Raw genomic sequence first — 54,307 nt, forward strand, 5'->3', positions numbered from 1 at the left:
TCCGGGATGCGGTCGTGCGGATAGATGTCGCGCGCCAGCTTCGCCAGCACCACCAGGGTGCGCGGCCTGAGGTTCCGGGCCTCCGCCGCCCAGCTCGCCTCCGCCGTGAAGAGCGTGGCGGCCACGGCGGCCGCGGGAACCGCCGTGGCCGCGCCGCGCAGGAAGATCCGGCGCGTCGAACGCAGCCGCTTGTCCACTTCCCTCATTCTCGTTCTCCTCCCATCATCGGGGCTGTTGCCGCCCCTGCTCCTCGAAACACTCACATCAGCGGAAGCGGCCTCCCCGCTGCAGCACCTCGATCCGGTAGCCGTCCGGGTCCTGCACGAAGAAGAACCGCGCCAGCGGCCTGCCCTCATGCTTCAGCTCCTTCAGCGGCAGGGGGGAAAGGCCCTCGCGCTCGAAGCGCGCATGCTCGGCCTCCAGGTCCTCCACCGAGACGGCGAGATGGCCGTAGCCGTCGCCGAGCTGATAGGGCTCGGCGCGGCCGTCGTTGACCGTCAGCTCCAGCTCGAACTCGCTTTCCGGGTTGCTCAGGTAGATCAGCGTGAAGCCGTCGAAGGCCAGCCGCTCCGCCACCTCCAGCCCGAAGGCGCGGCGATAGAAGTCGAGCGAGCGCGCCTCGTCGCGCACACGGATCATGCTGTGGATGGGCTTGGCCATCAGTTCCCCTCTTTCAGCCAGTCGATGATCGCCCCGCGGATGGCGGGGTTGGCCTGCCGGTACGGCATCACGGAGCCGGGCACGAGCCTGGCGCTGTCCACCAGCCAGGCATCCAACGTGGCGGCGTTCCATTGCAGGTCCGACGCCGCAAGGGCGGGGGAGTAGCGGAAGCCCTCCAGCTTGCCGGCCGTGCGGCCGACCACGCCATGCAGGTTCGGTCCCTGCCGGTTCGGCTCGCCAGCCCCGGCCGTGTGGCAGACGCCGCATTGCCGCTTGAACAGCGTCGCGCCGTCCGGCGGCGTCTGGGCCTGGACCTGGACCTGGGCCTGGGCCTGGGCCTGGGCCTGGGCCTGGGCCTGCCCCGGCACGGGCCCAGGGCCGATGGCCATGGCGGCGGCAATCGAAAGGGCGCCCAGCGCCCGGAGAACCTTGAATCCCATCTTGCCGGCGAGACTAGGCGCCGGCACCGGGGAACGGGTGGTATCAGGCTATAGCGTAGTCGCGCCGGGGATTTTCCCGCGCTCCGTCCCGCTCCAGCCGCCGCTGGCGCAGCCAGAGGGTGCAGGTCACGCGCAGCAGCGAGGCGAAGTTCCCGACCTCTCCGCGCCGTTCCATCACCTCGTCATGCAGGCTGGAAACGAAGCGGCCCACCGTGCTGCCCTCGGAAAGCGCGATCTCTTCCAGGATCTCCCAGAAGGCGGACTCCAGCCGGATGCTGGTGCAATGCCCGCTCAGCCGGACCGCACGCGTTTCGCAGGCATAGGTATCCGGCTCCTGGGATGCGTAGAGGTTGCACATGGACGCGGCTCTCCTGCTGGCCCGGGCCCGTTTCCGGCCCTTGGCCGCTCATCCTGCCGCGCCGCGCGGAGGATGCAACAAAGGACATGGTACGGCCGGGCGGGCGGGAGATGAGAAATTCGTCACTCTTCCCTTCGGACCGGCGCCGCGGGGGAAGCCTCAGCCCCGCCCGCGCAGCCAGGACGGCACGGAGAGGCCGGCGGAATCCGGCACGGGCCATTCCTCCCGCACCCGGCGCAACGGCACGAAGCCCGCCGCGATGTAGTTCGGCAGGGCGCGCGGATGGTCGGCGGTGCAGGTGTTCACGGTGAGCAGCTCGCAGCCCTCGCCCCAGGCCGTGTCCACCGCGTGGCGCAGGAAGGCGCGGCCGAGCCCCTGCCCCACCGCCTGCGGCATCAGCCCGAAATAGGCGAGGTTGATGCTGCGGTTCGCCCGCCGCTCCAGCTCGTAGAACCCGGCCGGCTCCCCGTCGCGGTAGAGCACGTGGATCGAGATGGCCGGGCTGGCCAGGATCTCCCGCAGGTGGTTGTCCGGCACGGTGCGCCGGAACCACCACAGGTACTCCCCGCCGACATTGTCGTAGAGGTAGCGATAGAAGGGCACCGTGCAGCGCTCCGCCACCTCCATCCGCACATCCCCGGGCAGGGAACGCGCGGGGGTGGCGGGGGGCCGGTCCATGCGCAGGAAGGTGACCTCCACCGTCACCGGCGTGATGCCATGCGGCCCCAGCGCGCGGACCGACATGATCAGCTGTCCAGGAAGGAGCGCAGCTTCCGGCTCCGGCTCGGGTGCTTGAGCTTGCGCAGCGCCTTCGCCTCGATCTGCCGGATGCGCTCGCGCGTCACGTTGAACTGCTGCCCGACCTCCTCCAGCGTGTGGTCCGTGTTCATGCCGATGCCGAAGCGCATGCGCAGCACGCGCTCCTCGCGCGGCGTCAGGCTGGACAGCACCCGCGTCGTGGCCTCGCGCAGGTTGGTCTGGATCGCGGCATCCAGCGGGATGATGGCTGCCTTGTCCTCGATGAAGTCGCCGAGGTGGCTGTCCTCCTCGTCGCCGATCGGCGTCTCCAGGGAGATCGGCTCCTTGGCGATCTTCAGGACCTTGCGGACCTTCTCCAGCGGCATGCCGAGCTTCTCGGCCAGCTCCTCCGGCTGCGGCTCCCGCCCGATCTCGTGCAGCATCTGGCGGCTGGTGCGGACCAGCTTGTTGATCGTCTCGATCATGTGCACGGGGATGCGGATGGTCCGCGCCTGGTCGGCGATGGAGCGCGTGATCGCCTGCCGTATCCACCAGGTGGCATAGGTGCTGAACTTGTAGCCGCGGCGGTACTCGAACTTGTCCACCGCCTTCATCAGCCCGATGTTGCCCTCCTGGATCAGGTCCAGGAACTGCAGGCCGCGGTTCGTGTACTTCTTGGCGATGGAGATCACGAGGCGCAGGTTGGCCTCGATCATCTCCTTCTTCGCCTGGGTCATGTCGCGCTCGCCGCGGCTCACCGTGGCATAGACGCGCCTGAACTCGGCGACCGGCAGGCCGGTCTGGTTGGCGGTCTTGGCGATCTCGGCGCGCACCGCCTCGACATCGTCGCGGCTCTTGGCGACGAAGGCCTTCCAGTACTTGCCCGGCAGGCTGTTCACCCGGTCCATCCAGCCCGGGTCCAGCTCGTTGCCGCTCCAGTGCTGCAGGAAGTCCTCGCGCTTGACCTTGGAGGCCAGCGCCATGCGCATCACCTGTCCCTCGAAGGTGGTCAGGCGCCGGTTCAGCCCCTTGAGCTGGTCCACCAGCTCCTCGATGCGGTTGTTGTGCAGCCGCACCTTCTCGATCAGCGCCACCAGCTCGACGCGCTGCTTCTCGTAGGTCTTCTCGGAACGGCCGTTCAGGTCGTCGCCGGCGGTATAGGCCTCCATGCGCTTGCTCGACAGCTTGTCGAGCTTGCCCAGGGTCTCCTCGATGGCCTCGAAATTGGCCAGGACCTCGGGGCGCAGCTTCTCCTCCAGCGCGGAAAGCGACAGGCCGATGCCCTCGCCCTCCTCGCCTTCCTCGACCTCCTCGACCTCGGCCGGCGGCGGGGCGTCGCTGTCGCCCGCCGCGGTCGCCTCCAGGTCGATCACATCGCGCAGCAGCATGCGCCCGGCCTTGATGTCCTCGTACCAGCCGAGGATGGCCTTGAAGGTCAGCGGGCTCTCGCAGAGGCCGCCGATCATCATGTCGCGCCCGGCCTCGATGCGCTTGGCGATGGCGATCTCGCCTTCGCGCGACAGCAGCTCGACGCTGCCCATCTCGCGCAGGTACATCCGCACCGGATCGTCGGTGCGGCCCATCGTCTCCTCGTTGACGTTGCCGCCGGCTTCCTCGTCCTCGGCCTCGGCGCCTTCCTCTTCCTCGGTGGCCTTCTTCTCGGCCACCTCCTCCTCGGCGCCGTCCTCGGCCTCGACGACGTTGATGCCCGCCTCGTTCAGCATGGCCATCGTGTCCTCGATCAGCTCGGAGGACACCTGCTCGGAGGGGAGCGCCTGGTTGAAGTCGTCGATGGTGATGTAGCCGCGCTCCTTGCCCCGGGCGATCAGCTTCTTCACCATCGAGGTCACGGCATCGAGGAGCACGCCCTCGACCTGCTCGTCGCGGTTCTCGGTCGTTTCCGTCCCGTTCGCGGTCTTCGTTGCCATTCCGAGCCTCCGAAAGGCGCGGGGCCCGACGCCTGACCGCCGGAACCCCACGCGAATTGCCTCTACCCTATATGGTCCGCCCGCTCCCCGGCCGCCGCAGGCGGCGCACAGGGGGGCAGGACCACTCAACTCTCACAGCCCGTCCAGGCCGGTCTCCCCGCGCTGGACGGCGTCCAACGCCTCCTTCAGACGGTAGGCCCGCCGCTCGGCGGCCGGATCGTTGGTCGCGATCCAGTCCTCCAGAGCCAGGCGCCGGTCCTCGATCAAGGCGTCCTTTCCCCGCAGCAGGGCATAGAAGTGCCACCACGCGGCCAAAACCTCCGCCGGCTGGGCCTCCGGCCGCGCTGCCGCCGGCAATCCGGTCGCACGCGCCGCCCAGGCATGGGCTTCCCCCAGCTCAGCCGCGTGCAGGTGGGCGAGCAGAGTCGCGCTGTCAAGCATTCGTGAGCTCCCCGGGGAGGAGCCATGCCAGCCGAGCAGCCCCTGTCGCAGCGACTGGCAGGGGCCGGGCGGCAGTTCCAGCAGGGCGCAGGCCTCCTCCACCTCGTCCAGCACCCAGGGATGGGCGAGGATGATCGCCAGCAGGCAGCGGGCCTGTTCCACCCGCGCGGCATCGGCATCCACCGGTCGCCGCTCGATCCGCACCGGGGGCGGGCGGCCGAAGCGGGCGCCGTTGCGTCCGCCGCGCCATTCCCCTTCCCCGCCGCGTGCCCTGGAAGCGCCGCCGCCAAGGGCCCCACCGGGGGCGAAGCCCGGCCGGTTCCGCGAGCGGGTGGCGAAGAAGCGGTCGAGCAGGGCCGAGCGGTACTCCGAGGCCAGGGCCTTGTCCGGGATCTTCGCCGCCGCGGCCGCGAGGTCGTTGCGCAGCGCCGCCCGCTGTTCCGGCGTGCCCGAGGAACGGCCGGCATCCAGGATGTCGTAGAGCGATTCATGCAGCGGCCGCGCCTTGTCCAGCACCGCCTGGAAGGCAGCCGGCCCCTGCTTCACCACCAGCGTGTCGGGGTCCTCCCCCGCCGGCAGGGTGGCGAAGCGCAGCGAGCGTTCGGGCGAGAGCAGCGGCAGCGCGATCTCGGCCGTGCGGGCCGCAGCGCGCGCCCCGGCCGCGTCGCCGTCGAAGCAGAGCACCGGTTCGGGGGACGCTCTCCACATTTCACCCAGTTGGTCTTCCGTCAGCGCGGTTCCCAGGGGGGCCACGGCGCCGTCGAAGCCCGCCTGGTGCAAGGCGATCACATCCATGTAACCCTCCACCGCCACGAGCACCCGGCCCCGGAATGCCGCCTCCCGCGCCAGATCGAAGCCATAGAGGTTGCGCCGCTTCGAGAAGAGCTCGGTCTCCGGCCCGTTCAGGTATTTCGGCTGCCCGTCGCCCAGGATGCGGCCGCCGAAGGAGACGATCCGCCCCCGCCGGTCGCGGATCGGGAACATGACGCGGTTGAAGAAGAAGCCGCTGTATCCGCCGTCACGTTCGTTGGCCCGCAGCAGCCCGGTCTCGGCCAGCCGTGCCGCCTCGACTCCCAGCTCCTTCATCGCCGCCGCCAGCGCCCCGCGCGAGGAGCCGGACCAGCCCAGCCCGAAGCGATCGATCGTGTCCTCGCCCAGCCCACGCCGCCGCAGGTAGTCCAGCGCCTCCCGCCCCTCGGCCTCGCGCAGCCAGCGGCGCATCACGCCACAGGCCGCCTCCATGACCTCGTGCAGGTCGCGTGCCCGGGCCTCGCGCTCCACCTGGCGGGGGCTCTCCTTCGGCACCTCCAGCCCGGCCTCGCCCGCCAGCCGCTCCACCGCGTCGCGGAAGCTCGCCCCCTCCGTGCCCATGAGGAAGGACAGGGCATCGCCATGCGCGCCGCAGCCGAAGCAGTGGTAGTGGTCGTCATAGACATAGAAGGACGGCGTCTTCTCGTTGTGGAAAGGGCAGCAGCCCTTCCACTGGCGGCCGTTGCGCGTGAGCTTGACCCGCCGCCCGACCAGCGAGGGCAGGGGCGTCCGGGCGCGGAGTTCTTCCAGGAAGGCGGGCGGGAGGGCTATCGCCTCCTCCTTTGCGGGTCGTCGTTGCGGGCCATCATCCGCCAGGGCGGCGTGCTGTCCCGTGTAGGTCGGATCTACCTCTATAGTAGGTTTATAGTAGGTTTTGACCTACGGGGTGCCGCAGGGTTCAGACCCACCGGGGCCGCAACGCCGCTCCGGAAAACCACCGGCCGGCCCCAGCTTTCGCCCCGCTGCCGCGTTGTCTGCGGACGACCGGGGCGCCCTGCCCCGTCGCGCGCGCCAAGACACGGAGAAGCCACATGGCCCTGGAAATCCCCCACAACGCCCTGATCCTGGTGGCCGATGGCAAAAAGGCCCTGCTGTTCCGCAACACCGGCCGGAACGGCGAGATCGCGCTGCGCGAGGAAAACCGCCTTTCCCCCGAATTCTCTGCGCAGGGCCCCTCCGGTTCCCGTCCCGAGGACCAGTCGCCCAAGGAGACCGGCGAGGCCACCTTCGTGAAGCAGATCGCCCAGACCCTCCAGGCCATGAAGCAGCAGAACGGCTTCGAGGCCCTGGTGGTGGTGGCCGACCCGCAGACCCTGGGCCAGCTCCGCGAGGCGATGCACAAGACGGTCGAGTCGAGCGTCGTGAAGTCGCTGGACAAGGACCTGACCAACCACACGCCGGAAGACATCGCCGCGGCGCTGCGCTGAACCCTCCGGGAAAAGGCGGCGCGTGCCGCCTTTTCCACAGGGGGCGCCGTCAGCCGCCCAGCTTCGCCTTCACGATCGGGCCGACCCTGGCCATGTCCAGCGTCGCCGCGTGCTTCGCCTTCAGCGCCGCCATGACCTTGCCCATCTCCTTGATCGAGCTGGCCCCGGTCTCGACGATCGCTGCCTCCACCGCCGCCGTGGTCGCGGCTTCGTCCATCTGCTGCGGCAGGAAGCCCTCGATCACCGCGATCTCGGCCTCCTCCTTCGCCGCCAGTTCGGGGCGGTTGCCCTGGCGGTACATCTCCACGCTCTCGCGCCGGCTTTTGGCCATGCCGCGCAACATGGCGACGACCTGCTCGTCCGGCACCTTGTCCACGCCCGAAGGACGGGCAGCGATGTCGGTATCCTTCAGCTTCGCCATGATCATGCGCAGCGTGGAGGTACGGGCGGCGTCGCCCGCACGCATGGAGGCCTTGAGTTCCTCGGTGAATCGGCTGCGAAGGTCCATCTGGCCCTCTCCTTACCTCGTTCTGACGTCGATGCCCGCCGGCCGGCTCCCGCGACAAGGAGCCGGTCCAGGCGGAAACTTCCCACCCACCCTGCCTGGAAGGAAATCTGGGAAGTTTTTTCCCAGGCTCGCGCGGGATTTCTTTGACTTGGGAAACCGCTTCCCAGATAACGCTGCCATGCGTTCCGTGGAAGAGATCATCCGCCTCGCCGGCGGGGCGGAGGCGGTGGCAAGCCGCTGCGGCGTGGGCAGCGAGGCCGTCCGCAAGTGGCGGCAGGCCCGCGCCATCCCGCCCAAGCACTGGCCCGCCCTGCTCGCCGCCACCGGCCTGTCCTTCGGGGACATGCCGGGTGCCTCCGTCACGGTCCCGGCCGATCCCGCCACGTCCTCCCCCTCCCCCACCGCCGCGGAGCCCTCCATGCCCGAAGCCGCCGACACCCCGCCCGCCGGCGCGACCGCCTGCATCGTCTTGATGGACGGCACGGTCTTCTGGGGCCGAGGCTTCGGCGCCGCCGCGACCAGGGTGGGCGAGATCTGCTTCAACACGGGGCTGACGGGCTATCAGGAAACCCTGACCGATCCCTCCTATGCCGGGCAGATCATCACCTTCACCTTCCCGCATATCGGCAATGTCGGCGCCAATGCCGAGGATGTGGAGACCGTCACCCCCGCCGCCCTCGGCCTGATCACCAAGGCCGATGTCAGCGAGCCCTCCAACTACCGTGCCCAGCGCCACCTGGACGACTGGCTGAAGAGCTTCGGCATCCCCGGCATCGCCGGGGTGGACACGCGGGCGCTCACCATCCGCATCCGCGACGGTGGCGCGCCCAACGGCGTGATCTGCCACGCCCCGGACGGGAATTTCGACCTTGCCTCGCTACGCGCCCAGGCCGCCGGCTGGCCGGGGCTGGAAGGCATGGACCTCGCGAAGGAGGTCTCCTGCCAGCAGTCCTACCGCTGGGAGGAAGGGCTTTGGCGCTGGAACCAGGGCTATGACGCCAACCCCGCCAAGCGCCACAAGGTCGTGGCCGTGGACTACGGCGCCAAGCGGAACATCCTGCGTTGCCTCGCCGATGCCGGCTGCGACGTCACCGTCGTCCCTGCCACCGCCACGGCGGAGGAGATCCTGCGCCACGGGCCGGACGGCGTCTTCCTGTCCAACGGCCCCGGCGACCCGGCGGCGACCGGCGAATACGCCGTGCCCGCCATCCGCGGCGTGCTGGAGAAGCAGGTCCCCGTCTTCGGCATCTGCCTCGGCCACCAGCTCCTGGCCCTGGCGCTGGGCGCCCGCACCTACAAGCTGGACCGCGGCCATCGCGGCGCCAACCAGCCGGTGAAGGACCTCGCCACCGGCAAGGTCGAGATCACCTCGCAGAACCACGGCTTCGCGGTGGACGACAAGAGCCTGCCCGAGGGGGTGAAGGTCACCCATGTCTCGCTCTTCGACGGCTCCAACGAGGGCATCGCCTGCGAGGACAAGCGTGCCTTCTCGGTGCAGTACCACCCCGAGGCCTCGCCCGGCCCCTCGGACAGCCACTACCTCTTCCACCGCTTCACCGCGCTGATCGAGAGCGTGAAGGAGAAGGCCGCATGAGCCAGTTCTTCGACCTCGCCGGCCGCACCGCCATCGTCACCGGCGGCAATGGCGGCATCGGCCTCGGCATGGCGCGCGGCCTGGCCGCCTGCGGCGCCCGCGTCGTCGTGGTGGGCCGCAACGCCGAAAAGAACGCCGCCGCCGTCGCCGCCCTGAACACGGATGGCGGCGAAGGGGCCTTCGCCCTCCAGGCCGACCTCGCCGAGCCCGGCAGCGCCGCCCGCGTGGTGGACGAGGTGGTGGCCCGCGCCGGCGGCCTCGCCATCCTGGTCAACAATGCCGGCACCAACATCCGCCGCCTGCCGCAGGATGTCTCGGACGAGGACTGGTACGCCGTCATGGACGCCAACCTCACCAGCGCCATGCGGATGAGCCGCGCCGCCTATCCGCATCTCAAGGCTTCCGGCCATGGCCGGGTGATCTCGATCGGCTCGATGATGTCGATCTTCGGCCTGCCCCTCTCCCCCGCCTATGGCGCCAGCAAGGGCGGTATCGTGCAGTACACCCGCTCCCTCGCCGTCGCCTGGGGGCCGGACGCGATCACCGCCAATGCCATCCTGCCCGGCTGGATCGAGACCGAGCTGACCGCCGGCGCCAAGCGCGACATGCCCGACCTGAACGACCGCGTCCTGGCCCGCACGCCGCAGAAGCGCTGGGGCCTGCCGGGCGACTTCGCCGGCATCGCCGTCTTCCTCGCCAGCGACGCCGCCGCCTTCGTCACCGGCACGGCCATCCCGGTGGATGGCGGGCTGTCGGTGCACGGCTGAGGCCAGGGGCAGGCCGGAACCGCCATGGTGCTGCTCGCCGTCATCCTGCTGGCCTGCCTCGGCTGCATGGGCCTCAGCTACGGCCTGTGGCGGGCCTTCCTGCGCGCCGGCAGGCCCGGCCATCCGATGGCCATGGCCCTGATCGCCTCGCTGCTCGTCTCCGGCCTGCTGCTCTGGCTGTTCCGCGACCGCGCGCCGCCGAACCTGCCGGTGAACGGGCTGACCGAGGCGCTCTATATCGCCTGCCTGCTCAACATCCCCGCCGCCATCCTGCTGACCTGGCGCCGCTGACCGCGCGCCCCGCCCCCTGAAACGCCAGACCTCCCGGACGAAGCCCCCCGACCATGCCGAAGCGCACAGACCTCCACTCCATCATGATCATCGGCGCCGGTCCCATCGTGATCGGACAGGCCTGCGAGTTCGACTATTCCGGCGCCCAGGCCTGCAAGGCGCTGCGCGCCGAGGGCTACCGGGTGATCCTGGTGAACTCCAACCCGGCCACGATCATGACCGATCCCGGGCTGGCGGACGCCACCTATATCGAGCCCATCACCACCGAGGTGGTGGAGAAGATCATCGCCAAGGAGCGGCCGGACGCGATCCTGCCCACCATGGGCGGGCAGACCGCGCTGAACACGGCGCTGAAGCTGGCCGAGGCCGGGGTGCTGGAGAAGTACGGCTGCGAGCTGATCGGTGCCAAGGCGGAGGTGATCGACAAGGCCGAGGACCGGCTGAAGTTCCGCGACGCCATGACCAGGATCGGCATCGAGAGCCCGCGCTCCCACATCGCGCACACGATGGAGGAGGCGCGCGCCGGGCTGGAGATGGTCAAGCTGCCCTGCGTCATCCGCCCCTCCTTCACGCTCGGCGGCACAGGCGGCGGCATCGCCTACAACAAGGAGGAGTTCGAGCAGATCGTTTCCGCCGGCCTCGCCGCCTCCATGACCACCGAGGTGCTGATCGAGGAAAGCGTGCTCGGCTGGAAGGAATACGAGATGGAGGTGGTCCGTGACTCCGCGGACAACTGCATCATCGTCTGCTCCATCGAGAACCTGGACCCGATGGGCGTCCATACGGGCGATTCCGTGACCGTTGCCCCGGCGCTGACGCTGACCGACAAGGAGTACCAGCGCATGCGCGATGCCAGCATCGCCTGCCTGCGCGAGATCGGCGTCGATACCGGCGGCTCCAACGTCCAGTTCGGCGTGAACCCCGCCGACGGGCGCATGGTCGTCATCGAGATGAACCCGCGCGTCTCGCGCTCCTCGGCGCTGGCGTCGAAGGCCACCGGCTTCCCGATCGCCAAGATCGCCGCCAAGCTCGCCGTGGGCTACACGCTGGACGAGCTCAAGAACGACATCACCATGGTGACGCCGGCCGCCTTCGAGCCGACCATCGACTACGTGGTGGTGAAGATCCCGCGCTTCACCTTCGAGAAGTTCCCCGGCACGCCGCCGACGCTCACCACCTCGATGAAGTCGGTGGGCGAGGCCATGGCCATCGGCCGTTCCTTCGGCGAGGCGTTGCAGAAGGGCCTGCGCTCGCTGGAGACCGGCCTGTCCGGCCTGGACGAGATCGCCGCCCCGGGCGACGGCTCGGTGGAGGCCTATATCGCCGCCCTCTCCACCCCGACGCCGGACCGCTCGCTGACCGTGGCCCAGGCCTTCCGCGCCGGCCTCTCGGTCGAGGAGATCCAGCGCGCCTGCCGCTTCGACCCCTGGTTCCTGCGCGAGATCGAGAAGATCGTCCGCGCCGAGGAGGATATCCGCGCCAAGGGCCTGCCGCGGGAGGCGGGCGCGCTGCGCCGGGTGAAGGCCATGGGCTTCTCCGACCGCCGCCTCGCCGCGCTCACCGGCTCGACCGAGGCCGCGGTGACGCAGCAGCGCCTGGCGCTGGGCGTCACCCCGGTCTTCAAGCGGATCGACACCTGCGCGGCGGAGTTCGCCTCCAACACCGCCTACATGTACTCGACCTACGAGGGCGGCTTCGGCATCCCCTCCTGCGAGGCGGCCCCCACGGGCCGGCAGAAGATCGTCATCCTCGGCGGCGGCCCCAACCGCATCGGCCAGGGCATCGAGTTCGACTACTGCTGCGTCCACGCCGCCTATGCGCTCAAGGAAGCCGGGTTCGAGACCATCATGGTCAACTGCAACCCGGAAACCGTCTCCACCGACTACGACACCTCCGACCGCCTCTATTTCGAGCCGCTGACCGCCGAGGACGTCGTTTCCCTGATCCGCAAGGAGCAGGAGAAGGGCGAGGTGCTGGGCTGCATCGTGCAGTATGGCGGCCAGACCCCGCTCAAGCTCTCCCAGGCGCTGAGCCGGGCCGGCATCCCCATCCTCGGCACCTCCGCCGAGGCCATCGACATCGCCGAGGACCGCGAGCGCTTCCAGCACCTGCTCCAGGGCCTGGGCCTCAAGCAGCCCTCCAACGGCACCGCCCGCACGCTGGAGGAAGCCGCCGCCGAGGCCGAGCGCATCGGCTACCCCGTCGTGGTCCGCCCCTCCTACGTGCTCGGCGGCCGCGCCATGGAGATCGCCCATGACCGCACCCAGCTGATGCGCTTCGGCGCGGAGGCGGTGAAGGTCTCGGGCGAGAACCCGATCCTGATCGACCAGTACCTTTCCGACGCGATCGAGGTCGATGTGGACTGCATCGCCGACGCCGAGGGCAACGTCTATGTCGCCGGCGTCATGGAGCATATCGAGGAGGCGGGCATCCATTCCGGCGACAGCGCCTGCTCGCTGCCGCCCTACTCCCTCTCCCCCGCCATCATCACCGAGCTCAAGGCCGAGACCGAGGCCATGGCCCGGGCCCTCAAGGTCTGCGGGCTGATGAACGTGCAGTACGCCGTGAAGGGCAACGAGATCTACGTGCTGGAGGTCAACCCGCGCGCCTCCCGCACCGTGCCCTTCGTCGCCAAGGCCACCGGCGTGCCGGTCGCCAAGATCGGCGCCCGCGTCATGGCCGGAGCCAGGCTGTCGGAGTTCCGCCTGGACGACGACGCCATCTCCCGCCATGTCGCGGTCAAGGAGGCCGTCTTCCCCTTCTCCCGCTTCCCGAACGTGGACGTGATCCTGGGCCCGGAGATGAAGTCCACCGGCGAGGTGATGGGCCTCGACCATTCCTTCGAGCGCGCCTTCCTCAAGTCCCAGATGGGCGCCGGGGTGAAGCTGCCGGAAAGCGGCACCGCCTTCCTCTCGGTCCGCGACGGCGACAAGGCCGCCATGGTCTCGCTGGGCCGCCGCCTGGTGGAGATGGGCTTCGGCCTCGCCGCCACCCGCGGCACCGCCAACCGGCTGCGCGAGGCGGGGCTGCCCGTCACCGAGGTCAAGAAGGTGCTGGAAGGCCGTCCGAATTGCGTGGACGCCATGAAGTCCGGCGAGATCCAGTTGGTGATCAACACCTCCGGCTCCGGCCAGGCGGTCGCGGACAGCTTCGACATCCGCCGCTCCGCCCTGACCAACGGCATCCCCCACTACACCACCGTGGCGGGCGCCCGGGCCGCCGTGCACGCCATCGCGGCACTGCGCGCGGGAGTGCTTGATGTGGCTCCGTTGCAGTCCTATTTTGCATCTTCGTTCTGAGACATCGGGGCGGGTCTGGCTTACCGGCCAGGACCCGCCCCGCCTGTTTCAGCCCGGCGCCGCTCCGGTTCCCCCCGACTTCCTGGCGGGGACTGGCGCGGCCGCGTCGCGTTCTAGGGAAGGCTAAACGCCGTGCAGAAGTTCCCCATCACGGCCGAGGGACTGTCTCGGCTTGAGGAAGAGTTGAAGGTCCTGAAGTCCGAGGAGCGCCCGGCTGTGATCCGTGCGATCGCGGAGGCGCGTGCCCATGGCGATCTCTCCGAGAATGCCGAATACCACGCCGCGCGCGAGAAGCAGTCCTTCATCGAGGGCCGTATCGCGGAGCTGGAATCCGTCGTCCCCTCCTCCGAGGTGATCGACGTCTCCAAGATGACCGGCGAGCAGGTGCGCTTCGGCGCCTATGTCACCATCGTCGACGAGGAATCCGAGGACGAGAAGACCTACCGCATCGTCGGCCAGTACGAGGCGGACATGAAGAAGGGCTCGATCTCCATCTCCTCCCCCCTTGCCCGGGCCCTGCTCGGCAAGAGCGTCGGCGACAGCGTCGAGGTGCCGGCCCCGGGCGGCGCCCGCTCCGTCGAGATCACCGCCGTCCGGTTCCGGTAGGGCGCCGCGCCATGCCGGAAGGGACCGCCCTGCCCACACGGCACGTGGCGCTGTCCGACGTGCGCGCGGCCGCCGCGCGCATCGCCGGCACGGTGCTGCGTACCCCCCTGGTCGAGCCGCATGCCGTTTCCCGCGCCGCCGGCGCCCGGGTGCTGCTGAAGCTTGACAACCTCCACCCCACCGGCGCCTTCAAGGAGCGCGGCGCGGCCAACCGCCTCGCCCAGCTCTCGGCGCGGGAAGGTGAGGCCGGGGTGATCGCGATGAGCGCCGGCAACCACGCCCAGGCCGTCGCGCGCCACGCCCATCTGCTGGGCATCCGCGCCACCATCGTGATGCCCCGCTTCACCCCCTCCACCAAGGTGGTGCGGACGGAAAGCTGGGGCGCCCGGGTGGTGCTGCACGGGGAAACCCTGGCCGAGGCCGCCTCCCACGCCCATGCCCTGGCGCTGAGCGAGGGGCTGGTCTTCGTCCACCCCTACGACGACCCCGAGATCGTCGCCGGCCAGGGCACCATGGCGCTGGAGATCCTGGAAGACGCCCCCTCCGGCCTGCAATCCATGGTGATCCCCGTGGGCGGCGGCGGCCTTGTCGCCGGCTCCGCCGCGGTGGTGAAGGAGCTGCGCCCCGACATCGCCCTCTACGGCGTCGAGGTCGAGGGCTACCCCGCCATGGCCCAGCGCCTGGCGGGCGAGCCGGTGAAGGTCGGCGGCCCCACCATCGCCGAGGGCATCGCCGTGCGCGACGTGGGCGAGCTGCCCGCCGCGATGCTGGCCCGGCTGGGCATCGAGGTCCTGGTCGTCCCCGAACGCGCGGTGGAGCGGGCCATCGCCCTGCTGGCCGAGGGCGCCAAGGTCGTGGCCGAAGGCGCCGGCGCCGCCGGCCTTGCCGCCATCCTGGCCTTTCCCGAGCGCTTCGCGGGCCATACCGTCGCCACCACCGTCTGCGGCGGCAATATCGACCCGCGCATCCTGGCCAATGTCCTGCTGCGGGAGATGCTGCGTGACGGCCGCATCCTGCGCCTGCACCTCGACATCCCCGACCGGCCGGGCGTCCTGGCCGATATCTCCACTCGCGTCGCGGCCGCCGGCGGCAATGTCATCGAAGTCAGCCACCAGCGCCTCTTCGCCGCCCCCTCGGTCCAGACCGCCGAGCTGGAGCTTATGATCGAGGTGCGCGACGCCAACCAGGGCGCGGCCATCGTCGCCGCCCTGGAAGCGGCGGACTATACCGTCCGGGTGGGCTGAGGGCGGCGTTCCCATGGCCCGGGCGGGAAGGCTCCGCCTTTCCCCCAATACCCCCTCCACAGGACCCGGTGGGCTGGCGCCTGCCGCCACCGGAGATCGGCGAGGTTTCGGGGAGGCCCACGCCTTCCTGAGCAGAGGGGACCAGGGGGGAAGCGACGCCTCCCACGGGACAGCGTCGCCGGAACAGCCTCAGCGCCGCTCCACCGGCACGCCCACCTCTTCCTTGGCGGTGCGGATCACCTGGAGGGTCTGCACCCGCATCACATGGTCGGCCCCGGTGAGGCGGGAGGTCAGGGCGTTCTCGTGCGCCGTGTCGCGCGCCACCAGCCGCAGCAGGAAGTCACCGCCCCCGCGGATCATGTGGCACTCCCTCACCTCCGGCCAGGCGGTGACCATCCGCTCGAAGGCCTCCAGCACCGAGAGCTTCTGCGTCTCCAGCCCGACCAGCGCGTAGAAGCCGACTTCCCAGCCAAGCGAGCCGGGCTCCAGATCGGCATGGTAGCCCCGGACCACGCCGAGTTCCTCCAGCCGGCGCACCCGGCGAAGGCAGGGAGGGGCCGAGAGGCCGACGCGGCGGGCGAGTTCCACATTCGTGATCCGCCCGTCCTGCTGGATCTCGTCGAGGATGGCCAAGTCGGTCGCGTCCAGCTCGGGCACGTCATTCGGCATACTGTTCATTGCCCGTCATGGCGATGCGGCGAAATATCCTTGCACGCTCCGCACGTCCAGACCATCCTTTCCGGAATGCCGGGTTGCGGTGGACGCAGGGCTGACCGATATGCTGCGCGTAACCCGCGACTCGCAGGAATCAGAAGTGCCCGAGACTCACCGAACCCGCCTCCTCGTTCTGGGTGCCGGACCGGCCGGATACACGGCGGCCATCTACGCGGCCCGCGCCGGATTGCAACCGATCGTCGTGGCGGGCCTGCAGCCGGGCGGACAGCTCACCATCACCACCGAGGTCGAGAACTATCCAGGCTTCGCCGAGGCCATCCAGGGTCCCTGGCTCATGGAGCAGATGGCGAAGCAGGCCGAACATGTCGGCGCCCGCCTGCAGATGGACACCATCACCGCCGTGGACCTGTCCCGCCGCCCCTTCCGCTGCGAGGGCGATTCCGGCGACGTCTACTTCGCCGACAGCCTGGTGATCGCCACCGGGGCCCAAGCCCGCTGGCTCGGCATCCCGGGGGAGAAGGAGCTCTCGGGCTTCGGCGTCTCCGCCTGCGCCACCTGCGACGGCTTCTTCTTCCGGGGGCGCGAGGTCGCGGTCATCGGCGGCGGCAACACGGCCATCGAGGAAGCCCTCTACCTTTCCGGCCTCGCCGCCCGCGTCACGTTGATCCACCGGCGCGACACCTTCCGAGCCGAGCGCATCCTGCTCGACCGCCTCTTCGCCCGCCCGAACATCGTGGTGGTGCGCGACACGGTGGCCGAGGCCATCCTGGCCGACGAGAGCGGCCGCACGCCGGTCGCCCGGGCACTCGCCCTTCGCAACCTGAAGACCGGCGAGGCCTCCGAGCTGCCGATCCATGGCGTCTTCGTCGCCATCGGCCACGCGCCCGCCACCGCCCTGTTCCGGGGCCAGCTCGACATGGACGAGGCGGGCTATATCCGCACCGAGCCGGGCCGCACCCAGACCTCGGCGGAAGGGGTCTTCGCGGCCGGGGACGTGCAGGACCACATCTACCGCCAGGCGATCACCGCGGCCGGCACCGGCTGCATGGCCGCGCTCGATGCCGAGAAGTGGCTCGCCGGTCTTCCCGAATCTGCCCCGGCCCCAGCGGCCTATCTCTGAGGCGAGGAAACACCGATCATGCCACTCGACTGGGACAAGCTGAGGGTTTTCCACGCGGTCGCCGAGGCGGGGTCCTTCACCCATGCCGGCGAGTCGCTGAACCTGAGCCAGTCCGCCGTCTCCCGCCAGATCCAGGCCCTGGAAGAGGCCCTGGCGGTGCCCCTGTTCCACCGCCACGCCCGCGGCCTGATCCTGACGGAGCAGGGCGAGACGCTGAACAAGACGGTGCGCGAGGTCTTCGCCAAGCTGGCGATGACCGAGGCCCTGCTCACCGAGAGCCGTGAGCGCGCCGCCGGACGCCTCAAGGTCACGACCACCACCGGCTTCGGCTCGCTCTGGCTCGCCCCGCGCCTGCAGCGCTTCATCGAGAAGCACCCCGACGTCACCGTCACCCTGCTGCTGGACGACACGGAGCTGGACCTGGCGATGCGCGAGGCGGATGTCGCCATCCGCATGCACGCCCCCCGGCAGCCGGACCTGATCCAGCGCCATGTCGCCACCTTCGGCTGGAAGATCGTGGCCTCGCCCGAATACGTGAAGCAGTACGGCGCCCCGCAGCGGCCGGAGGATCTCGATAACCACCGGCTGATCACCTATGGCGACCACCGCCAGCCGATCGAGGACATCAACTGGATCGCCGAGGCGGGACGCCGCGCCGGCAGCCCGCGCCGCGCCGTGATGGAGGTGAACAGCCTCCCCGCCATGCTGCGCGCCGTGCGCAGCGGCCTGGGCATCACCGCCCTGCCCGACTATCTCGGCGATGACATTGCGGATCTCACGCCGATCCTGAGCGAGATGAAGACCCCGCGCTTCGAGTCCTACTTCGTCTATCCGGAGGAGATGCGGCATTCCAAGCGCGTCGCCGTCTTCCGCGACTTCCTGGTGTCGGAGCTGGCCAAGAACCAGGGTTGACCGGCCCATCGGACCGGCCTGTCCCACCGGGCCATCCGGCCCGGTGGGACAGGCCGGGAGAGATGGCGGGGGAGGCAGAAAAGAGGAAAGACCCATGACCGGGAATGCCTTCGAGAGCCCCTTCGCCGGCCGCCTGCTGTCGGAGCAGGTGACCAACCCCAATATCCTGGTTGGCCGCTACAGCTACTATTCCGGCTACTATCACCGGCACGGTTTCGACGACTGTGCCCGCTACCTTCTTCCCGACCGCACGGATGTGGATCGCCTGATCATCGGGAGCTTCTGCTCGATCGGCAGCGGCGCCGCCATGCTATTGGAAATGGCCTGGTGAGACTGGCCGCTCGAGCGGATCAGCGCGGCCCTGCCCCTGCTCTGCAACAGGGACATCCCCGCCCTCCACGCCTTTTGGCGCCAGGAACCAGCGGGGGGCTGAACCCCCACGCCCTTTTCAGCCCCCGCGCGCCATCCGGGCCGCCAGTTCGGCGCTGACGCTGGCCACGCCCTTCACCAGCGGTGCGGGCCAGGGCGAGCCGCGGGGCGGCACCTGGCGGTCGAGCTCGCCATCCCGGATCAACAGCATCCAGAGCAGCCCGTTCTTCGGCTCATGCCCCAGGAACAGCCCGTTCCGCGCGCAGTCCCCGCCATGGCAGCCCCAGGCCCAGGCGAAGCCGTCCTCGGCATGGACGTGGCTCCCAGGGGCGCGCAAATGCTCGAAAATCACCTGCTGCCGGCCGCGCGCGACGTTGCGCAGCATCGGCGCCATGTCCTGCAAGGCGCCGAGCTGCTGGATGGTCTGTCCCTCCAGTTCCGAGGCGTCGTCCACCACGCCGTCATCGGCAAGCCCCGCGGCGGGCAGGCAGAGCAGGCCCAGCACGAACAGCAACGGGGCGAGTGGTTTCCCACCCGCCCCGTGCCGAAACGATCCGATCAGCCGCATCGGTCGATAAATCAGGCCTGGGGCTGCTCGCCCTCGGCCTCGACGATCTCCGGCTGCGGGCCGCTGTCCAGGCCCTTGGCCGAGACGTCGCGATCCACCAACTCGATCACCGCCATGTCGGCGGCATCGCCGTAGCGCACGCCGGCCTTCAGCACGCGGCAATAACCGCCCTGGCGGGTGGCGTAGCGCTCCGCGATGGTCGTGAACAGCTTGTCCACCACCTTCTCGTCGCGGATCTGGGCCAGCGCCTGCCGGCGGGCCGAGAGGTCGCCGCGCTTGCCGAGCGTGATGATCCGCTCGACATAGGGCCGCAGCTCCTTGGCCTTGGGCAGGGTGGTCGTGATCTGCTCGTGCTTGAGCAGCGAGGTCGCCATGTTCCGGAACATCGCGATCCGGTGAGAGGAAGTGACGTTCAGCTTCCGCCCGGACATCCCGTGACGCATTTCAGTCTCCTAGGCCCCGGGTTCAGAAGGGCTCTTCGACCCGGCGAGCCAGGTCCTCGATGTTCTCAGGCGGCCAGCCCGGCACGTTCATTCCGAGGCTGAGACCCATGGAGGCGAGAACCTCCTTGATCTCGTTCAGGGACTTGCGCCCGAAATTCGGGGTGCGCAGCATCTCCTGCTCGGACTTCTGCACGAGGTCGCCGATATAGACGATGTTGTCGTTCTTCAGGCAGTTCGCGCTGCGGACCGACAGCTCCAGCTCATCGACCTTGCGAAGCAGGTTGCGGTTGAAGGGCAGGTCGTCCTGCACCTCCTGCACCTTGGCCTCGCGCGGCTCGTCGAAGTTGATGAAGAGCTGCAGCTGGTCCTGCAGGATGCGGGCGGCGAGCGCCACCGCGTCATCCGGCGCGACCGTGCCGTCGGTCTCCACCGTGAGCACGAGCTTGTCGTAGTCGGTGCGCTGGCCGACGCGGGTCGGCTGCACCTGGAAGGCGACGCGGCGGACAGGCGAATAGATCGCGTCCACCGGGATCAGGCCGATCTCCTGGTCCTCGGTCCGGTTCTCGGAGGCGGGGACATAGCCCTTGCCCGTCGAGACGGTGAGTTCCATGGAGAAGCGCGCCCCATCGTCGAGCGTGCAGATCACCAGCTCCGGGTTGGCGACCTCGATGTCGCCGGTCACCTGGATCTGGCCCGCCGTCACCTCGCCGGGGCCGGTGGCCTCCAGCGTCAGGCGCTTCGTGCCCTCGGAGGGCATGCGGATGGCCAGCTGCTTGATGTTCAGGATGATGTCGGTGACATCCTCCTGCACACCCTGCAGGCTGCTGAACTCGTGCAGCGCGCCCTCGATCTTCACGGCCGTGACGGCCGCGCCCTGGAGCGAGGACAGCAGAACCCGCCGCAGCGCGTTGCCCAGAGTCTGACCGAAACCGCGCTCCAGCGGCTCGGCGACCACGGTGGCCACGCGCGCGGGGTCAGCGCCCGGATCGACGTCCAGGCGCTCGGGCTTGATCAGGGAACGCCAATTGCGATCCAGCACTTGGGTATCTCCTGCGACGTTTCCCCGATCAGACGCGACGACGCTTGCGCGGACGGCAACCGTTGTGCGGGATCGGGGTCACGTCCTTGATGGCGGTGACATAGAAGCCGACGGCCTGCAGAGCGCGCAGCGCGCTCTCGCGGCCCGAACCGGGACCGGAGACCATGATCTCCAGGGTCTCCATGCCGTGCTCGCGGGCCTTGCGGCCGGCATCCTCGGCCGCGACCTGCGCGGCGTACGGGGTGGACTTCCGGCTGCCCTTGAAGCCCTGCGACCCGGAGGACGACCAGGCAATGGCGTTGCCCTGGCTGTCGGTGATCGTCACGATGGTGTTGTTGAAGGTCGCGAGCACATGCGCCACGCCCGTGGCGATGTTCTTGCGCTCCTTCTTGCGGGGACGGGAGCCCGCCTGCGGCTGACGCGCCATCTTACTTCGTCACCTTCTTCTTGCCGGCGATCGCCACGGCCTTGCCCTTGCGGGTGCGGGCGTTGGTGTGGGTGCGCTGGCCGCGCACCGGCAGGCCACGGCGGTGACGCAGGCCACGGTAGCAGGCCATGTCCATCAGCCGCTTGATGTTCATCGCCACTTCGCGGCGGAGGTCACCCTCCACGCGGTAGTCGCGATCCAGCATCTCGCGGATCTTCAGGATCTCCTCGTCGGAGAGCTGGTTGACCCGCCGCTCCTCAGGGATGCCGAGCTTCTCGCAGATCTCGGCCGCGTTCTTCGGGCCGATGCCATAGATATAGCGCAGGGAAATCTGCACCCGCTTGTTGTCGGGGATGTTCACGCCGGCGATACGCGCCACGTTCGCTCTCCTGGAGCAACTGCTCCGATAGGGCCGGCAACGGCGGGCAGCCTGGGCCGGCGAGGTGATCATTGCCCGACTCCGGCGGCGAAACCGCCGAAGCACCGGCAAATGGCATGGGAAAACGCAGCGGGAGGGAGCCCGCCGCGAGGAAGGGGCGGGATAAACCTCTCCGCCCCTCAGGTCAAGCCCGACTCAACAGGGCTTCCAGTTCGCGGGTCACGTCGTCGATATCGGCCATGCCGTCCACCGACTTCAGCTTCCCCTGCGCCTGGTAGTAGGGCAGCAGCGGCTCCGTCTGCATCCGGTAGGCCTCCAGGCGCGCCGCCACGGTCTCCGCCTTGTCGTCGGCCCGGCGGACGAACTCCGTGCCGCCGCAGACGTCGCAGACCCCGGCCTGGATCGTCGGCTTGAAGGTGTCATGGTAGCCGGTGCCGCAGGCGGCGCAGGTGAAGCGGCCGGCGATGCGCTCGACCAGCGCCGTCGGGTCGACCTTCAACTCGATCACGTGATCGAGCGCCAAGCCCTTCTCCTTCAGCATCACGTCCAGCGCCTCCGCCTGGGGCACCGTGCGCGGGAAGCCGTCCAGGATGAAGCCCTTGTTGCAGTCCGGCCGGGCGACCCGCAGGGCAAGCATGGCGGTGATGATCGCGTCGGGCACCAGCCCGCCGCTCTCCATGATCGCCTTGGCCTCACGCCCGATCTGGGAGCCAGACTTGACCTCCGCCCGGAGCATGTCGCCCGTCGAGATCTGCGCGACCCCGAACTTCTCCTCCAGGCGCTTGGCCTGGGTTCCCTTTCCGGCCCCGGGAGGCCCCAGCAGGATCAGGTTCAACGACGTCTCCCAACACTCGGACGGTTACCGTTCGGCAGGGACCGGCTTCCCCCAGCCCCCGGCGCCCCCAGCCGGGCCTTGCGGATCAGGCCCTGGTACTGGTGCGCGAAGAGATGAGACTGCACCTGCGCCACCGTGTCCATCGTGACGGACACGATGATCAGCAGGGAGGTGCCGCCGAAGTAGAAAGGCACGCCGTACTGGCTGATCAGGAATTCCGGGATCAGGCAGACGATGCAGAGGTAGATCGCGCCCACCAGGGTCAGCCGCGTCAGCACCCGGTCGAAATAGTCCGCCGTCGCCTGCCCCGGCCGGATGCCGGGCACGAAGCCGCCGTTCTTCTTCAGGTTCTCTGCCGTCTCCTGCGGGTTGAAGACCACAGCGGTGTAGAAGAAGGCGAAGAAGATGATCAGCGCGACATACAGGCCCATGTAGAGCGGCTGGCCATGCGCCAGCCACTGCGCCGCCCGGCTCAGCCAGGTGTCCTCTCCCTGCCCGGCCCCCGCGAAGCCTGCGAAGGTCGCCGGCAGCAGCAGCAGGGAGGAGGCGAAGATCGGCGGGATCACGCCGGCCGTGTTCAGCTTCAGAGGCAGATGGGTCGAGTCGCCGCCGAACATCCGGTTGCCGACCTGGCGCTTGGGATACTGCACCGGGATGCGGCGCTGCGCCCGCTCCATGAACACCACGAAGGCGATCACGGCCAGGGCGACCAGCAGGAAGAAGATGATGAAGGGCGTCGAGAGCGCCCCTGTCCGGCCCAGCTCCAGGGTCGAGACGAAGGCATGCGGCAGGTTCGCCACGATGCCTGCGAAGATGATCAGGCTGATGCCGTTGCCGATGCCCCGGGCGGTGATCTGCTCACCCAGCCACATCAGGAACATCGTGCCGCCCACCAGGGTGATCACTGCGGAAAGCCGGAAGAAGGTGCCCCCGGCATAGACCGGCGAGGCTCCCATGGCGCCCTGCATCCCCTCCAGCCCGACGGCGATGCCATAGGCCTGGAAGATCGCGATCAGCACCGTCAGATAGCGCGTGTACTGGTTGAGCTTCTTCCGTCCGCTCTCGCCCTCCTTCTTGAGGGCCTCCCAGGACGGGATCGCCGCCGTCATCAGCTGCACGATGATGGAGGCGGAGATATAGGGCATGATGTTCAGCGCGAAGACCGTCATGCGCCCCAGCGCGCCGCCCGTGAACATGTCGAACATGCCCAGGACGCCGCCGCCATGCTGGCGCAGGATATCCGCCATCACCGAGGCATCCACGCCAGGGACGGGGATATAGGTGCCGAGGCGATAGACGATCAGTGCCCCTAGTGTGAACCAGAGCCGCTTCTTCAGCTCGGTGGCGCGCGACAGCACCCCGAGGTTGAGATTGGCCGCGAGCTGCTCGGCGGCGGACGCCATGCGTACCCTCCATACAACTGCGGCGCCCGGGGAGGTCCCCCGCGCGCCGCAGCGAAGACATCAGCTGTCAGGTAGCCCCCCAGGGAGGCGCAAATCAAGCGACCGGAGCTTCTTCCGAAGCCTTCGGCGCGGTGACCGTCACCTTGCCGCCCGCCGCCTCGACCGCCGCGATGGCGGCCTGCGAGGCACCGGTGACGGTGATGTTCACCGCACGCTTGATCTCACCCTTGGCGAGCAGGCGGACACCGGCACGCTTGCCGCTGACCCGCACCACGCCGGCCGCCTTCAGCATCGTCTCGTCCAGCGCCTGGTCGGCCGGCAGGCGGCCTTCCTCGATCGCCTTGTCGAGCAGGCCGATGTTCAGCGGCGCGTACTCGACGCGGAAGAGATTCACGAAGCCCCGCTTCGGCAGGCGCCGGTAGATCGGGAGCTGACCGCCCTCGAACCCGTTCAGCGACACGCCGGTGCGGGCCTTCTGGCCCTTCACGCCGCGGCCACCCGTCTTGCCCTTGCCGGAACCGATGCCGCGGCCGATGCGCTTGAACTTCGGGCGGGCGCCCTCGTTGTCGCGCAGCTCGTTGAGCTTCACCATGATCAGTCCTCCACCTTGATGAGGTGGGCGACCTTGCGGATCATCCCGCGCACGGCGGGGGTGTCCTCAAGCTCGCGGGTCCGGTGCATCTTGTTCAGCCCCAGCCCGATCAGCGTCTCGCGCTGCCCGGGCTTGCGGCCGATCGGCGACCCGGTCTGGGTCACCTTCACGGTCTTCTTGGCAGTCTCAGACACCGCCAGCCTCCTGAGCCGCCGGAGCGGCCTCGTCCTTGCGCGGGCCGATCAGGTCGGAGACCTTCTTGCCGCGCCGCGCCGCCACGGCACGCGGGGAGGTCACCTTCCCCAGCGCCGCGAAGGTCGCCTTGACCATGTTGTGCGGGTTCGTCGTGCCGGTGCACTTGGCGACCACGTCGCCCATGCCCAGCGTCTCGAACACGGCGCGCATCGGGCCGCCGGCAATGATGCCGGTGCCCGCCGGCGCCGCGCGCAGGATCACGCGGCCCGCGCCGAACTCGCCGATCATGTCGTGGTGCAGGGTGCGGCCCTCACGCATCGGCACGCGGATCATCGTCCGCTTGGCGCGCTCGGTCGCCTTGCGGATCGCCTCCGGAACCTCGCGCGCCTTGCCGGCGCCCCAGCCCACGCGCCCCTTCTGGTCGCCCACCACCACGAGCGCGGCGAAGGAGAAGCGACGGCCACCCTTCACCACCTTCGCGACGCGATTGATGGTCACCAGCTTGTCGCGGAGCTCATCACCCTCGCTGTGGGCCTGCTGCTGATTGCGGTCGTTGTCGCGACGGCGGCCGCGGCCACGGCGCTCGCCGTCACCACCCTCGCCACCGCCACCGGACCTCGGTGCATATGCCATGCGTCAGACGCTCCTCAGAACGACAGCCCGCCCTCGCGGGCGCCGTCCGCCAGGGCCTTGACCCTGCCATGGTAGAGATAGGGGCCGCGGTCGAAGACCACCGCCGAGACACCGGCCGCGATGGCACGCTCGGCCACCAGCTTGCCGATGGCGGTCGCCGCGTCGACATCCGCCCCCGTACGGGCACGCAGGTCCTTCTCGAGCGTCGAGGCAGCCGCCAGGGTGCGGCCCACCTTGTCGTCGATCACCTGCGCATAGATGTGCCGGCCGGAGCGGTAGATCGACAGGCGAGGACGCCCGCCGGCCTTCTGCCGCAGCTGGAAGCGGAGCCGCGAGCGGCGCCGCGTCTGGAGTGCGAGCTTGCGCATTACTTCTTCTTACCCTCCTTCCGGAGGATGACCTCGTTGTCGTAGCGGACGCCCTTGCCCTTGTAGGGCTCGGGACCACGATAGGCGCGGATCTCGGCGGCCACCTGGCCGACCCGCTGCTTGTCCGCACCCTCGACCTTGATCGCCGTGGGGCGCTCGGTCGTGATCTTGATCCCCTCGGGGATCGCGTAGCGGATCTCGTGGCTGTAGCCGAGGTTCAGCACCAGCTCCTTGCCCTGGACCGCCGCACGGTAACCCGTGCCGGTGATCTCCATGGACTTGGAGAAGCCGGTGGAAACGCCCGTCACCATCCCGTTGATCAGCGAACGCGTGGTGCCCCACAGCGTGCGCGACCGCCGGTCCTCGCCCTTCGGCGAGACGGTGACGGAGCCGTCCTCGATCTTCACATCCACCGCTTCCGTGACGACCGGCAGGCGCAGCTCGCCGAGCTTGCCCTTGGCCACCACGACGCCGTCCTGAAGGGCGACGGTGACGCCGCTCGGGACGGTGACGGGATACTTGCCGACGCGTGACATGGGGCCGGCCTCCTCAGAACACGCGGCAGAGGACTTCGCCGCCAACATTGGCAGCGCGGGCCTCATTGTCGCTCATCACGCCGCGAGGCGTGGAAAGGATGGAAACGCCGAAGCCGTTATAGACCTTCGGCAGCTCCTTGATCTTCGCGTAGACGCGGCGGCCCGGCTTGGACACCCGGTTGATCTCCTTGATCACCGGCTCGCCCTCCGAGTACTTCAGCTCGATGTTGAGGATCCTCACGCCAGGGCGCACGTCCTCGGAGCTGTAGCCACGGATATAGCCCTCGCGCTTCAGGACATCCAGCACGTCGGCACGCAGGCGCGACGCGGGAGACACGATGCGGCTCTGCCGCGCGCGCTGACCATTGCGGATACGGGTGAGCATATCACCCAGCGGATCGGACAGGGACATCGATCCTCCGCCTTACCAGGAGGCCTTCACGAGCCCGGGAATCTGGCCGAAGGAGGCCAGGTCACGGAGCGCGTTACGGCTCAGCTTGAACTTGCGGTAATTCCCGCGGGGACGGCCAGTCAGCTCGCAGCGCAGGCGGACGCGCACCTTGGCGCCATTCCGCGGCAGCTGCGCGAGCTTCAGGGTGGCCTCGAAACGCTCCTCGACGGGCGCCTCGCGGTCCATCACCAGAGCCTTCAGCGCCGCACGCTTCTCCGCGTGCAGCGCCGAGAGCTTGGCGCGCCGGTTGTTCTTCTCGACAGCCGAAGTCTTGGCCATGCGATCTTATCCTCCAGAACCTGGCCCCACCCGCCCCCTGCCAACTGGGAAGGGAACGGGCCGGGCCGGTTTTCCGAGATTAATTGGCGAAAGGCAGCTCGAAGGCCTTGAGAAGGGCCTTGGCCTCCTTGTCCGTCTTTGCCGTGGTCACGAACTGGATGTCCATGCCACGCACCGCCTCGACCTTGTCGTAGGCGATTTCCGGGAAGATGATCTGCTCCTTCAGGCCCATGGCGAAATTGCCACGGCCGTCGAAGCCACGGTTGCCGGGCAGGCCGCGGAAATCGCGGACGCGCGGCATCGCGATCGTCACCAGACGGTCCAGGAACTCGTACATCCGCGCGCGGCGCAGCGTGACCTTGCAGCCAATCGCCTGCCCCTCGCGGATCTTGAAGCCCGCGATCGCCTTCTTGGCCCGGGTCTTGACCGGCTTCTGGCCAGCGATGGCCATCAGGTCGGCCACGGCCGCGTCCAGCTTCTTGCTGTCGCCGGCCGCTTCGCCCACGCCCATGTTGATGACGATCTTGGAGAGCTTGGGCATCTCCATGACGTTCTGGTAGCCGAACTGCTCCTGCAGAGCCTTGCGCACCACTTCGTTGTAGTGCCGCTGCAGGCGCGGCAGCTCCTTCTGAGTGTCGCTCATGCGTCGAGCACCTCGCCGGAGGTCTTGGCCACCCGGACCTTCTTGCCGTCCACGTCCTTGAAGCCGACGCGGGTCGGCTTGTCGGACTTCGGATCGATCAGCGCCAGGTTGGAGAGGTGGATCGTCGCCTCCTTCTCCTGGATGCCACCCGGCTGGTTCATGCCCTGCGGCTTCAGGTGCCGCTTGACCATATTCACGCCCTGGACGATCGCCCGGTTATCCTCGGGGATCACGCGCAGCACCTCGCCACGCTTGCCCTTGTCGGAACCGGTGATCACCTGGACGCGGTCACCCTTGCGGATCTTCGCGGCCATTACAGCACCTCCGGAGCCAGGGAGATGATCTTCATGTAACGGCGGGCGCGCAGCTCGCGCACCACCGGACCGAAGATACGCGTGCCGATCGGCTCGCCCTGCTTGTTGATCAGGACGGCCGCGTTGTTGTCGAAGCGGATGGCCGAGCCATCGCCACGCCGCACGGGATAGGCCGTGCGGACGATGACGGCGCGATGCACCTCGCCCTTCTTCACCTTGGCACGGGGAATGGCGTCCTTCACGGACACCACGATGATATCACCGACAGAAGCCGTCTTGCGCTTGGAACCGCCCAGCACCTTGATGCACTGGACCTTCCGGGCGCCGGAGTTGTCGGCGACGTCGAGGTTGGATTCAACCTGGATCATGCCGCCGCATTCTCCGCGACAGGGGCGCTCTCGAAGCCGGCGGGACGGGCGACGTCCTCACCGTTGCGCGCGACCACCAGCCAGCTCTTGCGCTTGCTGATGGGGCGGCACTCCTCGATCCGCACGGTATCGCCTTCCTTGCACAGGTTGGCGTCGTCGTGCGCCGCATAGCGGCCCGAGCGCTTGATGAACTTCTTGTAGAGCGGATGCATGACACGACGTTCGACGAGGACGGTAACCGTCTTGTCGCCCTTGTCGCTCACGACCCGCCCGGTGAGGACTCGCTTCGGCATCGCCGGGGTCTCCTCGTCAGGCCTTCTTGTCCGCCTGGGCCGACTGGCCCAGCACGGTCTTCACGCGGGCGATGTCGCGCCGCACCGCGCGAATACGCGAAACCGCCTCCAGTTGTCCAGTGGCACGTTGGAAGCGGAGGTTAAACTGCTCCTTCCGGAGATCGAGCAGCATCGCCTTCAGCTCGTCCGGGCTCTTCGCCCGGACATCTGCGATCTTGGTCATGTCTTTACGCCTCGGCGCCCAGACGCGCCACGAACTTCGTCTTGATCGGCAGCTTCGCCGCGCCAAGGGTCAGCGCCTCGCGGGCCGTCTCCTGGCTGACGCCGTCGATCTCGAACATGATGCGGCCCGGCTTGATGCGGGCCACCCAATACTCGGGCGCGCCCTTGCCGGAGCCCATGCGGACCTCGGCAGGCTTGGTCGAGACCGGAACATCCGGGAAGATCCGGATCCAGACGCGACCCTGACGCTTCATGGCGCGGGTGATGGCGCGACGGGCCGCCTCGATCTGGCGGGCCGTCACTCGCTCCGGCTCCAGGGCCTTCAGGCCAAAGCCGCCGAAGGACAGGGTGAACCCGCCCTTCGCCAGGCCATGGATGCGGCCCTTATGGGCCTTCCGGAACTTCGTGCGCTTCGGTTGCAGCATGATTCATCCCGCCTCAGCGCTGAGGCGCCTGCTCCGCGGCGCGCTTGTCCTGCGCCATCGGATCATGAGCCAGAATTTCACCCTTGAAGATCCACACCTTGACACCGCAGGTGCCATAGTTGGTCTTCGCCGTCGCCGTGCCGAAGTCGATGTCGGCGCGGAGGGTATGCAGGGGCACGCGGCCCTCGCGGTACCACTCCATGCGCGCGATCTCGGCCCCGCCCAGGCGGCCACCGCAGTTGATGCGGATGCCGCCGGCACCCAGGCGCATCGCGGACTGCACGGCGCGCTTCATGGCGCGCCGGAAGGCCACGCGGCGCTCCAGCTGCTGGGCGATGCTCTCGGCGACCAGGGTCGCGTCGATCTCGGGCTTGCGGATCTCCATGATGTTCAGGGAGACCTCGGCCCCGGCGAGCTTCGCCAGGTCCTTGCGCAGCACCTCGATGTCGGCGCCCTTCTTGCCGATCACCACGCCCGGACGGGCGGCATGGATCGTCACGCGCGGCTTCTTGGCCGGACGCTCGATCACGATGCGCGACACGCCGGCGCCCTTCAGGCGCTCCTTCAGCTTCGTACGCAGCTTCAGGTCATCGTGCAGCATCTTGGAATAGCCGGCATCGGCGTACCAGCGGCTATCCCAGGTGCGGTTGATGCCCAGCCGCAGCCCGATCGGGTTGACTTTGTGACCCATGTTATGCGGCCTCCTGCTGCGACGCGGTCTCGGCCTGCTCCGCCACCACGATGGTCAGGTGGCTGAACCACTTCTCGACGCGCGACGACCGGCCACGGCCACGGGCGTGGAAGCGCTTCATGACGACGGCACGGCCGACCTCGGCGCGGGCCACCACCAGACGGTCCACGTCCAGCTGGTGGTTGTTCTCCGCGTTCGCGATCGCGCTTTCCAGCGTCTTCTTGACCGTGTCGGTGATCCGGAACTTGGAGAAGGTCAGGATCGCCACCGCGTCCTGCGCCTTCCTGCCACGGATCAGACCGGCGGCCAGGTTCAGCTTGCGCGGCGAGACCCGGATGTTCCGGGTGGTCGCCTTCGCCTCGGTCTCCCCGAGGCTACGATCATGCTTCGGCTTGCTCATCTCAGCCCCGCTTCGCCTTCTTGTCGGCCGAGTGGCCGGTGAAGGTCCGCGTCGGCGAGAACTCGCCGAACTTGTGGCCGACCATGTTCTCGTTGACCTGCACCGGGATGAACTTCTTCCCGTTGTAGACCCCGAAGGTCAGGCCGACGAACTGCGGAAGGATCGTGCTGCGGCGGCTCCAGATCTTGATGATCTCGTTCCGCCCCGACGCACGCGCCGCATCCGCCTTGTTGAGCAGGTAGCCGTCGACGAACGGCCCCTTCCAAACACTGCGAGCCATCTAATCAGCCCTTCGTCGCGTTGCGCCGGCGAACAATCAGATTGTTCGTCCGCTTGTTGGTGCGGGTCTTGTAGCCCTTCGTCGGCTTGCCCCACGGGGTGACTGGGTGGCGGCCACCGGACGTCCGGCCCTCGCCACCGCCATGCGGGTGATCGACCGGGTTCATGACCACGCCGCGGTTGTGCGGACGGCGGCCAAGCCAGCGGGAGCGACCAGCCTTGCCGATCTGCTGGTTGCTGTTGTCCGGGTTGGACACGGCACCGATCGAGGCCATGCACTCCGCGCGCACCAGCCGCAGCTCGCCCGACATCAGCTTGATCTGGGCATAGCCCGAATCCTTGCCGACCAGCTGCGCGTAGGAACCCGCGGAACGGGCCATCTTCGCACCGGCGCCGGGCTTCAGCTCGATGCAGTGGATGATCGTGCCGACCGGAATGGCCGACAGCGGCATCGCATTGCCCGGCTTGATGTCGGCGCGCTGGTCGGAGACCACCGTGTCGCCGGCCTTCAACCGCTGCGGCGCGATGATGTAGGCCAGCTCGCCATCCTGGTACTTCAGCAGCGCGATCCAGGCGGTGCGGTTGGGATCATACTCCAGCCGCTCGACCGTCGCGGGAACGCCGAACTTGGTGTTCCGCTTGAAGTCCACGTAGCGATAGGTCTGCTTGTGCCCGCCACCACGGAACCGAACGGTCGTGCGGCCGTGGTTGTTGCGGCCGCCCGACTTGCTCTTGCCCTCGGTGAGCTGCTTGACGGGCGCGCCCTTCCACAGCTCGGACCGGTCCACCAGCACCGTCCCGCGCAGGGACGGGGTGACCGGATTGAAGTTCTTCAATGCCATGGCTTACGCGAGCCCCGTCGTGAGGTCGATGGACTGGCCCTCGCCGAGCTTGACCATCGCCTTCTTCCAGTCCGAGCGCACCCCGGGACGACCCTTGAAGCGCTTCGTCTTGCCCTTGACCACCACGGTGTTCACGGCCTTCACCGTCACACCGAACAGGCCCTCCACAGCGGCCTTGATCTCGGGCTTCGTCGCCTCGAGCGCCACCTTGAAGGTCACCTGGCCCTGCTCGTTCAGGGCGGTCGCCTTCTCCGTCACCAGCGGCGCCAGCACGACCTGGTACATCCGCTCGCGCCCGATCACCGGGCGCTTGGCCTTCTCCTGCGTCTCGCTCACGCCAGCCGCTCCTTCAGCGCCTCGACCCCGGCCCGCGTCACCGCGAGGATGTCGTGGTTGAGGATGTCGTACACGTTGGCGCCGACCGTCGGCATGACCTGGACCTTGGGCAGGTTGCGCGCGGCGCGCACGAAGCCCTCGGCCGGGGTCGCATCGACCACCAGCGCGCTCGTCCAGCCCAACGCCTTGACCTGCTTGGCCAGCTGCGCTGTCTTGGCCGCCTCGGCCGGCACGTCGATCACGACGAGCTTACCGTCACGGGCCTTCTGGCTCAGCGCCGAGATCAGGCCCATGCGGCGGACCTTCTTGTTCAGGCTGTAGCCGTGGTCGCGGACGACCGGACCATGCACGACGCCACCGGTGCGGAACTGCGGCGCACGGAGCGAGCCCTGACGGGCATTGCCGGTCCCCTTCTGGCGATAGGGCTTCTTGGTGGTCCCGGAGACCTCCCCCATGCCCTTCACCTTGTGGGTACCCGCACGTCGCTTCGCGAGCTGCCAGTGCACCACGCGCGCCATGATGTCGGACCGCGGAGTGGCTCCGAAGAGCTCCTCCGGCAGTTCGATCTCGCCGGCTTGGCCGTTATCGAGAGTGATAACCTTCACTTGCATCGCTTCTGTCTACCTTTACGCCGGATAGGGCGCGTCGGCGTGGCGCGCGCGCTTCACGGCGTCGCGAACCATCACCCAGGCCCCCGCGGCGCCGGGCACGGAGCCCTTCACCAGCAGCAGCCCCTTCTCCGCATCGACACCCGCCACCACCAGGTTCTGGGTGGTGATGCGCTCGACACCGAGATGGCCGGCCATTTTCTTGTTCTTGAAGGTCTTGCCCGGATCCTGGCGGTTGCCCGTGGAACCGTGCGAGCGGTGGCTGATCGACACGCCGTGCGACGCCTCGAGACCACGGAAGTTCCAGCGCTTCATCGCACCGGCGAAGCCCTTGCCCTTCGAGGTCGCGGTCACGTCGATGCGCTGACCTGCGACGAAGTGCGACGGCGTCAGCGAAGCACCCGGCTCCAGCACCGCGTCGGCAGCGACACGGAACTCCACCAGCTTGGCCGGCGCTTCCACGCCGGTCTTCGCGAAGTGGCCCTTGTTGGGCTTGGAGACGTTCTTCACCTTCGCCTTCCCGGCACCGATCTGAAGGGCGACATAGCCGTCCTTCTCCTCGGTGCGGGTCGACACCACGCGCACGTCATCGACATGCAGCACGGTCACGGGGACGGTCGAACCGTCCTCGTTGAACAGCCGGGTCATGCCCAGCTTCTTGGCGATCAGGCCGGTACGGCCGTTAGTGGCGGCCATGGCAGCTATCCTCCCGGCCTTAGATCTTGATCTCGACGTCCACGCCCGAGGCGAGGTCGAGCTTCATCAGCGCGTCCACGGTCTGCGGGGTGGGGTCGACAATGTCCAGAAGGCGGCGATGAGTCCGGATCTCGAACTGCTCGCGCGACTTCTTGTCCACGTGCGGGGAACGGTTCACGGTGAACCGCTCGATATGCGTGGGCAGGGGGATCGGTCCCCGCACCCGCGCGCCGGTCCGCTTCGCGGTGTTCACGATCTCCCGCGTGCTGCCATCCAGCACGCGGTGATCGAACGCCTTGAGGCGGATGCGGATGTTTTGCGCGTCAGCCACGATGCATCACTTCTCGATGGAGGCGACGACGCCGGCGCCGACGGTGCGGCCGCCCTCGCGGATGGCGAAGCGCAGGCCCTGGTCCATGGCGATCGGCGCGATCAGCTCGACATCCATCGCCACGTTGTCGCCCGGCATCACCATCTCCACGCCTTCCGGCAGCTTCACCACGCCCGTCACGTCGGTCGTGCGGAAGTAGAACTGCGGACGGTAGTTCGTGAAGAACGGCGTGTGCCGGCCGCCCTCTTCCTTGGTCAGGATGTAGGCCTCGGCCTTGAAGCGCGTGTGCGGCGTGATCGAGCCCGGCTTGGCCAGCACCTGCCCGCGCTCCACGTCCTCACGCTTCGTGCCGCGCAGCAGCGCGCCGATGTTGTCCCCCGCCTCGCCGCTGTCCAGCAGCTTGCGGAACATCTCCACGCCCGTCACCGTCGTCTTGACCGTGTCCTTCAGGCCCACGATCTCGACTTCCTCGCCCACCTTCACGATGCCACGCTCCACGCGCCCCGTCACCACCGTGCCGCGGCCCGAGATCGAGAACACGTCCTCGATCGGCATCAGGAACGGCAGGTCCTTCGGACGCTCCGGCTGCGGGATGTAGCGGTCCACCTCCGCCATCAGCTGCAGGATCGCCTGCTCGCCGATCTCGGGCGTCTTGTCCTCCAGCGCCGCCACCGCAGAGCCCTTCACGATGGGAATGTCGTCGCCCGGGAACTGGTAGGAGGACAGCAGCTCGCGCACCTCCATCTCCACCAGCTCCACCAGGTCGGGGTCCGCCAGGTCCATCTTGTTCAGGAACACCACCAGCGCCGGAACGCCCACCTGGCGCGCCAGCAGGATGTGCTCGCGCGTCTGCGGCATCGGACCGTCCGCCGCCGACACCACCAGGATCGCGCCGTCCATCTGCGCCGCACCCGTGATCATGTTCTTCACGTAGTCGGCGTGGCCAGGGCAGTCCACGTGCGCGTAGTGCCGGTTCGCCGTCTCGTACTCCACATGCGCCGTCGAGATCGTGATCCCGCGCGCACGCTCCTCCGGCGCCTTGTCGATCTGGTCGTACGCCGTGAACGACGCCCCACCAGACTTCGCCAGCACCTTCGTGATCGCCGCCGTCAGCGACGTCTTGCCGTGGTCAACGTGCCCGATCGTGCCGATGTTGCAGTGCGGCTTGTTCCGCTCGAACTTCGCCTTCGCCATGGTCGTGTCTCTCTAAAGATCGGGTGTCTGTTACCAGCGGTAGTGGCTGAAAGCCTTGTTGGCTTCGGCCATCCGGTGGGTGTCCTCACGCTTCTTCACGGCGGCGCCGCGGTTGTTGGCCGCGTCCATCAGCTCGCCGGAGAGGCGCTCCTCCATCGTGCTCTCGCCGCGCTTGCGCGCGGACTCGATCAGCCAGCGGATCGCCAGGGCCTGACGGCGCTCCGGACGAACCTCCACCGGCACCTGGTACGTGGCACCACCGACGCGGCGCGAACGCACCTCGACGGCCGGCTTCACGTTATCCATCGCCTCATGGAACACGCGCAGGGGGTCTGCATTGGCGCCGGCGCGGCGCTTCAGCGTGTCCATCGCCGCATAGACGATGCCCTCGGCGGTGCTCTTCTTGCCATCATACATCAGCACGTTCATGAAACGGCTGAGGACGATGTCGCCGAACTTCGGGTCCGGCAGGACTTCGCGCTTTTCTGCGCTGTGACGACGAGACATCTCTCAGCCCCTTACTTCGGACGCTTCGCGCCGTAGAGCGAACGCCGCTGACGACGCTTCGCGATGCCCTGCGTGTCGAGCACGCCGCGCAGGATGTGGTAGCGCACGCCCGGAAGATCCTTCACGCGGCCGCCACGGATCAGGACCACGGAGTGCTCCTGCAGGTTGTGCCCCTCGCCGGGGATGTAGCTCACCACCTCGTAGCCGTTGGTCAGGCGAACCTTCGCCACCTTACGGAGCGCGGAGTTCGGCTTCTTCGGCGTGGTGGTGTAGACGCGAGTGCAAACACCCCGCTTCTGCGGGCAGCCCTGCAGCGCAGGAACCTTGTTGCGGCTCGGCTTCGGCTCGCGCCCCTGGGCGATGAGCTGGTTGATCGTCGGCATGACGCCCCTTCGTGAACCCGTCCCAGTGGCCGCCAGCCCCGCCATGCGAGCGGGCCCGACAGAGCGCGATCCTTCGCACCCCTCGGGCCACCATCCCACCCCCGAACTTCGCCCCCAGCACAGGGCAGCCTCGGCGGCGCAGAGCTGTCGTCCAAGAACAAAACCTTCGAGGCCCGTGAGCCCCGTCGAGGGGCGGAGACCTACCCCTCCCCCCCTCCAGAGTCAAGCAAGAACGCCCCGAAACAGTCAGGGCCGGGACCCGAAGGTCCCGGCCCTGCCATGCATGGAACGCGGTTGCCCGGGCCCTACTCGGCCGCTTCCTGGCTCCCGCCCGTCAGAGCCGGAGTCGAGGCCGGCAGTCGCCCCTTGTCCCGCTGCGCGGCCAGCGCCCGCAGCCGGTTCATCACCGAGCCCGTGCCCGCCGGGATCAGCCGGCCGACGATCACGTTCTCCTTCAGGCCCGCCAGGGTATCGACCTTGCCGGCCACCGCCGCCTCGGTCAGCACCCGGGTGGTCTCCTGGAAGGAGGCCGCGGAGATGAAGGAGTTGGTCTGCAGGCTCGCCTTGGTGATGCCCTGCAGCACCGGCTCCGCCCGGGCCGGCCGCTCCTTCGCCCGCAGGCGATGCTCGTTCTCGATGTCGAACTCGATCCGGTCCACCTGCTCCCCGATCAGGTAGGTGGTGTCGCCCGGCTCCAGGATCTCGACCTTCTGCAGCATCTGGCGAACGATCACCTCGATGTGCTTGTCGTTGATCTTCACGCCCTGGAGACGATAGACGTCCTGGATCTCGTTCACGAGGTAGTTGGCCAGCGCCTCGACACCCAGCACCCGCAGGATGTCGTGCGGCACGCGGGGGCCGTCCACCAGCGGGTCGCCGGCCTTGACGTAGTCGCCCTCCTGCACCGAGACGTGCTTGCCCTTCGGCACCAGGTACTCGCGCTCGATCGGAGCCTCCCCGTCGGGGACGTCCTGCTTCACGATGATCCGACGCTTCGCCTTGTAATCCTTGCCGAATTCCACCCGGCCGTCGATGTCGCTGATGATCGCGGCATCCTTCGGCCGGCGGGCCTCGAACAGCTCCGCCACGCGCGGCAGGCCGCCCGTGATGTCGCGGGTCTTCGAGGATTCACGCGGCAGGCGGGCAATGACGTCGCCGGCATGCACCGTCGCGCCATTGTCCACCGACAGGATCGTGTCGGGCGAAAGGAAGTAGCGCGCCTCGGCCCCGTTCGGCAGCTTCACCACGCCGCCCTTCTCGTCCTTCAGGATCAGGCGGGGGCGCAGGTCGGCCTTGGAGGAGGCCTTGTAGTCCACCACCACCTTGGAGGAGAGGCCGGTCACCTCGTCCTGCCGCTCGACCAGGGTGATGCCCTCGATCAGGTCGGCATATTCCACGAAACCGGCCCGCTCCGTGATGATCGGCAGGGTGAAGGGGTCCCACTCGGCCAGCTTCTGGCCGCGCTGGACCTGCGCCCCCTCCGCCACCAGGATGCGCGAGCCATAGGGCACGCGGAAGCGCGCCCGCTCGCGGTTCTGGCCATCCGTGAGCACGATCTCGCAGTTGCGGCTCATCACCACCGGCGCGCCCTGGCTGTTCTCCACCACCGAGAGGTTGGTGATCCGCACCGTGGCGTCGGTCGTGGCCTCCACCGCCGACTGCTCCGCCCCGCGCTGGGCGGCGCCGCCGATGTGGAAGGTACGCATGGTCAGCTGCGTGCCCGGCTCGCCGATCGACTGGGCCGCGATCACACCGACCGCCTCGCCCACGTTCACCGGCGTGCCGCGCGCCAGGTCACGGCCATAGCAGTGGCCGCAGACGCCCGAACGGCTGTCGCAGGTCAGGACGGAGCGGATATAGACCTCCTCCACCCCGGCCTTCTCGATCCGGTCGGCGAGCGCCTCCTCGACCAGCGTGTTCCGCTCGGCCAGAACCTCGCCCGTGTCCGGATGCACGATCTCGCGCTGCACCGTCCGGCCCAGGATCCGCTCGGACAGCGAGGAGACGACCTCGCCGCCATCCATCACGGCCCGCACGGTAATGCCGCGCTCGGTCCCGCAATCGATGTCCACGATGATGCAGTCCTGCGCCACGTCCACCAGGCGGCGGGTCAGGTAGCCGGAGTTCGCGGTCTTCAGCGCGGTGTCGGCCAGGCCCTTGCGGGCGCCGTGCGTGGAGTTGAAGTACTCCAGCACCGACAGGCCTTCCTTGAAGTTCGCGATGATCGGCTGCTCGATGATCTCGCCCGAGGGCTTGGCCATCAGGCCGCGCATGCCGGCGAGCTGGCGCATCTGGGCCGGCGAACCGCGGGCACCGGAATGCGACATCATCCAGACCGAGTTGGTCGGCGTGCCGACCTCCTGCTTGGAGATCTCCTTCATCATGGCGCCCGCCACCTCCTCGGTGGCACGCGACCAGGCATCGACCACCTTGTTGTAGCGCTCGCCCGCGGTGATCAGGCCGTCGAGATACTGCTGCTCGAACTCCTTCACCTCGGCCTTGGTGCGGTCGATCATCTCCCCCTTGCTGTCGGGGATGACCATGTCGTCCTTGCCGAAGGAGATGCCCGCCTTGGCCGCGTTGCGGAAGCCCAGGCCCATCAGCCGGTCGGCGAAGATCACGCTCTCCTTCTGGCCGCAATGGCGGTACACCGCGTCGATCACGTCGGAGACGTTCTTCTTCGTCAGCTGACGGTTCACCAGCGCATAGGGCAGGCTGGGATGCAGCGGCAGCAGCGCGCCGATCATCATCCGGCCCGGCGTGGTCACCACCCGCTCCTTCACCACCGACCCGTCCGGGCGCATCGTCTTGCGCCGCGCCAGGATCTTGGTGTGCAGCGTGATGCTGCCGGCCGCCAGGGCCTGCTCCAGCTCGCCCAGGTCGGCGAAGACCGGCGGCCCGGCCTTCGCCAGCCGCCCGTCCGCGTCATACTCGGCCTTGTCGGCCGAGGCACGGAACTCCGGCGTTTCCAGGCTCAGGTAGTAGATGCCGAGCACGATGTCCTGCGACGGCACGATGATCGGCTTGCCGTTGGCGGGGCTGAGGATGTTGTTGGTGGACATCATCAGCACGCGCGCTTCCAGCTGGGCCTCCAGGCTCAGCGGCACGTGCACGGCCATCTGGTCGCCGTCGAAGTCGGCGTTGAAGGCGGTGCAGACCAGCGGGTGCAGCTGGATCGCCTTGCCCTCGACCAGCGTCGGCTCGAAGGCCTGGATGCCCAGGCGGTGCAGCGTCGGCGCCCGGTTCAGCATCACCGGATGCTCGCGGATCACCTCCTCCAGGATGTCCCACACCTCGGGACGCTCCTTCTCCACCATCCGCTTGGCGGCCTTGATGGTGGTGGCGTGGCCGTACTTCTCGAGCTTCGAGTAGATGAAGGGCTTGAACAGCTCCAGCGCCATCTTCTTCGGCAGGCCGCACTGGTGCAGCTTCAGCTCGGGACCCACCACGATCACCGAACGGCCGGAATAGTCGACGCGCTTGCCCAGCAGGTTCTGCCGGAACCGGCCCTGCTTGCCCTTCAGCATGTCGGAGAGCGACTTCAGCGGCCGCTTGTTGGCGCCCGTGATCGCCCGCCCGCGCCGGCCGTTGTCGAACAGCGCGTCCACCGCCTCCTGCAGCATGCGCTTCTCGTTGCGCACGATGATGTCGGGGGCGCGCAGCTCGATCAGCCGCTTCAGGCGGTTGTTGCGGTTGATGACGCGGCGGTACAGGTCATTCAGGTCGGAGGTCGCGAAGCGGCCACCGTCCAGCGGCACCAGCGGGCGCAGCTCGGGCGGGATCACCGGCACCACGTCCAGGATCATCCATTCCGGCCGCGCGCCGCCCTCGGCGAAGCTCTCGATCAGCTTCAGCCGCTTGACGTACTTCTTGCGCTTGGCCTCGGAGGAGGTCTCCTTCAGCTCGGCGCGCAGCGTCGCGCTCTCCTTGCCCAGGTCGATGCCGGTCAGCATCTGCTTGACCGCCTCGGCCCCGATGCCGACGGAGAAGGCGTCCTCGCCGAACTCGTCCATCTTGTTCTGGTACTGGTCCTCGGTGAGGAGCTGGTGCAGCTTGAGGTCGGTCAGACCTGGCTCCAGCACCACATAGGACTCGAAGTAGAGGACCTTCTCCAGCTCCTTCAGCGACATGTCGACCATCAGGCCGACGCGCGAGGGCAGCGACTTCATGAACCAGATATGCGCGACCGGCGAGGCCAGCTCGATATGGCCCATGCGCTCGCGGCGCACCTTGGCCAGCGTCACCTCGACGCCGCACTTCTCGCAGATGATGCCGCGGAACTTCATCCGCTTGTACTTGCCGCACAGGCACTCGTAGTCCTTGATCGGACCGAAGATGCGCGCGCAGAACAGCCCGTCCCGCTCGGGCTTGAAGGTGCGGTAGTTGATCGTCTCGGGCTTCTTGATCTCGCCATAGGACCAGGAGCGGATCTGCTCCGGCGACGCGATGGTGATCTTGATCTGGTCGAAGCTCACAGCCTGGCCGGTCTGGCCAAGGATCTTCATCAGCTCGTTCATGGGCCTTCCTTCTCGTCCAGCCTGCGGCGGTGGGGGCGCGCCGCCGCGAAATCAGCGGCCGGCCCCGCTGGCGGGGGCCGGCGCGATCCTCTCAGTGGCTCAGTTGCCGCGGTTCTCGAGGTCCACGTTCAGGCCCAGGCTCTTCAGCTCCTTGGTCAGAACGTTGAAGCTCTCGGGGATGCCGGCCTCGAAGCTGTCCTGGTCGCGGACGATCGCCTCATAGACCTTGGTGCGGCCGGACACATCGTCCGACTTCACCGTCAGCATCTCCTGCAGCGTATAGGCGGCGCCATAGGCTTCCAGCGCCCAGACCTCCATCTCGCCGAAGCGCTGGCCGCCGAACTGCGCCTTGCCACCCAGCGGCTGCTGGGTGACGAGCGAGTAGGGGCCGATGGAACGGGCGTGGATCTTGTCGTCCACCAAGTGGTGCAGCTTCAGCATGTAGATGTAGCCGACCGTCGTCTTGCGCTCGAACGGCTCGCCCGAACGCCCGTCGATCAGCTGCATCTGCCCGGAGGTCGGCATCCCCGCCTTCACCAGCATCGTCTCGATGTCGGAGATGCGCGCACCGTCGAAGACCGGCGTCGCGATGGGAATGCCCTTCGACAGGTTGTCGCCGAGCTCGATGAGCTGGTCCTCGGTCATCTCCGCGACCTGCTCGTCGACGATCTCGTCGCCATAGACCTCGCGCAGCTTGGCGACCAGCGCGTCGCGCGCAGCACCCGCCCGGCGATAGTCCTCCACCAGCTCGCCCACCTGGCGGCCCAGGTTGGCGCAGGCCCAGCCCAGATGCGTCTCCAGGATCTGGCCGATGTTCATGCGCGACGGCACGCCCAGCGGGTTCAGCACCAGATCCACCGCGCGTCCATCCTCGAGGAACGGCATGTCCTCGATCGGCACGACGCGGGAGACCACGCCCTTGTTGCCGTGGCGGCCGGCCATCTTGTCGCCCGGCTGCAGCTTCCGCTTCACCGCGACGAAGACCTTGACCATCTTCATCACGCCGGGCGGCAGCTCGTCGCCGCGCTGCAGCTTCTCGACCTTGCTCTCGAAGCGCTTCTGCAGGCGCTCCACGGCGGCGTCGAACTCGCGCTTCAGCGCCTCGATCTCCGCCATCACCGCGTCATCGGCCACGCCGATCTGGCGCCAGGTCACCTTGGCGAACTCGTTCAGCACCTCGTCGGTGATGACCGTGCCCGCCTTGACGCCCCGGAAGCCGCCCGACGCCTTGCGGTTCAGCAGCTTCTCGCGCAGCCGCGAGTGGAACGAACGCTCCTGGATGGCCCGCTCGTCATCGCGGTCCTTGGCCAGCCGCTCGATCTCGGCGCGCTCGATCGCCATGGCGCGCTCGTCCTTGTCCACGCCACGGCGGGAGAAGACGCGCACGTCCACGATCGTGCCCGACACGCCCGGCGGCAGGCGCAGCGAGGTGTCGCGCACGTCGGAGGCCTTCTCGCCGAAGATGGCGCGGAGCAGCTTCTCCTCCGGCGTCATCGGGCTCTCGCCCTTCGGCGTCACCTTGCCGACCAGGATGTCGCCCGGGTTCACCTCGGCACCGACATAGACGATGCCCGCCTCGTCAAGGTTGCGCAGGGCCTCCTCGCCGACATTCGGGATGTCGCGGGTGATCTCCTCCTGGCCCAGCTTGGTGTCGCGGGCCATCACCTCGAACTCGTCGATATGGATCGACGTAAAGACGTCGTCCCGCGCGATCCGCTCGGAGATGAGGATCGAGTCCTCGAAGTTGTAGCCGTTCCAGGGCATGAAGGCGCACATGACGTTGCGGCCCAGCGCCAGCTCGCCCAGCTCCGTGGAAGGGCCGTCGGCGATGATGTCGCCCGCCTGCACCCGGTCGCCCACCTTCACCAGCGGGCGCTGGTTGATGCAGGTGCTCTGGTTGGAACGCTGGAACTTCCGCAGGCGGTAGATGTCCACGCCCTTGGTCGTGCCGTCCTCGGCCGTCGCCCGCACCACGATGCGCGCACCGTCGATGCTGTCGATGACGCCGTCGCGCCGGGCCACGATGGTCGCGCCGGAATCCCGCGCCACCGCGGCCTCCATGCCCGTGCCCACCAGCGGCGCGTCCGACTTCACCAGCGGCACCGCCTGCCGCATCATGTTCGAGCCCATGAGCGCGCGGTTGGCGTCGTCGTTCTCCAGGAACGGGATCAGCGCCGCGGCCACCGAGACGAGCTGCTTCGGCGACACGTCGATCGCCGTCACCTCCTCGGGCTTCACCAGCCGGAAGTCGCCGCTCTGGCGCACGCTCACCAGCTCGGAGCGGAACTCGCCCGTGTCACGGTCCACCTCGGCATCCGCCTGGGCGACCACGAGCTTCTCCTCCTCCATGGCGGAGAGGTAGCGCGGCTCGCCGACGATCTTGCCGTCCTGCACCATCTGGTACGGCGTCTCGATGAAGCCGTACTTGTTCACCTTGGCGAAGGTGGCGAGGCTGTTGATCAGGCCGATGTTCGGGCCTTCCGGCGTCTCGATCGGGCAGATGCGGCCGTAATGCGTCGGGTGCACGTCGCGCACCTCGAAGCCGGCGCGCTCGCGCGTCAGGCCGCCCGGGCCAAGCGCGCTCAGGCGGCGCTTGTGCGTCACCTCGGAGAGCGGGTTGGTCTGGTCCATGAACTGCGACAGCTGCGAGGAGCCGAAGAACTCCCGCACCGCCGCCGCCGCCGGCTTCGCGTTGATCAGGTCGTGCGGCATCACGGTGTCGATGTCGACCGACCCCATCCGCTCCTTGATCGCGCGCTCCATCCGCAGCAGGCCGACGCGGTACTGGTTCTCCATCAGCTCGCCGACCGAACGCACCCGGCGGTTGCCGAGGTTGTCGATGTCGTCGATCTGGCCCTTGCCGTCCTTCAGCTCCAGCAGGGTCTTCAGCGTCGCCAGGATGTCCTGCTTGCGCAGCGTCCGCTGCGTGTCGGGCACGTCCTGCAGGCTGAAGCCCAGGCGCATGTTCATCTTCACCCGGCCCACGGCCGAGAGGTCATAGCGCTCCGGATCGAAGAACAGGCCACGGAACAGCGCCTCGGCCGTCTCCGGCGTCGGCGGCTCACCCGGCCGCATGACGCGATAGATGTCCATCAGCGCCTCGTCGCGGTTGGTGGCCTTGTCCACCGCGATCGTGTTGCGCATCCAGGGGCCGACCTGCTGGTCGATGGCCAGCGTCGGCAGGCTGTCATAGCCCGCATCCTCGATGGCGGTCAGCTTCGCCTCGGTCAGCTCCTCGCCGGCCTCGCCATGGATCTCGCCGGTGTTGAGGTCCACCAGGTCATCGGACAGGAAGCGGCCGATCAGGTCCACCCGGCCGACCAGGACCTCCCTGGTCCCCTCCTCGGCGATCTTGCGGGCCAGGCGCGGCGTCATCTTTGTGTCGCGCGTCGCGACCGTCTTGCCGCTGTCGGCGTCGACCAGATCCTCCAGCAGCTTCACGCCGCGGAAGCTCTCCGGCACGAAGGGACGCGACCAGCCCTTGGGGCCGCGCGTGAACACCACCTTGCCGTAGAAGGTGCCGAGGATCTCCTCGGCATCCATGCCCCGCACCTCGGAGGAGTCGAGGTCGCCCTGCCGCTCGGCCCGCAGCGCCTCGGTGCGCGAGGAATCCAGCGCATAGAGCAGCGTCGAGGCCGGCAGCTTGCGCTTCCGGTCGATGCGGACATAGCAGATGTCCTTGGCATCAAACTCGAAGTCGAGCCAGGAGCCGCGATAGGGGATCACGCGCGCGGCGAAGAGGTACTTGCCGCTGGAATGCGTCTTGCCCTTGTCATGGTCGAAGAAGACGCCCGGCGAACGGTGCATCTGCGAGACGATGACGCGCTCGGTGCCGTTGATGATGAAGGTGCCGTTGTCCGTCATGAGCGGCATGTCGCCCATGTAGACATCCTGCTCCTTGATGTCGCGGACGGAGCGGGAACCGGTGTCCTCGTCGATGTCCCAGACGATCAGGCGCAGGCGGACCTTCAGCGGCGCGGCAAAGGTCAGGCCACGCTGCATGCACTCCTCGACGTCGTATTTCGGCTCCTCGAGCTCGTACTGCACGAACTCCAGCCGGCCGCGCCCCGCGAAATCGTCGATCGGGAACACGGACTTGAACACTTCCTGCAGCCCGGCCTGGCTCCGGACATCCGGGTCCACGCCCATCTGGAGGAAGGCCTCGTAGGAGGCCCGCTGCACGTCGATCAGGTTCGGCATCGGCGCCACTTCGGGCAGCCGCCCGAAGGATTTGCGGATGCGCTTCCGGCCAGTCAGCCCCTTGCCCCCGAACGACTTTGCGATAGCGTTCATGCGCGCCCTGCTTCCTTCTGTCTCCGGCCGGGGCCAAGGTGGCGTCCTGGGACGCCCCCTCCCCCCGGCCGGGGTGCACCTGTGTCGTGCCCCGCGTTTGCCAGGACCAGCCCGCGACAGGGACTGGTCCAGGGAAACGCAGGCAAGGGCGGGACTCCGACTGTCTTCGGAATTCCGCCCCTACCGCTCAAATACTCAGTCCGCCGCCGGCACCGTAGCCCCGGCAGCGTGCCGGTTGAAAGGTCTTACTTGACCTCAACCTTGGCACCGTTCTCCTCGAGCACCTTCTTGATCTTCTCGGCCTCGTCCTTGGACGCGGCCTCCTTGATCACCTTCGGCGCGCCCTCGACCAGATCCTTGGCCTCCTTCAGGCCCAGACCGGTGATCGTGCGGATCTCCTTGATGACGTTGATCTTCTTGTCGCCGGCGGAGGCCAGGGTCACGGTGAACTCGGTCTGCTCCTCGGCAGGGGCGGCAGCGGCGCCACCAGCGGCCGGGGCGGCAGCCACGGCAACCGGCGCAGCGGCGGAAACGCCCCACTTCTCCTCGAGCATCTTGGAAAGCTCAGCGGCCTCGAGAACCGTGAGGGTCGACAGCTCGTCAACCAGCTTGGCGAGATCAGCCATATTCGTATGTCCTTCGATCTAGTGGCTTGGCTTGGTCTTTGCAAGACCCGCCCGGCGCCCTTGCGGCAACCGGACAGGCCGGTACGCGTTAGGCGGCTTCCGCCTCGTCCTTCTTGGCATACGCCCCGAACACCCGCGCCAGCTGCCCGGCCGGAGCCTGCAGCACGCCCGCGATGCGCGTCGCCGGGGTCTGGATGAGACCCACGAGCTGCGCACGCAGCGTTTCCAGGGAGGGCAGCTCGGCCAGTGCCTTGACCCCGTCCAGGGCCAGGGTCTGCGTGCCGAGGGCACCACCCAGGATCACGAACTTATCGTTCGTCTTGGCGAATTCCACGGCGGTCTTCGCCACGGCCACCGGGTCCTTCGACCACGCAAGCGCGGTCGGACCCTTCAGCAGCGGCTGGATGCCCTGGAAGCGGGTTCCGTCGAGGGCGAGGCCGGCCAGGCGGTTCTTCGCGACCTTGTAGGTCGCGCCCGCACCGCGCATGCGACGCCGCAGCTCGCTCACCTCGGCCACGGTCATGCCCTTGTTCTGGGCGACCAGGACGAAGGAGGTCTCGGCGAACACGCCGGCGAGGGTCGCGACGAACTCGCGCTTCTCCGTACGGTCCAACTCCGTCTCCAAACGAAAGCCGGAAAGCCTTTTGGAAGGGCTCCGGCGGTTCACGCGAGGGCACGGCACCCGCCGCACCCTCTTCGCCTGCCAGTAAGCCGGAAAGCCAAGCCGAGCCTTGCCCGGTGCCCTCGGGCCCCGGGAAACAGATCGATTTGACGCCCCGTCTACCGTTGGCGCGGCCTGGCCGCATCAAGGCCCGGATGGGCCACCTACGGTTTCCGACAGGTTCGGGCGGGTCCCGAAGGCTCCGCCCTGTCCGCCCTCCCCTTCGAGAGGAAGGCGTATCTCTTAGGCGGAGGCCAGCGAGGCCACGTCCACCTTCAGGCCCGGGCCCATGGAGGAGCTCAGGGCGACCTTCCTCACATAGGTTCCCTTGGCACCCGTCGGACGGGCCTTCTGGATCGCATCGATGAAGGCGCGCGCGTTCTCCAGCAGCTTGCCCTCCTCGAAGGAGGCCTTGCCGATGCCGGCATGCACGATGCCGGCCTTCTCGGCGCGGAACTCCACCTGGCCCGCCTTGGCCGCCGTCACGGCGCCCTTGACGTCCATGGTCACGGTGCCGAGCTTCGGGTTCGGCATCAGGCCGCGCGGGCCCAGGATCTTACCCAGGCGCCCCACCAGGGCCATCATGTCCGGGGTCGCGATGCAGCGGTCGAAATTGATGTTGCCCGCCTGCACCTGCTCGGCCAGGTCCTCGGCGCCCACCACGTCCGCACCGGCCGCCTGGGCCTCCTCGGCCTTGGGACCGCGGGCGAAGACACCCACGCGTACCGTCTTGCCGGTGCCGTTCGGCAGGCCGACCACGCCACGGACCATCTGGTCCGCATGGCGCGGGTCGATGCCCAGGTTCATCGAGATCTCGACGGTCTCGTCGAACTTGGCGGTCGCATTCGCCTTGGCGAGGCGGATCGCCTCCTCCAGCGCGTAGGACTTCTCGAGGTCCAGACCCTCGACGAGCTTCTTCAGACGCTTGCCGGCCATCGGTTCAGCCCTCCGCCACGATCATGCCCATGGAACGGGCGGAACCGGCGAGCATGCTCACCGCGGCCTCCACGTCCTGGCAGTTCATGTCCTTCATCTTCACCGCCGCGATCTCGCGCAGCTGCGACTTGGTCACGCGGCCCACCGCGCCACCCTTGCCGGGAGTCTGCGAGCCCTTGTCCAGCTTCGCCGCCTTCAGCAGGAAGTAGGTGTTGGGCGGGGTCTTCGTGATGAAGGAGAAGGTGCGGTCGGAATACGCGGTGATGACGACCGGCGTCGGGGTGCCGGGCTCCATCTGCTGCGTCGCCGCGTTGAACTCCTTGACGAACTGCATGATGTTCAGGCCACGCTGACCCAGCGCGGGGCCGACCGGCGGCGACGGGTTCGCCTTGCCGGCCGGGATCTGCAGCTTGATGTAGCCGACGATCTTCTTAGCCATGATACTCCATCCCCAGGAACCGGGGGCGCGCGGTAGGGCGGCCCATGGCTGGGCCTCCCGCGTCCATCGGTGCGAGTGAGGGGCGGCCTCTACACCCGCCCGCGCGCCCTGTCCATTGCCGAATCCATCCGGCGGCGCAGGTCAGCCCCGCGATACGGCTCCAGCGCCCTGGGCCGCCGCCCGGCGCAACAGCACCCGGCGCGCCACGAACCAGGCGGCCAGCCCGACCGGAATGCCGATCAGCACGCCGCCCACCAGCAGTTCCTCCAAGGCGGGCAGCCCCAGTTCCAGCCAGTGGCCGAGCCGCAGGTGTCCGGCAAAGCCGGGGGAATGCACCGGGGAGTGGACCTCACGTTGCAGCACGAAGCGGCCCAGCGCGAATTCCGTCGGGATCAGCAGGGCATGGGTCAGCGGGTTGCCCAGCAGCACGCAGGTCGCCCCCGCCGCCGCCATGCTGCCCCGCAGCAGGAACCCCAGCACGGCCGCCAGCACGAGATGCAGCCCGAAGGCGGGCAACATGGCCGCGAAGGCTCCGGCTCCGATCCCCCGGGCCACCCTGCCCGGCCCGCCCGGGGAGGAAAGGATCTTCTCCCATCCCTCCTCCATCCGATGGCGCAGGCTCCGCAGGCGGGCGCCGATCATCGCCACACCCAGCCTCAGGCCGCGGCGCTGACCTTCTCGGCCGGCGCCCCCGCGGCCAGCATGCCCTGGGTGGTCAGCAGGTCGCGGTAGATGCCCGCCTGCCGCGCCAGCACGTCCGGCGCGCCATGCTCGACCACCTTGCCGGCATCCATGACCACGATCCGGTCGAAATTCTGCAGCGTCGCCAGCCGGTGCGCCACGGCGATCACCGTCCGCCCCTGCATCAGCCGCTCCAGCGCGGTCTGCACCGCCACCTCGGACTCGCTGTCCAGCGCGGAGGTCGCCTCGTCCAGCAACAGGATCGGCGCGTCCTTCAGCAACGCCCGGGCGATCGCCAGCCGCTGCCTCTGCCCGCCGGACAGCCGCACGCCCCGCTGGCCGACCTCGGTGCCGAAGCCCTCCGGCAGCGCCTCGATGAAGTCCCGGCAATTGGCCGCCTCGGCCGCCGCCAGCACCTCCTCGTCCGTCGCCTCCGGCTTGCCGTAGCGGATGTTCTCCAGGATCGAGCGCTGGAACAGCGACACGTCCTGCGGCACCACCGCGATGGCGTCGGACAGGCTCTTCTGCGTCACCGCCCCGATCTCCTGCCCGTCGATCAGCACCTGCCCGCCCTGCGCCTTGGTGAAGCGCTGCAACAGCGTCAGCACGGTGGACTTGCCGGCGCCCGAGCGCCCGACCAGCCCGATCCGCTCGCCCGGCTGGATGGCGAGGTCGAAGCCCCGCAGCACCGGCCCGCGCCCCGGATAGGAGAAGCGCACGTCGTGGAAGTCGATCCGCCCGCCGCGCACCCGCAGCGGCCGTGCATCCTTGGCATCCGGCAGGGCATGCGGCACCAGCAGGGTGGACACCGCCTCGGACAGCCGCGCCACGTGCTGGGTCATCTCCACCAGAGCCACCGCCAGGTCGCGCGTCCCGTGCAGGATGGTGAAGCCCAGCGAGCAGATCATCACCACATCGCCCGTGCTGGCCCGCCCGGCCTGCCACAGGCTGACCGCCCAGAACAACAGCCCGATGGTCAGCGCCGCGGTCATCACCGCATGGGCCAGCCGCAGCTTCTCGATGTAGCGCAGGCTGCGCTTGCGGGCGTTCACCTCGCTCTGCACCTGCCGGGCGAAGCGCGCCCTTTCCCGCAGGATGGAGCCGAAGGCCCGCACGATGTTCATGTTCTGCACGACATCGACCAGCTCGCCATCCACGGCGGCGGCCTTCTCGGCATAGTCCATGTGCAGCGGCCTGCCCTTCGCTGCCAGCCGCGTCAGCAGATAGGCCATCCCGCCGGCGATGCTCACGATCACCAGCGCCATGGACACGTCCACGCTGGCCAGCAGGGCGATCGAGAAGATCACCGCGATGGTCGGCGGCAGCGTGTTCCACGTGAAGGTGGAGATCACCGTCCAGGCGGCGTTCGAGGTCGCGCTGATCCGGCTGGCCAGTACGCCCGGCGAACGGTCCACGAAATAATCCGGTGCATGGCCGGAGAGGTGGCGGAACAGGTCGCTCCGCAGGTCCCCCGTCACCCCCGTAAAGGCGGTGGTGGAGATCCAGCCGCCCACCCGCCACAGCAGGTTGTCGGCGGCGATCACCGCGCCCAGCATCGCCAGCGCCACCCAGACCGCCGCCATGGCGGCGGGCCCGCCGGACATCGCGTCCACCAGTCCCTTCATGGCGTATTGCGTGCCCACGGAACAGGCCACGGCCAGCACCACCGAGAGCAGCACCATGGCATGCGCCGGCCCGCGTTTCCGGATGTAGCGGAACAGAAAGCCCATGGGCCGGGTCTGGTAGCGCAGCAGCGCCTCCGTTCCCTCCGCCTCGGCCTCCGCGGAGGGCCCCGGAAAGGTGCCCCGGGGCGCCTGCATGTTCTCGATGACTCGGAGATCGGCCATGAAGCCTCCCTTCCCGAAACGGGTCACGACACCGTGCCTCGGACCCCGTCCTCCCTGCCCACGGTTCGGGGCACCCGGAGCAACGGGAACCCCGCCAGCGGATCGTGGTGTGAAACTAACAACGCTGAGTTCAGCCCTGGTTTCTGGCGGAGTTTTGGTACGGCTGCCCCATTCCGGTCACAGTTAAATCGTTGGTGGGGTCAGGTCCTGCCCGGGCAGCGGCGCGGAGGGGACCATCCGGGCGGGAGCCACCACGAAAGCCCCGCGAAAAACCCCCGAAATGGACACAAACGGGGGGCAGTCCGGGATCCGGAAGGGAGGATGTCCCTGAAGCCACGAGAAGGAGAGCCACCGGAATGCGTATCGCGCAGATCGCCCCGTTGTACGAAGCCGTTCCGCCGAAGCGCTATGGTGGCACGGAGCGTGTCGTCTCGTTCCTGACCGAGGAACTGGTGGCCCTGGGCCATGACGTGACGCTCTTCGCCAGCGGCGATTCCCAGACCAGCGCCACGCTTGTCCCCATGCGGCCCCAGGCCCTGCGCCTCGATCCCTCGGTCCGCGACCCCATGGCCCCCCATGCCCTGATGCTGGAACAGGTCCTGCGCCGCGCCCATGAGTTCGACCTGCTGCACTTCCACCTGGACTACCTGCCCTTCTCCCTGTTCAGCCGGCAGGAGGTGCCCTGGGTGACGACCCTGCACGGCCGCCTCGACCTGCCGGAGCTGGGCCCGATCTTCGACGCCTTCCCGGACGCGCCGGTGGTCTCGATCTCCGATTCTCAGCGTGCCCCGCTGCCCCAGGCCGGCTGGGCCGCCACCATCCATCACGGCCTGCCGAAGGATCTGCTCACCCCGCGTGACGCGGAGCCCGGCTACCTCGCCTTCCTCGGCCGCATCGCGCCGGAGAAGCGCCCGGACCGCGCCATCCGCATCGCCGCCGAAGCCGGCCTGCCGCTGAAGATCGCCGCCAAGGTCGACAAGGCCGACGCGGAATACTATGCGCAGCACATCGAGCCCCTGGTCGCCCAGGTGCATGTCGAGTTCATCGGCGAGATCTGTGACGGGCAGAAGCCGGACTTCCTGTCCGGCGCCCGGGCGCTCCTCGTCCCGATCGACTGGCCCGAGCCCTTCGGCCTGGTGATGATCGAGGCCATGGCCTGCGGCACCCCCGTCATCGCCTACAACCACGGCTCCGTGCCGGAGGTGATCGAGGACGGGGTCACCGGCTTCATCGTCCAGAACGAGGAAGAGGCCGTCGCCGCCATCCGGCGCCTGCCGGAGCTCTCCCGCGCGCGAATCCGCCGTCGCTTCGAGGAGCGCTTTACCGCCCGCCGCATGGCGGAGGACTATGTCAGCCTCTACCAGAGCCTGGCCCGCACCGCGCGCCCCCTCCTGCGCGTGGTCTGAACGGTCCCGGAACACCTTCCCCGTCGGGGAAGGTGTTCCCCGAAAGCATCACTCCTCCGTGACAGATGCCCGGCGGGTCGTTTCCTTAACGCTTTCTATCGATGCGTGTATTTCAAAGACACATCCCTTCATGGTTGTAATTGCTGCATCACAACCAACCAGTGGCTATGCCGCTGAAGGGAGCCTTCATGGCCTTCTGGCGACGTCTTCTATGCTCGACGCTTTTCCTGGCCCCCGGCGCCGCCCTGGCGCAGCCCGTAACCGGCCTCTATCTGGGCGGCGCCGCCGGCCTGAACTTCCATGACCCCAACAGCGGCAATATCGGCGGCGCAATCGGCCGCACCCTGGCCCAGAGCGGCCTGTCGCGCGAGATCCGCACGGATTTCAACCTGGGCTGGGCCGGGCTGGGCAGCGTCGGCTGGGGCTTCGGCAATGGGCTGCGGCTGGAGATCGAGGGCAACTACCGCTCCAACGAACTCGACCGCTACACGATCGCCGGCTACCGCCTGCCGCGCGCCAAGGGCAGCGCCGATACCTACGGCATCATGGCGAATGCCTATTATGACTTCGACCTGAGCAGCTACGGCATCTCGTCCAGCGCCCTGATGCCCTATATCGGCGTCGGCGTCGGCTATGCCTGGACCAGCCATCGCGGCCTGTCCGGCTCCATCGACGCCACGGCGCCCGCCGGCCTGGCGGACCGCGTCGTCAGCCGTGTCAACAGCGAGCTGCAAAGCCGCTTCCTCGCCAACCTGACGGCGGAACAGCGGGCGCAGCTGCCGGCCAACGCCATCCCCCAGATCAACCTCAACACCAGCGACCTGAATGCCAGGGCCCAGGTCCGCAGCGACGACACGGATGGCGACTTCGCCTACCAGGCCATGGCCGGCCTGGCCTTCCCGGTCCGCGCCGTGCCCGGCCTCGCCGTGACGGCCGAGTACCGCTTCTTCGGCACGCTCTCGAACAGGCTCTCCACCACCGTCACAGCCAGCGCGGCCGGCCGTTCGATCGACCGCACCTACGACATCAAGTACGACAACTTCAACCACTCCGCGATGCTGGGCCTGCGCTACGCGCTGTGGACCCCGCCGGCGCCGGTGGCCGCCTTGGCCCCCACCCCGGCGCCGACCCAGAACGCCGCCCGCACCTAACTCGTGTTCTTCGACTGGGACCGTTACAACCTGACGGACCGTGCCCGGCAGATCATCGCCGAGGCGGCGCAGAACGCGCGTAGCACGGGTTCGACCCGCATCGAGGTGGCCGGCCACGCCGACCGCTCCGGCACGCCGCAGTACAACATGGGCCTGTCGCGCCGCCGCGCCGACGCCGTGGCCGCCGAGCTGGTGCGCAACGGCGTGCAGCGCTCGGAGATCACGGTCGAGGCCTTCGGCGAGAGCCGTCCGCTGGTGCCGACCGCCGACGGCGTGCGCGAGCCGCAGAACCGCCGCGTGGAGATCGTCCTGCGCTGATCGCGCAGACGCTCCAGGCATCGCTTCGGGAAGGGGGCCGGTCCGCGAGGACCGGCCCCCTTCCTCTTTGCGCGCGCCCCTGGACGGCAGGCACGAAAAAGGGCGCCCGAAGGCGCCCCCTGCAAAACCACGAAAAGGAGAGAGGCCCTCAGACCTTCTCCACCTGCCCGTATTCCAGCTCCACGGGGGTGGCCCGGCCGAAGATGGAGACCGAAACCTTCACCCGGCCGCGCTCCTCGTCCACTTCCTCCACCACGCCGTTGAAGCTGGTGAAGGGACCGTCCGCCACGCGAACCTGCTCGCCCACCTCGTAGACCACGGAGGGGCGGCGCGGCTTCTCCACATTCTCCTGCACCTGCTGCAGCATCCGCTGCGCCTCGGATTCGGGAATGGGAGCGGGCTTGTTGCGGGCGCCAAGGAAGCCGGTGACCTTGGGCGTGTCCTTCACCAGGTGCCACGCGTCGTCCGTCATCTCCATCTTCACCAGCACGTAGCCGGGGAAGAACTTGCGCTCGGCATTCACTTTCTGCCCGCGGCGCACCTCGACCACTTCCTCGGACGGGACGAGCACCTCGCCGAAGAGGTGCTCCAGCCCCTTCTGCACGGCCTGTTCCTTGATCGCCTGGGCGATCTTCTTCTCGAAGCCCGAATAGACGTGAACGACGTACCACTTCATGCCGGCCATGACCGAATCTCCCAATCCGCCTCAGCCGAACCCGAACAGCGCACTCATCCCCAACTGGATGACCTGATCCACCACCAGGAAGAACACGGCCGCCAGGGCCGACAGGGCCAGCACCAGCCCCGTGGTGATCAGGGTCTCCTTGCGGGTGGGCCAGGTGACGCGCGCCACTTCCTGCCGCACGTCGCGCAGATACTGCACAGGGTTCACCTTGGCCAAGGGCCGGCCTCTCCAACACTTCGAGGGCGGTGCCGACGCCGGCATCGCCCGCCTCATCAAGCATGGCGACGGTGGCAGGGGCGGAGGGTCTCGAACCCCCAACCTCCGGTTTTGGAGACCGGCGCTCTAGCCAATTGAGCTACGCCCCTGCACGCGGCATCGCCGTGAGGCCGGGTCTATAGGATAGACAAACTGTCCTGTCGAGATGGCCGCACAGGGAAAACATGGCACCGGGAGAACCCGCCCATCCCCGCCCGCCCGGACCTTCGGAGGAGCCGCGGCCGGCCCCGGCGGGAATCCCTGGGACCAAGCTACGATCCCTCCCGCAGGGCCCATCCGGACCGGGATTCGCGGCGCCCAGGCGGCGGGGCGGTGCCCGGCCGGCCCGGCCGCCGCGCCAGAAAAAAAGGCGGCCCGCATCGCTGCGGACCGCCGTTCCGTACCCGTCCCCGGCACGAGGCCAGGGCGCCGGGCCTTACTTCTCGATGGAGGCGACGACGCCGGCGCCGACGGTGCGGCCGCCCTCGCGGATGGCGAAGCGCAGGCCCTGGTCCATGGCGATCGGCGCGATCAGCTCGACATCCATCGCCACGTTGTCGCCCGGCATCACCATCTCCACGCCTTCCGGCAGCTTCACCACGCCCGTCACGTCGGTCGTGCGGAAGTAGAACTGCGGACGGTAGTTCGTGAAGAACGGCGTGTGCCGGCCGCCCTCTTCCTTGGTCAGGATGTAGGCCTCGGCCTTGAAGCGCGTGTGCGGCGTGATCGAGCCCGGCTTGGCCAGCACCTGCCCGCGCTCCACGTCCTCACGCTTCGTGCCGCGCAGCAGCGCGCCGATGTTGTCCCCCGCCTCGCCGCTGTCCAGCAGCTTGCGGAACATCTCCACGCCCGTCACCGTCGTCTTGACCGTGTCCTTCAGGCCCACGATCTCGACTTCCTCGCCCACCTTCACGATGCCACGCTCCACGCGCCCCGTCACCACCGTGCCGCGGCCCGAGATCGAGAACACGTCCTCGATCGGCATCAGGAACGGCAGGTCCTTCGGACGCTCCGGCTGCGGGATGTAGCGGTCCACCTCCGCCATCAGCTGCAGGATCGCCTGCTCGCCGATCTCGGGCGTCTTGTCCTCCAGCGCCGCCACCGCAGAGCCCTTCACGATGGGAATGTCGTCGCCCGGGAACTGGTAGGAGGACAGCAGCTCGCGCACCTCCATCTCCACCAGCTCCACCAGGTCGGGGTCCGCCAGGTCCATCTTGTTCAGGAACACCACCAGCGCCGGAACGCCCACCTGGCGCGCCAGCAGGATGTGCTCGCGCGTCTGCGGCATCGGACCGTCCGCCGCCGACACCACCAGGATCGCGCCGTCCATCTGCGCCGCACCCGTGATCATGTTCTTCACGTAGTCGGCGTGGCCAGGGCAGTCCACGTGCGCGTAGTGCCGGTTCGCCGTCTCGTACTCCACATGCGCCGTCGAGATCGTGATCCCGCGCGCACGCTCCTCCGGCGCCTTGTCGATCTGGTCGTACGCCGTGAACGACGCCCCACCAGACTTCGCCAGCACCTTCGTGATCGCCGCCGTCAGCGACGTCTTGCCGTGGTCAACGTGCCCGATCGTGCCGATGTTGCAGTGCGGCTTGTTCCGCTCGAACTTCGCCTTCGCCATG

At 68.3% G+C, this 54,307-nt stretch carries 61 protein-coding genes, 1 tRNA gene and 2 pseudogenes (1 of these 64 running past the window's edge); 12 read left to right on the plus strand and 52 right to left on the minus strand.

Annotated features, from left to right (window positions below; translation table 11 throughout):
• The 7 genes from BT98_RS0109635 to dnaG all read right to left on the minus strand — a co-directional run.
• A protein-coding gene (locus tag BT98_RS0109635) for a hypothetical protein (protein WP_019459457.1) crosses the window boundary here: on the minus strand, positions 1-206 show its 5' end (the start). 343 nt of this gene lie to the left of the window's left edge; 206 of the gene's 549 nt are visible here — the first part of the coding sequence; it begins with the start codon at positions 204-206; its stop codon lies off the left edge, out of view.
• 58 nt (positions 207-264) lie between these two features.
• On the minus strand, positions 265-660 hold the full coding sequence (locus tag BT98_RS0109640) for a VOC family protein (protein WP_019459458.1): 396 nt from the start codon (positions 658-660) through the stop codon (positions 265-267).
• The gene (locus BT98_RS23910) at positions 660-1,127 is read right to left on the minus strand and encodes a c-type cytochrome (protein ID WP_239371230.1); all 468 of its coding nucleotides are present in this window, start codon (positions 1,125-1,127) and stop codon (positions 660-662) included. The genes BT98_RS0109640 and BT98_RS23910 overlap by 1 nt, the downstream gene beginning before the upstream one ends.
• 16 nt (positions 1,128-1,143) lie before the next feature.
• A complete protein-coding gene (locus BT98_RS0109650; RefSeq protein ID WP_019459460.1) occupies positions 1,144-1,458 on the minus strand; it encodes a ribbon-helix-helix domain-containing protein in 315 nt (104 codons plus the stop codon).
• A gap of 159 nt (positions 1,459-1,617) precedes the next feature.
• On the minus strand, positions 1,618-2,202 hold the full coding sequence (locus tag BT98_RS0109655; protein ID WP_019459461.1) for a GNAT family N-acetyltransferase: 585 nt from the start codon (positions 2,200-2,202) through the stop codon (positions 1,618-1,620).
• 2 nt (positions 2,203-2,204) lie between these two features.
• Positions 2,205-4,124 carry an RNA polymerase sigma factor RpoD gene (gene rpoD, locus BT98_RS0109660; protein ID WP_019459462.1) on the minus strand — a complete coding sequence of 640 codons (1,920 nt, stop codon included), beginning with the start codon at positions 4,122-4,124 and terminating at the stop codon, positions 2,205-2,207.
• Positions 4,125-4,256: 132 nt separating this feature from the next.
• Positions 4,257-6,146 carry a DNA primase gene (dnaG, locus tag BT98_RS0109665; RefSeq protein WP_026032920.1) on the minus strand — a complete coding sequence of 630 codons (1,890 nt, stop codon included), beginning with the start codon at positions 6,144-6,146 and terminating at the stop codon, positions 4,257-4,259.
• Between the two features lie 260 nt (positions 6,147-6,406).
• Between dnaG and BT98_RS0109670 the strand changes: the two genes are divergently transcribed.
• Positions 6,407-6,802, plus strand: a complete 396-nt coding sequence (locus BT98_RS0109670; protein ID WP_019459464.1) for a host attachment family protein — start codon at positions 6,407-6,409, stop codon at positions 6,800-6,802.
• Positions 6,803-6,851: 49 nt separating this feature from the next.
• Here the strand turns inward: BT98_RS0109670 and BT98_RS0109675 are convergent, their stop codons facing one another.
• Entirely contained in the window at positions 6,852-7,310 is a 459-nt protein-coding gene (locus tag BT98_RS0109675; protein WP_019459465.1) for a GatB/YqeY domain-containing protein, read from the minus strand.
• 178 nt (positions 7,311-7,488) lie between these two features.
• On the opposite strand from BT98_RS0109675, the gene carA reads away from it, so the two are divergent.
• From carA to BT98_RS0109705, 6 genes are all read left to right on the plus strand, one after another.
• Positions 7,489-8,904: a glutamine-hydrolyzing carbamoyl-phosphate synthase small subunit gene (gene carA / locus BT98_RS0109680; protein WP_019459466.1), complete on the plus strand. Its 1,416-nt coding sequence runs from the start codon at positions 7,489-7,491 to the stop codon at positions 8,902-8,904.
• Positions 8,901-9,671 (plus strand): SDR family NAD(P)-dependent oxidoreductase, encoded by a 771-nt coding sequence (locus BT98_RS0109685; RefSeq protein WP_019459467.1) that lies wholly within the window; start codon positions 8,901-8,903, stop codon positions 9,669-9,671. Before carA ends, BT98_RS0109685 begins: the two co-directional genes overlap by 4 nt.
• Before the next feature lie 24 nt (positions 9,672-9,695).
• Positions 9,696-9,962 (plus strand): hypothetical protein, encoded by a 267-nt coding sequence (locus tag BT98_RS0109690; RefSeq protein WP_019459468.1) that lies wholly within the window; start codon positions 9,696-9,698, stop codon positions 9,960-9,962.
• A gap of 53 nt (positions 9,963-10,015) precedes the next feature.
• Positions 10,016-13,261: a carbamoyl-phosphate synthase large subunit gene (gene carB, locus BT98_RS0109695; protein ID WP_019459469.1), complete on the plus strand. Its 3,246-nt coding sequence runs from the start codon at positions 10,016-10,018 to the stop codon at positions 13,259-13,261.
• Positions 13,262-13,393: 132 nt separating this feature from the next.
• Complete coding sequence (greA, locus tag BT98_RS0109700) at positions 13,394-13,867, plus strand: transcription elongation factor GreA (protein WP_075821369.1); 474 nt, start codon at positions 13,394-13,396, stop codon at positions 13,865-13,867.
• Positions 13,868-13,878: 11 nt separating this feature from the next.
• Positions 13,879-15,111, plus strand: a complete 1,233-nt coding sequence (locus BT98_RS0109705) for a threonine ammonia-lyase (RefSeq protein WP_019459471.1) — start codon at positions 13,879-13,881, stop codon at positions 15,109-15,111.
• Between the two features lie 189 nt (positions 15,112-15,300).
• Here BT98_RS0109705 and BT98_RS0109710 read toward each other — a convergent pair whose 3' ends face one another.
• Entirely contained in the window at positions 15,301-15,780 is a 480-nt protein-coding gene (locus tag BT98_RS0109710; RefSeq protein ID WP_019459472.1) for an Lrp/AsnC family transcriptional regulator, read from the minus strand.
• Positions 15,781-15,925: 145 nt separating this feature from the next.
• On the opposite strand from BT98_RS0109710, the gene trxB reads away from it, so the two are divergent.
• From trxB to BT98_RS0109725, 3 genes and pseudogenes are all read left to right on the plus strand, one after another.
• Positions 15,926-16,906 carry a thioredoxin-disulfide reductase gene (gene trxB / locus BT98_RS0109715; protein ID WP_026032923.1) on the plus strand — a complete coding sequence of 327 codons (981 nt, stop codon included), beginning with the start codon at positions 15,926-15,928 and terminating at the stop codon, positions 16,904-16,906.
• An 18-nt stretch (positions 16,907-16,924) separates the two neighbouring features.
• A complete protein-coding gene (locus BT98_RS0109720) occupies positions 16,925-17,818 on the plus strand; it encodes a LysR family transcriptional regulator (RefSeq protein WP_019459474.1) in 894 nt (297 codons plus the stop codon).
• Positions 17,819-17,912: 94 nt separating this feature from the next.
• Positions 17,913-18,134, plus strand: a pseudogene (locus BT98_RS0109725) (hypothetical protein); the annotation flags it as partial.
• Between the two features lie 132 nt (positions 18,135-18,266).
• On the opposite strand, the gene BT98_RS0109730 reads toward BT98_RS0109725, so the two are convergent.
• The 39 genes from BT98_RS0109730 to BT98_RS0109920 form a co-directional block, all read right to left on the minus strand.
• The gene (locus BT98_RS0109730; protein WP_019459476.1) at positions 18,267-18,701 is read right to left on the minus strand and encodes a hypothetical protein; all 435 of its coding nucleotides are present in this window, start codon (positions 18,699-18,701) and stop codon (positions 18,267-18,269) included.
• Between the two features lie 65 nt (positions 18,702-18,766).
• Positions 18,767-19,198, minus strand: coding sequence for a 50S ribosomal protein L17 (rplQ, locus tag BT98_RS0109735; RefSeq protein WP_026032924.1), 432 nt, complete (start codon positions 19,196-19,198; stop codon positions 18,767-18,769).
• A 22-nt stretch (positions 19,199-19,220) separates the two neighbouring features.
• On the minus strand, positions 19,221-20,237 hold the full coding sequence (locus tag BT98_RS0109740; RefSeq protein ID WP_019459478.1) for a DNA-directed RNA polymerase subunit alpha: 1,017 nt from the start codon (positions 20,235-20,237) through the stop codon (positions 19,221-19,223).
• 28 nt (positions 20,238-20,265) lie between these two features.
• Positions 20,266-20,664, minus strand: a complete 399-nt coding sequence (rpsK, locus tag BT98_RS0109745) for a 30S ribosomal protein S11 (RefSeq protein ID WP_019459479.1) — start codon at positions 20,662-20,664, stop codon at positions 20,266-20,268.
• Position 20,665: 1 nt separating this feature from the next.
• The gene (gene rpsM, locus BT98_RS0109750) at positions 20,666-21,043 is read right to left on the minus strand and encodes a 30S ribosomal protein S13 (protein ID WP_019459480.1); all 378 of its coding nucleotides are present in this window, start codon (positions 21,041-21,043) and stop codon (positions 20,666-20,668) included.
• Between the two features lie 184 nt (positions 21,044-21,227).
• Complete coding sequence (locus tag BT98_RS0109755) at positions 21,228-21,878, minus strand: adenylate kinase (RefSeq protein ID WP_019459481.1); 651 nt, start codon at positions 21,876-21,878, stop codon at positions 21,228-21,230.
• Positions 21,875-23,281, minus strand: coding sequence for a preprotein translocase subunit SecY (secY, locus tag BT98_RS0109760; RefSeq protein WP_019459482.1), 1,407 nt, complete (start codon positions 23,279-23,281; stop codon positions 21,875-21,877). Before secY ends, BT98_RS0109755 begins: the two co-directional genes overlap by 4 nt.
• A gap of 94 nt (positions 23,282-23,375) precedes the next feature.
• Positions 23,376-23,870, minus strand: a complete 495-nt coding sequence (gene rplO, locus BT98_RS0109765; protein ID WP_026032925.1) for a 50S ribosomal protein L15 — start codon at positions 23,868-23,870, stop codon at positions 23,376-23,378.
• 5 nt (positions 23,871-23,875) lie between these two features.
• Positions 23,876-24,067, minus strand: a complete 192-nt coding sequence (gene rpmD, locus BT98_RS0109770; RefSeq protein ID WP_019459484.1) for a 50S ribosomal protein L30 — start codon at positions 24,065-24,067, stop codon at positions 23,876-23,878.
• Positions 24,060-24,701, minus strand: a complete 642-nt coding sequence (gene rpsE, locus BT98_RS0109775; RefSeq protein WP_019459485.1) for a 30S ribosomal protein S5 — start codon at positions 24,699-24,701, stop codon at positions 24,060-24,062. Before rpsE ends, rpmD begins: the two co-directional genes overlap by 8 nt.
• 14 nt (positions 24,702-24,715) lie before the next feature.
• Complete coding sequence (gene rplR, locus BT98_RS0109780; protein WP_019459486.1) at positions 24,716-25,069, minus strand: 50S ribosomal protein L18; 354 nt, start codon at positions 25,067-25,069, stop codon at positions 24,716-24,718.
• Positions 25,069-25,605: a 50S ribosomal protein L6 gene (rplF, locus tag BT98_RS0109785; protein ID WP_019459487.1), complete on the minus strand. Its 537-nt coding sequence runs from the start codon at positions 25,603-25,605 to the stop codon at positions 25,069-25,071. Before rplF ends, rplR begins: the two co-directional genes overlap by 1 nt.
• Before the next feature lie 13 nt (positions 25,606-25,618).
• The gene (rpsH, locus tag BT98_RS0109790) at positions 25,619-26,017 is read right to left on the minus strand and encodes a 30S ribosomal protein S8 (RefSeq protein ID WP_019459488.1); all 399 of its coding nucleotides are present in this window, start codon (positions 26,015-26,017) and stop codon (positions 25,619-25,621) included.
• Between the two features lie 12 nt (positions 26,018-26,029).
• Positions 26,030-26,335 carry a 30S ribosomal protein S14 gene (rpsN, locus tag BT98_RS0109795; protein WP_019459489.1) on the minus strand — a complete coding sequence of 102 codons (306 nt, stop codon included), beginning with the start codon at positions 26,333-26,335 and terminating at the stop codon, positions 26,030-26,032.
• A gap of 79 nt (positions 26,336-26,414) precedes the next feature.
• Positions 26,415-26,978, minus strand: coding sequence for a 50S ribosomal protein L5 (rplE, locus tag BT98_RS0109800; RefSeq protein ID WP_019459490.1), 564 nt, complete (start codon positions 26,976-26,978; stop codon positions 26,415-26,417).
• The gene (gene rplX / locus BT98_RS0109805; RefSeq protein WP_019459491.1) at positions 26,975-27,292 is read right to left on the minus strand and encodes a 50S ribosomal protein L24; all 318 of its coding nucleotides are present in this window, start codon (positions 27,290-27,292) and stop codon (positions 26,975-26,977) included. Before rplX ends, rplE begins: the two co-directional genes overlap by 4 nt.
• Positions 27,292-27,660: a 50S ribosomal protein L14 gene (rplN, locus tag BT98_RS0109810; protein ID WP_019459492.1), complete on the minus strand. Its 369-nt coding sequence runs from the start codon at positions 27,658-27,660 to the stop codon at positions 27,292-27,294. The genes rplX and rplN overlap by 1 nt, the downstream gene beginning before the upstream one ends.
• Positions 27,657-27,953 carry a 30S ribosomal protein S17 gene (gene rpsQ, locus BT98_RS0109815; protein WP_019459493.1) on the minus strand — a complete coding sequence of 99 codons (297 nt, stop codon included), beginning with the start codon at positions 27,951-27,953 and terminating at the stop codon, positions 27,657-27,659. Before rpsQ ends, rplN begins: the two co-directional genes overlap by 4 nt.
• Before the next feature lie 16 nt (positions 27,954-27,969).
• On the minus strand, positions 27,970-28,176 hold the full coding sequence (gene rpmC, locus BT98_RS0109820) for a 50S ribosomal protein L29 (protein WP_019459494.1): 207 nt from the start codon (positions 28,174-28,176) through the stop codon (positions 27,970-27,972).
• A gap of 4 nt (positions 28,177-28,180) precedes the next feature.
• Positions 28,181-28,600, minus strand: coding sequence for a 50S ribosomal protein L16 (gene rplP / locus BT98_RS0109825; protein WP_019459495.1), 420 nt, complete (start codon positions 28,598-28,600; stop codon positions 28,181-28,183).
• Between the two features lie 13 nt (positions 28,601-28,613).
• Positions 28,614-29,291 (minus strand): 30S ribosomal protein S3, encoded by a 678-nt coding sequence (gene rpsC / locus BT98_RS0109830; RefSeq protein WP_019459496.1) that lies wholly within the window; start codon positions 29,289-29,291, stop codon positions 28,614-28,616.
• Between the two features lies 1 nt (position 29,292).
• Positions 29,293-29,691 carry a 50S ribosomal protein L22 gene (gene rplV / locus BT98_RS0109835; protein ID WP_019459497.1) on the minus strand — a complete coding sequence of 133 codons (399 nt, stop codon included), beginning with the start codon at positions 29,689-29,691 and terminating at the stop codon, positions 29,293-29,295.
• 1 nt (position 29,692) lies between these two features.
• Positions 29,693-29,971 (minus strand): 30S ribosomal protein S19, encoded by a 279-nt coding sequence (rpsS, locus tag BT98_RS0109840; RefSeq protein WP_019459498.1) that lies wholly within the window; start codon positions 29,969-29,971, stop codon positions 29,693-29,695.
• 4 nt (positions 29,972-29,975) lie between these two features.
• Positions 29,976-30,812, minus strand: a complete 837-nt coding sequence (gene rplB / locus BT98_RS0109845; RefSeq protein ID WP_026032926.1) for a 50S ribosomal protein L2 — start codon at positions 30,810-30,812, stop codon at positions 29,976-29,978.
• 3 nt (positions 30,813-30,815) lie between these two features.
• Positions 30,816-31,112, minus strand: coding sequence for a 50S ribosomal protein L23 (locus BT98_RS0109850; protein ID WP_410528000.1), 297 nt, complete (start codon positions 31,110-31,112; stop codon positions 30,816-30,818).
• Positions 31,113-31,144: 32 nt separating this feature from the next.
• Positions 31,145-31,759, minus strand: coding sequence for a 50S ribosomal protein L4 (gene rplD, locus BT98_RS0109855; RefSeq protein WP_019459501.1), 615 nt, complete (start codon positions 31,757-31,759; stop codon positions 31,145-31,147).
• 15 nt (positions 31,760-31,774) lie between these two features.
• Positions 31,775-32,452 carry a 50S ribosomal protein L3 gene (gene rplC / locus BT98_RS0109860; RefSeq protein WP_019459502.1) on the minus strand — a complete coding sequence of 226 codons (678 nt, stop codon included), beginning with the start codon at positions 32,450-32,452 and terminating at the stop codon, positions 31,775-31,777.
• A gap of 19 nt (positions 32,453-32,471) precedes the next feature.
• Complete coding sequence (gene rpsJ / locus BT98_RS0109865; protein ID WP_019459503.1) at positions 32,472-32,783, minus strand: 30S ribosomal protein S10; 312 nt, start codon at positions 32,781-32,783, stop codon at positions 32,472-32,474.
• Between the two features lie 6 nt (positions 32,784-32,789).
• Positions 32,790-33,977 carry an elongation factor Tu gene (tuf, locus tag BT98_RS0109870; RefSeq protein ID WP_019463282.1) on the minus strand — a complete coding sequence of 396 codons (1,188 nt, stop codon included), beginning with the start codon at positions 33,975-33,977 and terminating at the stop codon, positions 32,790-32,792.
• Positions 33,978-34,007: 30 nt separating this feature from the next.
• Positions 34,008-34,484 (minus strand): 30S ribosomal protein S7, encoded by a 477-nt coding sequence (gene rpsG / locus BT98_RS0109875; protein WP_019462399.1) that lies wholly within the window; start codon positions 34,482-34,484, stop codon positions 34,008-34,010.
• An 11-nt stretch (positions 34,485-34,495) separates the two neighbouring features.
• Entirely contained in the window at positions 34,496-34,867 is a 372-nt protein-coding gene (gene rpsL, locus BT98_RS0109880; protein ID WP_019462398.1) for a 30S ribosomal protein S12, read from the minus strand.
• 305 nt (positions 34,868-35,172) lie between these two features.
• A complete protein-coding gene (rpoC, locus tag BT98_RS0109885) occupies positions 35,173-39,384 on the minus strand; it encodes a DNA-directed RNA polymerase subunit beta' (protein ID WP_019462397.1) in 4,212 nt (1,403 codons plus the stop codon).
• Positions 39,385-39,483: 99 nt separating this feature from the next.
• A complete protein-coding gene (gene rpoB / locus BT98_RS0109890; RefSeq protein WP_019462396.1) occupies positions 39,484-43,677 on the minus strand; it encodes a DNA-directed RNA polymerase subunit beta in 4,194 nt (1,397 codons plus the stop codon).
• 245 nt (positions 43,678-43,922) lie between these two features.
• Positions 43,923-44,303 carry a 50S ribosomal protein L7/L12 gene (gene rplL / locus BT98_RS0109895; protein WP_019462395.1) on the minus strand — a complete coding sequence of 127 codons (381 nt, stop codon included), beginning with the start codon at positions 44,301-44,303 and terminating at the stop codon, positions 43,923-43,925.
• An 88-nt stretch (positions 44,304-44,391) separates the two neighbouring features.
• Positions 44,392-44,916 carry a 50S ribosomal protein L10 gene (gene rplJ, locus BT98_RS0109900; RefSeq protein ID WP_026033431.1) on the minus strand — a complete coding sequence of 175 codons (525 nt, stop codon included), beginning with the start codon at positions 44,914-44,916 and terminating at the stop codon, positions 44,392-44,394.
• Positions 44,917-45,207: 291 nt separating this feature from the next.
• Positions 45,208-45,900, minus strand: a complete 693-nt coding sequence (rplA, locus tag BT98_RS0109905) for a 50S ribosomal protein L1 (protein ID WP_019462393.1) — start codon at positions 45,898-45,900, stop codon at positions 45,208-45,210.
• A gap of 4 nt (positions 45,901-45,904) precedes the next feature.
• Positions 45,905-46,339: a 50S ribosomal protein L11 gene (rplK, locus tag BT98_RS0109910; RefSeq protein ID WP_019462392.1), complete on the minus strand. Its 435-nt coding sequence runs from the start codon at positions 46,337-46,339 to the stop codon at positions 45,905-45,907.
• 141 nt (positions 46,340-46,480) lie between these two features.
• Positions 46,481-46,981: a DUF2062 domain-containing protein gene (locus tag BT98_RS26085; RefSeq protein WP_019462391.1), complete on the minus strand. Its 501-nt coding sequence runs from the start codon at positions 46,979-46,981 to the stop codon at positions 46,481-46,483.
• 14 nt (positions 46,982-46,995) lie between these two features.
• Positions 46,996-48,867: an ABC transporter ATP-binding protein gene (locus BT98_RS0109920; protein ID WP_019462390.1), complete on the minus strand. Its 1,872-nt coding sequence runs from the start codon at positions 48,865-48,867 to the stop codon at positions 46,996-46,998.
• Between the two features lie 356 nt (positions 48,868-49,223).
• On the opposite strand from BT98_RS0109920, the gene BT98_RS0109925 reads away from it, so the two are divergent.
• Positions 49,224-50,273: a glycosyltransferase family 4 protein gene (locus tag BT98_RS0109925; protein WP_019462389.1), complete on the plus strand. Its 1,050-nt coding sequence runs from the start codon at positions 49,224-49,226 to the stop codon at positions 50,271-50,273.
• A 188-nt stretch (positions 50,274-50,461) separates the two neighbouring features.
• Positions 50,462-51,742: pseudogene (locus BT98_RS27200) on the plus strand (OmpA family protein).
• Positions 51,743-51,890: 148 nt separating this feature from the next.
• Here BT98_RS27200 and nusG read toward each other — a convergent pair.
• The 4 genes from nusG to tuf (BT98_RS0109950) all read right to left on the minus strand — a co-directional run bounded on the left by nusG (position 51,891) and on the right by tuf (BT98_RS0109950) (position 54,306).
• Positions 51,891-52,427, minus strand: coding sequence for a transcription termination/antitermination protein NusG (nusG, locus tag BT98_RS0109935; RefSeq protein ID WP_019463442.1), 537 nt, complete (start codon positions 52,425-52,427; stop codon positions 51,891-51,893).
• 21 nt (positions 52,428-52,448) lie between these two features.
• The gene (gene secE / locus BT98_RS0109940) at positions 52,449-52,643 is read right to left on the minus strand and encodes a preprotein translocase subunit SecE (protein ID WP_019463441.1); all 195 of its coding nucleotides are present in this window, start codon (positions 52,641-52,643) and stop codon (positions 52,449-52,451) included.
• A 72-nt stretch (positions 52,644-52,715) separates the two neighbouring features.
• A tRNA-Trp gene (locus tag BT98_RS0109945) sits at positions 52,716-52,792 on the minus strand.
• A 326-nt stretch (positions 52,793-53,118) separates the two neighbouring features.
• Entirely contained in the window at positions 53,119-54,306 is a 1,188-nt protein-coding gene (tuf, locus tag BT98_RS0109950; protein ID WP_019463282.1) for an elongation factor Tu, read from the minus strand.
• Between the last annotated feature and the right edge of the window lies 1 nt (position 54,307).

Origin of the sequence: Roseomonas mucosa ATCC BAA-692, from assembly GCF_000622225.1 — a bacterium.
Classification (GTDB): domain Bacteria; phylum Pseudomonadota; class Alphaproteobacteria; order Acetobacterales; family Acetobacteraceae; genus Roseomonas; species Roseomonas mucosa.

Excerpts from the sequence above, each read along its gene's own strand:
- BT98_RS0109640 (WP_019459458.1), bottom strand. The coding sequence starts at position 660 with ATGGCCAAGCCCATCCACAGCATGATCCGTGTGCGCGACGAGGCGCGC.
- BT98_RS0109650 (WP_019459460.1), bottom strand. The coding sequence starts at position 1,458 with ATGTGCAACCTCTACGCATCCCAGGAGCCGGATACCTATGCCTGCGAA.
- BT98_RS0109655 (WP_019459461.1), bottom strand. The coding sequence starts at position 2,202 with ATGTCGGTCCGCGCGCTGGGGCCGCATGGCATCACGCCGGTGACGGTG.
- rpoD (WP_019459462.1), bottom strand. The coding sequence starts at position 4,124 with ATGGCAACGAAGACCGCGAACGGGACGGAAACGACCGAGAACCGCGAC.
- BT98_RS0109670 (WP_019459464.1), top strand. The coding sequence starts at position 6,407 with ATGGCCCTGGAAATCCCCCACAACGCCCTGATCCTGGTGGCCGATGGC.
- BT98_RS0109675 (WP_019459465.1), bottom strand. The coding sequence starts at position 7,310 with ATGGACCTTCGCAGCCGATTCACCGAGGAACTCAAGGCCTCCATGCGT.
- carA (WP_019459466.1), top strand. The coding sequence starts at position 7,489 with ATGCGTTCCGTGGAAGAGATCATCCGCCTCGCCGGCGGGGCGGAGGCG.
- BT98_RS0109685 (WP_019459467.1), top strand. The coding sequence starts at position 8,901 with ATGAGCCAGTTCTTCGACCTCGCCGGCCGCACCGCCATCGTCACCGGC.
- BT98_RS0109690 (WP_019459468.1), top strand. The coding sequence starts at position 9,696 with ATGGTGCTGCTCGCCGTCATCCTGCTGGCCTGCCTCGGCTGCATGGGC.
- carB (WP_019459469.1), top strand. The coding sequence starts at position 10,016 with ATGCCGAAGCGCACAGACCTCCACTCCATCATGATCATCGGCGCCGGT.
- BT98_RS0109705 (WP_019459471.1), top strand. The coding sequence starts at position 13,879 with ATGCCGGAAGGGACCGCCCTGCCCACACGGCACGTGGCGCTGTCCGAC.
- BT98_RS0109710 (WP_019459472.1), bottom strand. The coding sequence starts at position 15,780 with ATGCCGAATGACGTGCCCGAGCTGGACGCGACCGACTTGGCCATCCTC.
- BT98_RS0109720 (WP_019459474.1), top strand. The coding sequence starts at position 16,925 with ATGCCACTCGACTGGGACAAGCTGAGGGTTTTCCACGCGGTCGCCGAG.
- rplQ (WP_026032924.1), bottom strand. The coding sequence starts at position 19,198 with ATGCGTCACGGGATGTCCGGGCGGAAGCTGAACGTCACTTCCTCTCAC.
- rpsK (WP_019459479.1), bottom strand. The coding sequence starts at position 20,664 with ATGGCGCGTCAGCCGCAGGCGGGCTCCCGTCCCCGCAAGAAGGAGCGC.
- secY (WP_019459482.1), bottom strand. The coding sequence starts at position 23,281 with ATGGCGTCCGCCGCCGAGCAGCTCGCGGCCAATCTCAACCTCGGGGTG.
- rpsE (WP_019459485.1), bottom strand. The coding sequence starts at position 24,701 with ATGGCATATGCACCGAGGTCCGGTGGCGGTGGCGAGGGTGGTGACGGC.
- rplR (WP_019459486.1), bottom strand. The coding sequence starts at position 25,069 with ATGCGCAAGCTCGCACTCCAGACGCGGCGCCGCTCGCGGCTCCGCTTC.
- rplF (WP_019459487.1), bottom strand. The coding sequence starts at position 25,605 with ATGTCACGCGTCGGCAAGTATCCCGTCACCGTCCCGAGCGGCGTCACC.
- rpsH (WP_019459488.1), bottom strand. The coding sequence starts at position 26,017 with ATGTCCCTGTCCGATCCGCTGGGTGATATGCTCACCCGTATCCGCAAT.
- rpsN (WP_019459489.1), bottom strand. The coding sequence starts at position 26,335 with ATGGCCAAGACTTCGGCTGTCGAGAAGAACAACCGGCGCGCCAAGCTC.
- rplE (WP_019459490.1), bottom strand. The coding sequence starts at position 26,978 with ATGAGCGACACTCAGAAGGAGCTGCCGCGCCTGCAGCGGCACTACAAC.
- rplX (WP_019459491.1), bottom strand. The coding sequence starts at position 27,292 with ATGGCCGCGAAGATCCGCAAGGGTGACCGCGTCCAGGTGATCACCGGT.
- rplN (WP_019459492.1), bottom strand. The coding sequence starts at position 27,660 with ATGATCCAGGTTGAATCCAACCTCGACGTCGCCGACAACTCCGGCGCC.
- rpsQ (WP_019459493.1), bottom strand. The coding sequence starts at position 27,953 with ATGCCGAAGCGAGTCCTCACCGGGCGGGTCGTGAGCGACAAGGGCGAC.
- rpmC (WP_019459494.1), bottom strand. The coding sequence starts at position 28,176 with ATGACCAAGATCGCAGATGTCCGGGCGAAGAGCCCGGACGAGCTGAAG.
- rplP (WP_019459495.1), bottom strand. The coding sequence starts at position 28,600 with ATGCTGCAACCGAAGCGCACGAAGTTCCGGAAGGCCCATAAGGGCCGC.
- rpsC (WP_019459496.1), bottom strand. The coding sequence starts at position 29,291 with ATGGGTCACAAAGTCAACCCGATCGGGCTGCGGCTGGGCATCAACCGC.
- rplV (WP_019459497.1), bottom strand. The coding sequence starts at position 29,691 with ATGAGCAAGCCGAAGCATGATCGTAGCCTCGGGGAGACCGAGGCGAAG.
- rpsS (WP_019459498.1), bottom strand. The coding sequence starts at position 29,971 with ATGGCTCGCAGTGTTTGGAAGGGGCCGTTCGTCGACGGCTACCTGCTC.
- rplB (WP_026032926.1), bottom strand. The coding sequence starts at position 30,812 with ATGGCATTGAAGAACTTCAATCCGGTCACCCCGTCCCTGCGCGGGACG.
- rplD (WP_019459501.1), bottom strand. The coding sequence starts at position 31,759 with ATGCAAGTGAAGGTTATCACTCTCGATAACGGCCAAGCCGGCGAGATC.
- rplC (WP_019459502.1), bottom strand. The coding sequence starts at position 32,452 with ATGGCCGCCACTAACGGCCGTACCGGCCTGATCGCCAAGAAGCTGGGC.
- tuf (WP_019463282.1), bottom strand. The coding sequence starts at position 33,977 with ATGGCGAAGGCGAAGTTCGAGCGGAACAAGCCGCACTGCAACATCGGC.
- rpsG (WP_019462399.1), bottom strand. The coding sequence starts at position 34,484 with ATGTCTCGTCGTCACAGCGCAGAAAAGCGCGAAGTCCTGCCGGACCCG.
- rpsL (WP_019462398.1), bottom strand. The coding sequence starts at position 34,867 with ATGCCGACGATCAACCAGCTCATCGCCCAGGGGCGCGAGCCGAAGCCG.
- rpoC (WP_019462397.1), bottom strand. The coding sequence starts at position 39,384 with ATGAACGAGCTGATGAAGATCCTTGGCCAGACCGGCCAGGCTGTGAGC.
- rpoB (WP_019462396.1), bottom strand. The coding sequence starts at position 43,677 with ATGAACGCTATCGCAAAGTCGTTCGGGGGCAAGGGGCTGACTGGCCGG.
- rplL (WP_019462395.1), bottom strand. The coding sequence starts at position 44,303 with ATGGCTGATCTCGCCAAGCTGGTTGACGAGCTGTCGACCCTCACGGTT.
- rplA (WP_019462393.1), bottom strand. The coding sequence starts at position 45,900 with ATGGCCGGCAAGCGTCTGAAGAAGCTCGTCGAGGGTCTGGACCTCGAG.
- rplK (WP_019462392.1), bottom strand. The coding sequence starts at position 46,339 with ATGGCTAAGAAGATCGTCGGCTACATCAAGCTGCAGATCCCGGCCGGC.
- BT98_RS26085 (WP_019462391.1), bottom strand. The coding sequence starts at position 46,981 with ATGATCGGCGCCCGCCTGCGGAGCCTGCGCCATCGGATGGAGGAGGGA.
- BT98_RS0109920 (WP_019462390.1), bottom strand. The coding sequence starts at position 48,867 with ATGGCCGATCTCCGAGTCATCGAGAACATGCAGGCGCCCCGGGGCACC.
- BT98_RS0109925 (WP_019462389.1), top strand. The coding sequence starts at position 49,224 with ATGCGTATCGCGCAGATCGCCCCGTTGTACGAAGCCGTTCCGCCGAAG.
- nusG (WP_019463442.1), bottom strand. The coding sequence starts at position 52,427 with ATGGCCGGCATGAAGTGGTACGTCGTTCACGTCTATTCGGGCTTCGAG.
- tuf (WP_019463282.1), bottom strand. The coding sequence starts at position 54,306 with ATGGCGAAGGCGAAGTTCGAGCGGAACAAGCCGCACTGCAACATCGGC.